A 57,671-nucleotide genomic window follows, 5' to 3' on the forward strand; every position below is an offset into this window, starting at 1 on the left:
TAATAGATACTTTTACATCTCCAGTATAATTAATATTATTGAATTTAATCTTGTAATCTAAGAAAGAAATTTCATTCTTATCACAAACACCTTCAATTATATTGGTTCTTCCAATAAAACTTGCTACAAATTCATTAGAAGGACGATGATAAATATCTTGAGGTCTACCAATTTGTTGGATTTCACCTTGATTCATAACAGCAATTCTATCACTTATTGCCATTGCTTCTTCCTGGTCGTGTGTTACATAAATTGTAGTAATACCAACTTCTCTTTGGATATCTCTAATAACTTGTCTCATTTCAAGACGTAATTTAGCATCAAGGTTTGAAAGAGGTTCATCCATTAATAGAACATCTGGCATAATAACAAGAGCACGAGCTAGTGCAACTCTTTGTTGTTGACCACCTGATAATCTTTCAGGCATTCTATCTTTGTATTCGTAAATTTGCATTAGTTTTAAGAATTTATCAGCCATTGGGCCAATTTCTGCTTTACTATAATTTCTATTCTTTAGTCCAAATTCAACATTTTCACGTACAGATAGATGAGGGAAAATAGCATAATTCTGGAATACCATACCGATATTTCTTTTACTTGGATCTAAATCGTTAATTCTATTTTCATCAAAATAGAAATCACCACCTTCAATTGAATTGAAACCAGCTATCATTCTAAGTAATGTTGTTTTCCCACATCCAGATGGACCTAATAGTGTAAAAAACTCTTTGTCTCTAATTTGAACATCCAAATCTGGAATAATTACATTTTTACCGTATGCTTTTAATGCATGTTGTATATTTATGGCTACACTCATATATTTCTTCCTATTATATACAAACATAAAAGAAGCAAAGCTCCTTTTATGTTTAATTATTTGTTAATTTTTGTTTATAGACTTGTGTACATATCAATATAACGATCTACAATGTCTTGTTTATGTTCTGTAACATAAGCTGTGTCTTCATTTTTAACATTGATTTGATCAATTGGTTTCATGTAACTAGCTGTTTGAACATTTTTGTAAACTGGACGGTTTGTTAATGTCATACCATATACATCTTGAACTTCTTTAGAAGTGATGAAATCGATAAATAGTTTAGCAGCTTCTAAGTTTTTAGCACCTTTGATGATTGCACTACCAGCTGGTAAGAATACTGTACCTTCTTTCATATATACAACATCTACATCAGCACCATCGTTGATTAATGTAAGAGTTGGGTCTTCATATGATAAACCAATAGTATATTCTCCATCTCTAACACCTTTCCATACAGCAGAACTTGAACCTAAAACTTTAGTGTTTTTGAAAATTTCTGTAACTTTAGCCCAAGCAGCATCACTTTCGTAACCACCGAAGTCAATTAACATGTTTGTTAGATGAGCAAATGAACTTGAAGATTTAGATGGATCACCAGAAACGATTTGACCTTCTAGTTGAGGACCATATTTGATAATATCTTCATAACCTGTGATAGTAACACCAGGTAATTTTTCTGCTAAGTTAGTTTTGTTGATAATGATAACACTACCATCAAGAGTATTTTTAGTTACATAGCCACTTTCGTTTCTGTAAGCGTCTACTAAGTTAGCATCATTTTTACTTACATAAGTATCGAATAAATCAGGTCTACCTAAAAGTGTTGCATAGCTACCACCATACATAACATCACCTTGAGGATCATTCTTTTCTGCTTCGATTCTCTTTAAACATTCTCCAGTTCCAGCTGAAATAATATCAACAGCAATACCATATTTTTCTTCAAATGGTTTTTCAACAGCTTGGATAAGACCTTCTGAGTTTGGTGAGTATACAACAAGTTTGGTTGGTTCATTAGAAGTTGATTCTTCTGCTCCTTGAGCAAAAACGGATCCCATAGCAACAATAGAGGCAAGTAAAATTATTAAAATTTTCTTCATTTCTATTCTCCTTTTTTAAATTATAATTAATTTTACCACCGGTTTTTTGAGTCCGATATACCACAAAAGGACAGACTTTATAGTAAAATAAGACATTTTTTTTAAAAATTGAAAGAAAAATAGAAAAATAAAAGGTTAAAAAACTAATAGTTAATTTACTTGTTTTTTATAAGCTCAGTTACACTGTAGCCCGTATAATTTTTAAATTTAGAACAGAAATATTTATAGTCATTGAAGCCTACCATTTCAGCAATTTGATAAATAGGGTACTTATCTAAACTGATTAAGTTAATAGCTTTATAAATTCTAAAACTATTTAGAGTAGTATTAAAAGTTATATCATTTTGTTTAAGTTTATTTTTTATAGATGAAACACTATAATTTAATTCATTAGCTACATCATTTAGAGTTATTTTGTGCATATAATTATCTTTTATGAATTTAATAATTTCTTGTAATAGTTGATCTTCACTGTTTATATCTTTATAAACTTTTGATAAATTCTTTGCTTGGAATTTTGCATTATCTATTAGCTGTTTATCATTAAGATTAGAAATAGCTTTTTTTAGTGAGATTTTTAAAAGTTCATGATCAAGAGGTTTAACTAAGTATTCAGTAACTCCATAGGTAATAGCTTTTTTTGCATATTCAAAGTCACTATAGCCACTTAAAATGATAAATTCATAGTTTTTCTTATTCTCTATTCTTCCTATCATTTCAAGGCCAGACATAAGAGGCATTTTAATATCAGTTATTATTATATCTACTTTGTGATTATTTAAGTAATCAAGACAAGAAACTGGGTTGTCGAAATCAGCAACAACCACTAAATCTAGGCTATGGAAGTCAAAACTAAACATTAAGCCTTTTCTAATAATATCTTCGTCTTCACAAATTACTACATTATACATAACTATTTATTATTTTTTGTAAAACTTATTTCAAATACAGTGCCTTTTTCATCACGTTTAACATTAAGATTTGAATCAGGATAAAGGATCTTGAATCTTCTTAATACGTTATGAACACCAATATGATTTGTTAAGTTTTTCTCCTTTTTGCAACTTTGAATTATTTCTTCAATAATTTGATCACTAATACTTACCCCAGTGTCGTATACTTTAATATAACACAAATCATCAATTATTTCAGCAGTTATTTCTATATGTACCTTAGTACTGCTTTCAAAACCATATTTAATACTGTTACCAACTAAAGGTTGAATTGAAAGTTTTGGGACTTGGATTTCTTTCATATCCTCTGATATAGAAATACTATATGTAAGTTTGTCTTTAAATCTATATTTATATAAATCTAAATATTTTTTTAGATATGTTAAATCATTACTTAATGATGAATAGTTAATATTATTATTAATTGAATACCTTAAGATAGAATTTAATTCTAAAATATATTTTTCAGTTTCTTTTACATCGAATAACATAGAATATCTAATTGTTTCTAAGGAATTATATAAAAAGTGTGGGTTAAATTGTGAATCCAATTTTTTCTTTTCAAAGATAAGGTTAGTTTCACTCAATTCTTTATTAAGTTTAATTTCTGAATTTAACTTATTTAACATTTCGTTAATGTTTTTAGATAAGTTTTTAAAATCACCATCTAAATTTTCATCAATTTTATGCTCTAATTTACCAAGAGATACAATATTAGTATCGTTGATTATAGATTCTATACTTTGAGAATTCTTTTTTGCAATTTTCTTAATTACATTATTTGAAAAATAAATTACTAAAAAGGCTATTACAATTAAAATTAAAAGTAAAACAAAGTAATATCTCTCTACTGAGAATTTTTCTTCTAAATAATAAATATTATAATAATCTTTTTTAACTCTGGTAACTTTATATTTTTTCCCATTTAAATCATAATTTTTAGAATATTTAAAATTTAAACCACCATTTAGAATTTCATAATTATTACTTGCAATAACAGTATCAAATTCATTCGTTATTATAAAATTACCAGCATTAGGTAATAAGAAATAACTCAAATCATTTATATCTATTACAATAGTATCTATTGCTATTAATTCATTATCCTTATAAAGACCATTATAAAAAATTAAGCTTGAAGCGTTACTATTAATATCAGAATACATTATAAATTTTAAAGGATTGTTCTCTTCAATTCTTTCTTTAATAATTAATAAATACATTTTATAACGAAGGGTAGAGAAAGTTTCTTCTTCAAATATTGGATTCAAATTTACATCATATACATTATAGCTATAACGTAAATTCATGGTTTGAGAAAAGGAATAGTTAATTGTAGAAATTAATTTTTGATCAATAGCTTTATTTTGTACAGCCTCTAAATATTCTAAATTAGCATTATGATTTTCCATTTGTAAAAAGATTTTTCCATTTAAATCCTGAAAAGTGTTATCTAGGAATTTAATACTCTCATATTTGTATATATTTTTTTCAACTAAGCTAGTAACTAATGTTATTGAGACAAATAAAATGAAAACAATAAAAATTAGCTTAATTGAAAAGGTTAAAAAGTTTTTACGTAATTGGTTCTGAAAATTCATAAATACAATAATAAGTCTGATATAGCAAAATTATCAAGAGTTTTATATTGATATAAAAGTATTAAGTTTTTGTCATATTTTAAAATAATGTTTACATTTTATTATAACTTGTTATAACCTATTCTTTATATTAAAAATTTACCCGTATGAATATTTGATATTCATATATTTTTTCTGTAGTGAATCTAATAATTTTTTTCTTTTGAAAGGAGTACAAATATGAAGAAATTTTTTACTTTATTGTTGGTTCTAACTTCAATTTTTTTAGTTAGTTGTGATTTGTTGGGGCCTCAGAGCGGTTTAGTAAGCTTTGATAGTAATGGTGGATCTTCAGTTCCATCTCAAAATGCTGTTGGTTATGTTGATGAACCTATAACTCCCACTTATACAGGCCATACTCTTGTTGGTTGGTACTCAGATGTAAATCTAACCAAAGCTTGGAATTTTAAAAAAGATAGAATTAAAGGTGATATGATTCTTTATGCAAAATGGGAAATAAATGAATATACTATTACCTATAATTCAAATGAAGCAACTGGTGGAACAGTTCCAACAAGTCAGGTAAAGAAATATGATGAGGAGATAACTATTTCTTCCAGCGGCAATTTAGAAAGAACAGGATATGTTTTTGCTTCTTGGAATACCAAGGCAGATGGTACAGGTGATTCTTATGAAGAAAGTGATAAATATACTAAAAATGAAGCTACAACTTTATATGCAATATGGAAATTACCAATAACAAAATTAACTCAAGGCTCTTATTCAAGTAATAACTTTTTTGGTACTTCTGTTGGGCTTTCAGGAAGTAATTTAATTGTAGGTACTGATAGCGGTAGTGAGGGTAGCTTTGATTATGTTAATTTTTATTCAAAAACAACCAATGATTGGGAATCTGAAGGAAAAATCTATAACAGTGATAACGCTGGTGGTGACGACATTATGTTTGGTAAGTCTGTAAGTATAGATGGAAATACAGCAATAGTAGGGGCTCCTACTTATGATTCATCATTTTATGACGCTGGGGCTGCCTTTATTTATACTTTAGTAGATGGAAAATGGACAATGAAACAAAAACTTGCTCCCACTGATTTATCATCAAGTGCTTATTTTGGTACTTCCGTCTATATTTCAGGAGATACTGCTATTATTGGCGCATTTAGGGATGATGCAACAGGCTCGAATTCAGGTAGTGCATATGTATATACTAATAATAATGGAACTTGGGAGCTTAAACAGAAATTAAAACTAAATGATGGGGACTCTGGTTATATGTTTGGATATTCTCTTTGCCTATATGATAATGATATTGTAGTTGGAGCTCCTTGCTATAATGGTAATGAAGGTTGTGCTTTTGTTTTCTCACTTGAAGATAATGTTTGGGTGAACAAAGGCCAAATAATTCCAAATGATGCTGCAGCAGGTAATAATTTTGGTCAAGCAGTTAGTATCTATAATAATACAATATTTATTGGTGCTCCTAATTCAAATTCTAATAAAGGTAGTGTATATACTTATAATAAAACAGCTAATGGTTCTTGGAATTATGTATCAAAGATAGTAACAAATGATGGGGTAGCTAATGATAAGTTTGGTGTTTCAATTTGTATTTTTGGTGATAAAGCTATTATAGGTAATCCAAACTCTGATGGTAGAAGTGGTAGTGCTTATGTATTTAAATATAATGGAAGTTCTTGGAATCAACTTAAGAAGTTAGTACCTACCACATCTGAATCTTATCAAGATAAGTATGGTGCAGCTGTTAGTATGTCAGATAAATATTATGTAGTAGGAGCGCCTGAGGATAAAGAGAAAAGTACTAATTCTGGATGTGCTTATGTATATAATGTAGATTAATAATTATTATCAAATTATTTATTATGACTCAGCTTTAAGATAAATTAGGGCTGAGTTTTTTATATTATTATTTATTCAACTATTGTTTATTAAAAACAATTACTTTCTCAATTATAATTTAATGTTATAATCTGATTTGTAGGAGAGAAAAAATGAATAAAATAATTCTTTATGGAAGTAAATATGGAACAACTAAAGAATATGCTAAAGAATTTTCAAAAAGAACTAATATAGAGATTTTAGAATATTCAAAAGTTAAGAATCTAGAAAATTATGATTTAATAATTTATTTTGGTGGGCTTTATGCTGGTGGTATATTAGGTCTTAAAGATACCATTAATAAGTATCCACTTAATAATAATCAAAAACTAATTGTAGTAACTGTAGGTTTAGCTGATCCAACTGTAAAAAGTAACACTGATGATATTAAAGCCTCTCTTAAAAAGCAAGTTTCTAAAGAGCTATATGATAATTGTAAAATATTCCACTTAAGAGGTGGTGTTGATTATTCTAAATTAAGTACGGTTCATAAAATAATGATGAAAGCTTTATATAATAGAACTAAAAAACTCCCAGCAGAAAAACAAACTGAAGAAACTAAAGCTTTAATTGAAACCTATAATAAAAAGGTTACTTTTGTTGATTTTGACTCTTTGAATCTAATAATTGATTTTATTTAATTTTATTTAATTTTTAAAACTTAATATATAAATATTTTTTTAGTTAAAAAAATAGAAAAGGTTCTTATGAAGAAAAATAAAAATCCTAGAAAGTCATTTAAGAAAAGATTTTTAAAAGTTTTACTGTTTATTTTTATAGTAATAGTAATTTTTAATATTATTGGTGCTATTTTGCATGTAACTTATTTTAAAAATAAAGTTGAATCGATTACTCCCTATGGTGATATGGTAGCAGTGTATGATGGACAAATGCATATATATTCTATGGGAGAAGGGGATAAAACAATAGTATTACTTCCTGGAATGGGTGTTGCTTTGCCTTCTGCTGAATTTGGTCCATTAATGAGAGAATTAAGTAAAAAATATAGAGTCGTTTGTATTGAATATTTTGGTGTAGGTTTTAGCAGTGAAACTAATAGAGAGAGATCTATAGATAATTATGTTCAAGAAATAAGAAAAGTTTTAGATCTAGAAGGTATAAAGCCTCTATATGTATTAGTGCCACATTCTATATCAAGTGTATATAGTGAATATTATGTATCAAAATATCCTAATGAAGTTGAATCAATTATCTCTCTAGATGGAACATCAACCGCTTATTATCAAGAATTGCCTAAATTTGTGAATAAATTATTAGGAGTTGCAAAACTACAACAAAATAGTGGGTTTAGTTCTATTATTTCACTCTTAGCTACAAACAGAAAAGATTTATTATCAAAAGGTTATACTGAAAAAGAAATTAACGATATGATTTATTTCTCAGGGTTTAGTGTAAATAATAACCTACTCAGTCAAATGGCAAACTCTGCCCAGTATGTAAAAGATACAATGGATTTGGCTTACCCCAATACAATCCCATATTTTAAAGCTATTTCAAAACAAACTTATGAAACTAAAAATAGTCAAATAAAGATTTCTCCTCAAGAATATCAAATGGAACACTTGAAAAGACTTTCAAATAATGTTGATTATGAAATATTAGAAGGCAATCATTTTATCTATCTGAACAATGTTAAAAAGATTTCAGAAATAGTCGATAGGATCCTAAGTGATAATTAGTTTTTATATGAAAATATTTTATTAAATTAAATTTATAAATATTAAATATTGACAAAAGCCGTATACAAAAAGATACTAAAGACAGAATGAAATCAAAAGCAATTATAAGATATGCATTATCAAATCTTAATCAGACAAATAAAGGTGATTATAGTTTTGAATTATTATGTTCAAAAATAATTCCAAAAGTAATTGATTCAGATTTTTTATCTTCTAGTGGGTTAAGTGCTGGTGGTGATGGCGGAGTTGATGGTTGGACATATCGAATTGATGGTAAAAAAAATATTAAATATGCCTTTTCAATTCGAAAGGATTTTGATAAAAAAATTAAAGAAGAATTAATGCATTCTATTTCTGGTTCAGATAAATATAAACAGATAATATATTTTACAAATCAAGTTATTAATGAGAAGGAAAAACAAAATATTTATTCTAATTATAATAATGAATCTTTTGAATTAAAAATTTATGACTTAGAAAATCTAGTAGAAATTATAATTAAGAATCCAACTTTTGGTACTTATATAGATCTTCCAAAAGTTGAAGCCTCTATACAAATAGAGTATTTAAAGAATCATAATCAGTTTGTTCTTGAAAAAGAAGAAATAGCAAAATATATTCAAAGAGAAATAAAGAAATTTGATTCAAATTTAAATCAATATATTTCAATTACTATAAATGATTTTTTTTCTAGTTTACCAATTTTTACAATATTAGAAGCAGATGCGGGATGTGGAAAGACTGGGTTTTTGAAACAAATACATCAAAACATTTTAAATGAGAATCTTATTTGTTTTTTCCCACCAGTGTATGTAGATTTAAAATGCTATACAAAAAATAATTTGTTAAATTATATTGAAAGCAATCTTTCTATGAATGGTGATTATATTTTTGGTGATGCTTTATTATTATTGGATAGTTTTGATGAAGTCCCTCCAGAAAATCAAACTTGTTTAATAAATGAAATAGGTCAACTATTTTTAAATAATCCATATAAAAGAAAAATTATAATTTCTACTAGAACTAATTCATATGATAAAAATAAGTTCGATATATTTGATATAAAAATTAATATTATTAAGCTTGTTGATTTTAAAATAGATGATGTAAATAATTTAATTGAGCAAAAAATTCAGAATGATGAACAAAAAAAATTAATGATTAACTATTTTGATACAAATAATTTATATAATAATATTTTTATAATATCAAATATTATTGAAAATTATAGAGATAAAGATTTTATTGATAAGGATCTGATTAGACTTCTTGAGAATATTTCTAAAAAAGAAATTAAATTAATTAATAGAAATAATAATAATCAATATGAAGATTTTGAAAGTTTAGCTTTATTTATGATTTTACAACAAACTTCGTACTTAACTGAGATTGATTTACTAAAAAGCTTTGGAATAAATCTTGATATAAAGCAATTTTCATTTAGTCATAAGAATATTTTAGAATTTCTAGCTGCAAAAAAAATTTCAAAACAGAATATTGAAACAATAATTGATTTAATTTCTTATAATAAAGTAATCCCAAACTTTTTAACAAATACTATTGGATATTTATTAAATATTCTTATTTCAGATAATGAATTGTATTTCAAGTTTAAAGAATTATTAGATTTGATTTTGATAAACGATGATAATATATTGAAATTAACATTAATTGAATCTGATAAAATTTCTGAAGAAGTTATTAATCAAATTATAAAATCAATTTTAATTTCTAATTCATTATATTTAAGATATAGTGAAATCCCAAATTCTTTAATCTCATTTATAATTAAAAATAAATATAAAGAAAAGAATATAGATTTGGTTATCGAAACTATATGTAAAGAGAAGAATATTAGGAAAAAAGTTTTTGCAGTTTCATTATTAAAAAAAATAACAAGATATGGTAAAAATATTTCCAAAAACCAAAAAATAATTCTTTTTAATTATGTTTATAGATTATTAGAATATGATAAAGTAGAGATTGAACAGTATTTGATTACTGATTTGTCATACATTTTTGCTAATTTAGATTTATCACAGGAAATAGAAAAACATATAATACTTGAGTTTTGTTTTAAATTAATCAAAATGACAGATTTAAGTAGTACTATAAATAATATTTGTAAAATACTATTTATAAATAAAATAAAATTTAATAAAAGGATATATTTTAAAATATTATCATTTATAGTTTGTAATTGTAATTCTTATGGAGGAGCATATACTGTTCCACAAGAAATTAATGATGATACATATTTTGAACCTATGCATATTATTTTTTGGGAAAACTATATAGACCTAACAAATGAGTATTTGTTAAAAGATTCAAAGATTATTTGGCAAGTTATTGAGAAATTAAATATTAAAAGGATAGAAGTTTTTTCAAATGATTCTAGTTTTAAAGAATTAATTGATAAATTTAATCAAGCTTTTGAAAAAGAAATTACTAAAAAACCTTTTGATGGTTATAAATTTGAGCTAATAATAAAATGGATTGAAATTAATAAATCAATTGGTACTTTTGAGCAAATTTGGGATATCCTAATTCAAAATTGTAATACGATTATAATGAATAAAATTTCAATGAGATTAATTTTTAATGATAGCATTTTCTTTATTGAAAAATTTATTTTAGATTATTATGTTAATAGTATTGTTATATCAAAGGAAACTTTTCTAGTATTTAAAAAAGAATTTTTATATTCCCAAGATTCTAATTTGAAAAACTTTTTTGAACATTTTATTTATAATATAGATGAAAAAACACCTATTTATGATATTGTCTTGAAAAATATTCCTAAATATTTGCTTCAAAGAATAAAAGCAAAAAATGAATTAGTTACTTATGAACAAATCAAACAAATAAAAGAAAAAAAATCAAAAATTGATTATTCAATTATTTTTAATAAGACAGATTTAATTTTAGAAGTGAAAAAAATTTTTTTGTATTTTAATGTTGAAACGTTGACTATGGATAAATATTCTAATCAGTATTTTAAAAATAAATTATTAAATTTTAATTTATTTGCTACATATTTATTACAAGAAGAATTAAGGTTTGAAGAAAAAAATTATATCAGTTTAGAAAAATTAGTAGAAATTATTGAAAACTCTTGGGATATTAATTTTATTGGTTTTTTTCTTGATTATAATAAACTATATTATTTAGATATTAATATAATAAAAGAAGAGGAACAAAATAAAATAAAAGAATGGTGTTTAAAAATAATATATGAACAGCCTTTATTATCAATTGATAATAGATTGTTAAAGATTCATTGGACTTTAAGCTATGTTCTTGAGAATTTTAATTTTTTAAAAAATGATAATAATTTTAAAGAAAAAATAAAGGGCAAAATATTTAATCTTATTTTTTTAGGTTGTTCAATTGAATTTTTATTAGATTATATATTGGAAGATAATATTATTGAATATATTTCTGATAATTTACTTAAAGCAATTAATAGAAATTTTAAAATTTGGAAAATTTGTGATTATTTATTAAGTACGAAATATGTTATTAAACCTTACCAAAATGAAAAGTTTAAGATAATTTTTTCTAATTATATTAAATTTCATATTGATGATGAAAATTATTTTTATGAGATATATAATGTATCTAGAAAATTTGGCTTTAAAATAACCGATTTAGATAATAATTTAATAGCTAAAAATCTTAAATTGGATAATAAAAATATTGGCTTAAGAAATAACTATTGTTATGCATTTTATAATAATATAGCGGAATTAAATGATTATGAGCTTAATTATTTGTTAGAAGCTACACTTATTGCTTATAATAATTCTAGTAATGAATTTTTAAAAAAAATACTTGCAGAATATTATATTGCTTATAAAAAAGATAAACATAGTGGACAGGTTTTTGAATATTATGCAAATTATTTATTGGAAAATGATTCTCATTCTATGAGTGAAAGGTTTTGCAATTTTGATACTTTTTTACGAACTTCAGACTTTGTCCATTTAGAATTAGTTAATAAATTATATGAGTATTCATGGTATAAGCAAGAACCTAGTGAAAGACGAAATGCAATTAGATCTATAGCAATTAATTCATATAAAGAAATTGGAGAAAATATTAAAACTCAGGAAGAATTAGATGTTTTACTACAAAGTATCATGAGTCTTGCTAATAATGGTCATTCTTATCTATATAAAATAATTAAAGAAATTAGTGAATCTTTTGCAAAAAAACATTTACATGTTTTTAGTGTTGAGGACATATTACAGTTAGAATAAATTATCATAATAGAAATGTTTAATTTAGGAGTAAATTATGGATAGAAAACAAAAATATGCTTTTCAAAAATTAATGATTGGCACTCATATGAGATTAAAAAAGAAAATTGAAAAGAAAGATATAAAATGTGAATATAGTGTTGATGAGCTAATATCTAAAATGACTTTAGATGAAAAAATAGATTATATTTCAGGTATTAATGATTTCTGTATTCGTGGTATTGATAGATTAAATTTAAAAGAAGTATGGACTACCGATGCAAGTGCAGGGGCAAGAGGTTGGGATGAAGAGGTTACTATATTCCCATCTCCAATTGCAATGGCAGCAACTTTTAATAGAGATTTAATTTCTAAAGTCAGTAGTTCTATTTGTAAAGAGACAAAAGCTGTTGGAGCTTCAGTACTTTTAGCTCCTGGTGTTAATATTGCTAGAGTTCCAACGTGTGGAAGAAACTTTGAATATTTTGGTGAAGATCCTTATCTATCTGGAGAAATGGCTAAAGCCTATATTGAAGCTGCAAATAAAGTTGGAGTAATTACTACTGTAAAACACTTTGCCTGCAATAATAGTGATTATGATAGACATAAAGCTGATAGTGTTGTTGATGAAAGAACTTTACATGAAATATATTTACCCGCTTTTAAGAAAGCAGTAGATTGTGGCACTAATAGTGTAATGACAAGCTATAATTTAATAAATGGAACATATGCAAGTGAAAATGAATATTTAATAGAAAAAGTATTAAAGAAAAAATGGGGCTTTAAAGGTTTTGTAATGTCCGATTGGACAAGTGTTTATTCTACAATTAATGCAGTTAAACATGGAATTGATTTAGAAATGCCTAAGGGGGTGTGGTTTTCTAAAGATAAAATTAATAAGGCTCTAGAAAACAAAGAAATTAGTGAAGAAGATATTACTAATAAAGTTAAAAATATATTAACCATTTTAGATAAAGTTGGAGTTTTAGATCATGAAGTAAATGAACTAAATTATGAATTACATTCAAAGGAGGCTCAAAATGTAGCTTATAATACTGCTTTAGAGTCTATAACTTTATTAAAAAATGATAACAATCTTCTACCTTTAGATAAATCAAAAATTAAAAGCGTTGTAATTTTAGGGAAAAATAGGGATGCTATTCCATCCGGTGGAGGCTCATCTCAAATAATTGCTAGAGTTGAGATGATAAGTTTTGAAGAAAAACTAAAATTAGAAGGGTTTGAAGTAAAAAGCTTTGGAAAGAAATGGTATAAGAAAAGTAAGAAATATGAAGCTGTTAAAAAGGCAGATTTAGTTATAATTAAATCAGGATTTGATGGAGTTGATGAAAGCGAGTGTTATGATAGAGATTATGAGATTGATAAAAAAGAAGTAAAAGGTATATTAGAAGCCAACAAATTAAATAAAAATACTATTACAATTATCAATTCAGGCGGGGCTTTTGATCCCAGTTGGATTAAAAAATCTCCAACACTTTTACTATCATATTATTTAGGAGAGAAAGAATCTCTTGCTCTTTACGATATAATCTTTAATAAAATAAGTCCTAGTGGACGACTTCCTTTTACTATTGCTAAAAAATTCTCAGATTGGGAGAGTTATAAAAATTATTACAGTGATTATAATAAATACTCACTAAAAAGAGTTCAAAAAGGACAAGGCGATCCTAATGTTAGAAAGCCTAAAAAAATAGAGTATAAAGAAGGTTTATTAGTTGGGTACAGGGATTTTAGAACAAATAATAAATCTGTTGCTTTTGATTTCGGTTTTGGCTTAAGTTACTCTGCATTTAAATATTCAGATTTTGTTATAAATAAAGAAAAAGATATAGTTAAAGTAAATTTTAACTTAGAAAATATTGGTGAATTTGAAACAAATCAAACATCTTTTGTTTTTGTTCATGCTATCGATAGCGGGGTTTTTAGAGTTGAAGAAGAATTAAAAGGCTTTGAAAAAGTAAATTTAAAACCAAAAGAGAAAAAGAATATAACAATTGAATTAGATTCTGATGCTTTTAAGTATTATGACGTTGAAAAACACGATTGGGTATTAGAGCCATGTAAGTTTGAGATTCGAGTTAATTCAAGTGCAAATAACATTGAATTAAGCGATGTAATTGAAATAAAATAATAAATTACTTTTATAAACATTAAGGATCTAGTTTGATGCTAGATCCTTATTTATAATTAATACTCTACGGTTTCCTCTTCCATCTTAATTGCTGATGGAACTTTTCCAAGACCAGGCATAGTCATTACAGTTCCTGTTAATGGAATTACAAAATTAGCTCCAGCCGATAAATTAACTGATCTAACTGTTATAGTAAAATCTTTAGGCACTCCAAGTATTTTTGGATTATCTGAAAGTGAATTAGGTGTTTTAGCAATACATACATAAGAGTTTGTAAATCCCATTTCTTCAAATTTCTTAATTTGTTTTTCTGCTTTCTCTAAGTATTTTACTCCTTTAGCACCGTATATGGTTTTAGCAATAGTATCTATTTTTTCTTTAATTGGTGAATTTAATTCATATATAGGTTTATAGCTAGATTTATCAGTATTAATCATTTCTACAACTTTGTTTGCTAAATCGATAGTTCCATCTCCACCTTTAGTAAATCCATCTAAGAAGGAAACAGTATAGCCTTCATTTTTACACCAAAGTGTTAATGCATCAATTTCTTCTTTTGTATCATGATCAAAATGATTAATTGCTACGATTATTGGAATATTATATTTTTTTACATTCTCAATATGTGCTTTTAAATTATCAACACCTAAAAGTAATGCTTCAACATTTTCTTTTTCAAGGTCATTATATTGAACTCCGCCATGCATTTTAAGAGCTTTTACGGTAGCTACTACAACAGCACCAGAAGGTTTAAAATCTCCTTCTCTACAAGCGATATCTAAGAATTTTTCAGCTCCTAAATCTGCTCCAAATCCAGCTTCTGTTATAGTAATGGGAGCTAATTTCATAGCTAGTTTTGTTGCTAAAATTGAATTACACCCATGAGCAATATTCGCAAAAGGACCACCATGAACTAAAACAGGGTTATGTTCAAGTGTTTGTACTAGATTAGGTTTTAAAGCTTCTTTCATTAATTTCATGACTGCATTTGATACATTTAAATCAGCAACAGTAACTGGTTTTTCATCATAAGTATAAGCTACAATTATTTTTTTAATTCTTTTATGAAAATCTCTAGAATCATGTGCTAAACATAAAATAGCCATTAATTCAGATGCAACAGTTATAACAAAATGATCGTCTCTTTCAACACCATTACACTTACCAATACCCACTTTTATGTTTCTAAGGACTCTATCGTTCATATCTAAGGCTCTAGTCCAAACAACATGATTAGGATCTATATTAAAAGGATTTCCTTGATAAATTGAATTATCTAATACTGCAGCAATTAGATTAATAGAAGAGGTAAGTGCATGAATATCGCCTGTAAAATGAAGATTGATTTCATCCTTTGGCGCGATGGATGCTAGTCCCCCACCAGTTGCACCACCTTTTAGTCCAAATACTGGGCCCAGGGAAGGTTCTCTAAGACATAACATAGCTTTTTGATTTATTTTACCCATACCTTCAGCAAGAGCAATAGCAGTTGTGGTTTTTCCCTCTCCAGCCTTTGTTGGAGTTATGGATGTAACAAGAACTAATTTTCCATTTTTTTTGTCAGCTAATTTCTCATTAATAGCTGGATCTATTTTAGCTTTATATCGACCATAAGGTTCAATATATTTTTCTTCAATACCTATACTTTCTGCAATCTCTCCAATTGGTAAAAGATTCATGAAGTACCTCCTTAAAGGCTGTGATTATTATGTTTTGTAATATACCACAACATAATAAAAACATTCAAAGGGGTTTTTTATAAAAAACAGAGTTTTTGCAACAATTTGTTTAATATTTATTATTATTTTGTTGCAAGAATATAATATAATTGTATTAAAATGTAATAATGCAACAAAAATGAAACAGTTAACTGTTAAATTATATCTATTTGGCACATTTTCATAGCTTCAATAGCTCTATTATGACTTTCAGGAACAACTCCTGCACATAATTTTTCTTCAACATAAATTGGAATGTTTGGAAAGTTTGCTTTCATAAGTAATGCATTAGATATAACACAAATATCTGTACATAAACCAATTAAAGTTATACTTTCAATATTTTCTTTCTCTGCTAAATCTTTCATATATGCTTCAAGTTCAACACTTCCAAAAGTAACTTTATTAAATGGTTCTTCTTTTATATAGGGGAGTAACTTATTAGTAATTTGCCAGCCTTTAGTTTTTTCAATGCAATGAGGAACGGGAAGGTGTTTTCCTTCTTCTGTTTCCATATAGTTTTTTTGATGAGTATCACGAGTAAATAAAACTTTCCCATCAAAGTTTTTTACTTTGTCTACAACTCCATCCACTATATCAATAGCTTCAGCCGTTCCAAGAGCTCCATCAATAAAATCATTTTGCATATCAATAACTAATAAAACTTTCATAATAATCCCTTTTATACTTAAAATATAATTTAAGTATATATTCTTCATTTTAATTGGTCTATTAAATATAAAAAGTTCAATGTATATATGAAGAATTTATTATATTTATATTTCTTTAATTACTTAACATAATATGATATAATTTTTTATTGAAGATTCATGACAATAAGGAATTTTTATGCCTAAACAAGAAAATAGTTTATCTGAAGCTGAGTTAGTTCAAATAATTGAAGATTATAAAAAGAATCTTAAAGAATACAAGAATTATTGTGAATATTTATTAAATGAATTAAATGAGATTTCTGATATACATTTAATAAATTTTCGTGTTAAAGATCCAGCTCATTTAAGAGCAAAAATAATTCGAAAGAATAAAGAAAATAGAAATATTAATTTATCAAATTATAGGACTGAAATAACTGATTTAATTGGAATAAGAGCTTTACATACCTTTAAAGATGAGTGGGAAAATATTGATAAATATATTAGAGGTCATTTATTTCCATATGAGAAAATTGCTTATATTAGAGAGGGTGATAGCAATCAAGATTTTTTTAAGAATTGTGATTTTATTGTTAAAAAACATAAGTTTGGATATCGTTCCTTACATTATACCTTTAAAACAAGTGAATTAAATTTTGATATTATAGGTGAAATAAAGTAAGAACCATTTTTGAAGAAGCTTGGAGTGAAATTGATCATAGAATAAGATATCCGGAGTATACAGATAACAAAATTATTGATGAATATTCATTAATATTAAATCGTTTAGTTGGTTTGGGTGATGAAATGGGTATGAATTTAAAAAATATAAAAAAGGATATTATTACATAAGTTAAGTTTTTATTTTTTAAATATTTTTTGATTAATTAATACAATCTTTAAAATAATTTGAAAGCTTTTTATCTGTACAATAAATATAACAGCCTTTTAATCCTCTAGTCATTAAAGTTCTATAAGTATTTCGAATAATTAAATCAACTTTATTAATTGCGTCTAAATTGTTTTTCTTAGCTAGAGTTTTAATTCCATTTAATGATTTATCAGATTTAGCTCTTTTTGTAAAATCAGTGATTACTTGTCCATTTTCATATCTCAAATCATCTCCTATAATTACTCCAACATAATTAAATTCAAGACCTTGGCAAGTATGAATACATCCAATTTGATTTATTGAAGTATCATCGATTGCAAAAGGTAATTTACTACTATTTAAATTCCATTTCATTTCGAAATTATCAATTTTAATGTCATTAGGACCATTTGTTGGATCCTTTTTACTAGCCCATTCCCAGCAATATCCAGCCACTAATCTAGATTTATTATCGACATTATTTTTATTTACTATAGCTTCTCTTAAATCATTAGGATTATCAAATATCTTAAAATCATAAGGAATTCCTTTTAAAGAAAAATTTGCTGTTTCTTTTATTTGTAGAGTGTTATCTATCCAAGATAGGTATCCATCAGATCCACCACATCTAAATTGGCTGGTTAATTCAGTCTCAAAGCATAATGCATTTTCTATATTTGCCCAGTTTTTAATTTCAGCTATAGATCCAATATCTTGTGCTGTAACAACTTGCTCTTCATCAATGAAAAAAACTGAAGTTTTTGCAGCTTTGATAATTTCTTTTATTTGATTTTCACCTTTGTTTTTAAATATTCCAGATTTTTCATTTAGTCGATGAGCTTCATCACAAATTAATAAGCCATAGCTATTATTTATAGCATTTATAAATGACCCAGATCCAAGAAATAAACCTTTAATATAACTTGAAGTTAAATGTTTTCCTTTTAGCTTTTGATAAAAAACTTCTCTTGGTGCTGTATTTTTTGTTACATAAGATGAATAAATACCTAAATTTATTGCTTTAACTAACAAATTAATAGCTACTACGGTTTTTCCTGTACCAGGTCCACCTTTTACAATTATTACTCTTTTTCTATTGTCTTTATATGATTGATTAGTTAAATCTATGATTTGTTCGAAAATTACTTTTTGTTCATCAATCATAATAAATTCTGGATTATTATTTAGCATTGATAGTATGCAATCTTGAAGAGATTTTGCAGGATATAATTCGCTCTGTTCAATTTTTTCTAATGTTAGAAGTTTATCACCATATTTAATATGTTTTTTAATATACGATTTTAATTTTTCTCTATCAGTAATAGTAAAAATTGGAGCTTTTTTTAATATATTATCAAATTTTTTATCTATTAATGGATCCTTATTTTCCAAATAGTAATTATGTAAATATGCACAAGGCGTTAATTTTATTTCTTTTTCTTGAATATTTAGATTACTATTATTTAATAATTCAGTATAAGACCAAACTTGATAAGACGGGTGAGTAACAATTCTTTCACTACCACCTAAATGTGTTTTTACTACATCTTCTTGATTTAGAACATTATCTACTTTATTCCATTGCTTTAATTCAATAAAAATAGCTTCCATATTTTTTGTTTCATTAAACCCAGATAAAATAAAATCAACTCTTTTAGAAGTAGATGGGATATTATATTCTATAGCTATTCCTGTATCATTAGGAATTTCATTATCATCAATAATGTCTTTCATATTTCTTAAAGAATTATACCAAGAATTTAATTCACTATTTCCTGTTTTTCTATGCATTTTTTTTTGAATTTGTTCTTCAATTAATTTTACATATAATCCAGAATTTATATCATTAATAAAGCCATTTTTTGTGTTTTCATAGATAATCATTTGTCTTCCTAGTTAAATAAGTTGCAGTACATAACATTCTACTAAAGGGTATTATAGAAATAATAAATTGTGAAGTAATATTTAAATTATTTAATTAAAGTTTATATGTATTAAAGAATTTATTTATTTTTAATATTTTAATTTTGCTACAAGTCAATTATTGATTTTGTAGTATTTTTTATTGTCAGTAATATCGCATTAAAATATAAAAAAAATCACTAATTTATTTAGTTTTTAGCATAAATTTTATTTTGTGTGTAAATTATTTTGCATAAATATAATTTCTATAATATAATTAGTATAAAGAATTGGTTATGTGTTGTCGTTTATGTTACTAGAAATTAGGAGGATGTATGAAAAAAAGTCTTTTATTAGTGTTAATTATTTCTTTGTTCACTTATTCAATATTTGCAGACGAATATGAAGAGATTTATGATTTAGTTGTTCCTGAAAGTTATTCATTTTTAACCATAGATGGCGGATTAGGTAATGTTGGAGGACTATCTTCATCATTAAATTATAGTGAAAATATAATTGAAATTTCTGCTGTTAATGGTACATTTAATTTTAATATTCAAGGTGATGCCTCATATAGATTATTTAACCAAACAAAAACTGATGAATATAATATTTCTGCTATTGGAAATGTAAAAGCAGGAACTATTTCAACTGGATTATTTGCAAACTCCAGTGCTTATTATACTTCATATGATTTAGATGTTAATGGAATGAACGGTTTTTGGAATGCTGGAGGAAATGTAACAATTAATGCTTTAACTTCATCACTTACTTATACTTTAGCTCCTTATGGTGCAATTGGCGTAGGTAGAGTTTATTCAATTTACAATGTATATAGAGCAAAATTAATGATGGAAGAATTAGGTGTTGAACAAACTCCAGAAAAAGTAGAAAAGGTTGTATCAGTTTTCCAAACAGGAAATGAAATATTTAATAGATTTAATGATGATTCAACTGCACTATATAAAGAATATTATCAAAAACTAGCAGATGCTATGGGCATAAGTGATAGAGCAATGGATGTATTAATACTAAATACTTGGAATTCTCAAAAGTATGCTTTTGATAGAGCCCGTTTTGTAAATATGATTAGTGGCTGGGATGGTAGATTTGCTGCAACATTTACATATCAACAAAATGTGGGATCTTCTGTTTTTAAATTAAATGCTGGACCAGAAGCTAGAATAGGTGGTTTCTTAGTTGAAGATAGTGTTTATTATGATGCTGATGCTGAAATTAAAATGGATTATACTATTGGTGGTGCCTTTAATTACAATATTGATATTGGTGGTAGGGTTGTTTACCTTCCTTCAGATTTCAGATGGTGGGCAGAAGCTTTTGCAGAAATAGGATATAATTCTTCTTTCTTTACTCCATTTCAATTCGATATAGCCGGTGCTGGATATTATTTAATTAATAATAACTTTAGAGTATATGCAGGTTTAAGAATAGATGAGACTCCTGGCTTCTATGTATTTGCGGGTGGTGAAATTAGACTTTGGTAATATGATTCTTATAAAGAAGCAAAAAAATATGTTATCTTGATTTTATTATCAAGATAACATTTTTATAATGATGCTATATAAGGGATTAAACTATAAATATATTTTAATATTTAAGGTTTTTAACTTCTCTTAGAGCATCTTTTTTTAAGTCTCTTTCTTTGATTGCATTTTTCTTGTCATGAAGAGCTTTACCTCTAGCAAGACCGATTTCCATTTTAATAATATTATTTTTTAAATAAACTTTTGTAGGAACTAAAGTAAAACCTTTTTCATCGATTTTTCTTTTTAATCTTTTTATTTCTTGCTTATGAGCTAATAATCTCTTTTTTCTTTCAGGATCATGATTAAAAATTGAACCTTGTTTGTAGGGCTGGATAGTAAATTGCAATAAGAATAATTGATTGTTTTCAACAACAACATAGCTATCAGTAAAAGAGAAACGTCCTTCTCTCATACTTTTTACTTCGGTCCCTTCAAGACTCATACCACATTCAAGTGTTTCAACGATTTCATAATTAAAAAATGCTTTTTTATTTTTCAAGTACAAATCTTTATTATCTGATTTATTTTTCATAATTTACCTGTTTTTTTAGTTTTTGTAAGCAATTCTAAAGCCCATATATTCAAAACAAGCTGATTTTTCCATTGCTCCAATGCTGTTGATATCAATTGATGAATTAAGTAGAGATCCACCTTTAACAACTATATCACTATTATAGTTATTATTGATTTCATTAATAATAGAATCTCTATTATCAACTAATCTATTTAAGGGGAAATAAGGGGTAGAAGTAAATTCCCAAACCCCGCCTAGCATTAAATCAAATTGATTGTCGTAGCTATTTAGAGCAATTAATGAATTGCTGTAAGTATTATTTATATAATTTGTTGATGCAAATGCTGCTGCATTCCATTCTTTTTCACTTGGAATATAAACATTTTTACCTGATTTATCACTTAACCAAGAGCAAAAGGCCTGAGCTGCATAATAACTGATATTTGTAATTGGCTCAAGAGATGGGTAGCTAGTGGATAAACTGATACCATTTAAGTAATTATCATCAACAAGATTATCATTAATTAATGAATCTTTATTACTTTTTGCCCATTTTGGATTTTCAACTACAAATAAAGAATATAAGTAATTGGAAATTGGAAGTTTAGACAAATAGAAAGAATCATTAACTTCAACATTTATTCCTGCTTCATTTATATTAGGATAACTACTATATGTTTTATTTCCCATAACAAATGAGATAGGATTTACTTTTAAAGTAGTAATAATAGCATTATTATCAACAACTAAAGTATCTGATGTTGCATTAACTGTTTTATCAACAAAATCAAGTCCAATTTCACTTGTGTTATCACTAAATACTTCTTTTGCGACATTTAATACATTACCATAATCAAGCCCTATAGTATCATAAGCATTAATTGCATCATCTAACATTTCTTTGGAACTGATAAAAGAACTTGCTAAATTTAAGTTTTCACTTATGGTATTTCTATCTAAATCAAAAGCAATAGCATCTTTTGCATATTGAGAGAAATAAGGGATATAATTAGTAACAGAATTAAATTCAAGTATTCCACTTTGATCTATAATTAATTGAATATCATAATTAATTATTTTATTTATTTTTTCTTCATTTAATTGGTTTAAATCTAAATTAACATCTTGGTAGCGATGAAAGATATAGGTTAAAAATACTGGATGAGATACTTTGATTGTATCACTTGCAATAATTTGTGAAGCTTTTTTATAAACAACTTCGTGAGTCCCACTTTTAATAAACTTTTGAGCAGGGGTACCACTTATATAATTATCATCGACATATACGCCAACATTATCAATTTCACTTTCAAAATTAACAAATTTACCTCCATTTAAAACACCAGGTAAAAAGCCAATTATAAAAACAACTAGTAAAACTACAAAAATAGTTAGAGCAAGGATGTAAACTCCTGGTCTAATTGAGCCAAGTTTAGGCAAAACAACGTCATCTACTTTAGGTAAATCTTTAATTTCTTTCATATCTTACAAATTACTTATACCTTTAATCCTTGTCAACTCTTTTATTTTGTTATATTTTAATATCATGAGTTTATTATTAGACAAAATTGAGAAATTTACTACTAGATATTTAACAAAGCGCAAAGCTCTAAAAATATATAAAACTGAAAATCCTGTAAAGCGAACCTTTTGGGGTGAAGTAAAAGGCTGGGTAGACGCACTAGTCTTTGCAGTTGTCGTTCTTCTTATCTTAAATCAATATATATTCCAATTATTTTTGATTCCTTCTCCTTCAATGGAAAAGACTTTATTAATTAAAGATAGAGTATTTGTAAATAAGAATGTATATGGCTTAGAATTATGGCCAACTGGTCCAAAATTAGGTGCAGATAGAAGAGTTGTATCAAGAGATAATATTATTACTTTCTATAACCCTGAATATATAACAAAAGGTCCTTTATTTGATATCGCAACTCAATTATTATTTTCAGCAACTTTTTCTCTTGTTAACTTAGATAAAAATGAAGATGGAACTCCTGCTGAAAGATTACTAGTAAAAAGAGCAGCTGCTCTAAATAATGATACAGTTAAATTTTATAACGGTGATGTTAATATTAGAGTTTCTGGTAGTGATGAATTTGTTAATGAAATGGACTTTAGAGGTGAAAACAATTTAAGTGAAGGTCCAAATAGATTAATTGAATCTTCTTATTATACTCCAATGAAAGCCTGGGCTTCATTAATTGGTTATAGAGATAAGAATTTAAATAATTCTTCATATATCCCATCATATTATATGAGTGAATATAATAAATTAACTAATACAAATTATCCTAGAGATATGTATCAATTTATGGAAACAAAATTTAATACTGAACATAAAATAGATCCAAGTGACTTTACCTCTCGTTCTAGTTTTAAAAGTTATAATAATGGTATAACAGTTCCAGATAATTATGTATTGCCATTAGGTGATAATAGAGATAATTCTAGAGATGGTAGATATTTTGGTCCTGTCCCTCAATCTAAATTAACTGGTCGAGTATTCTTCAGATTCTGGCCACTTAATAGAATAGCTTATTTAGGCGATAAATGATAAAAACAAAGTACTTAGAACTTTTAAATAAACAAAATAGCTTATCCTTATATATTCATATTCCTTTTTGTAATACTAAGTGTTATTACTGTGCTTTCTATAGTGAAGCAAAAAAGAATTGTTGGGATGAAGTATCAGTTGATTCATATCTAGAGAAGCTAATAAAAGAATTAAAATTAGTAAAACAATCATATAATAAAATATTTGATACTGTTTTTATTGGTGGTGGAAACCCTGGTATCTTAAGTTTTGAACAACTTAGAACCTTATTAATAGAAATAGGGCCATCAAAAGAAACAACTTTCGAAATTAATCCAGAATCATTAACACAAGAGCACATAAATTTATTTAAAGAAGGCTTAGCTACTAGAATTTCTATTGGAATTCAATCTTTTAATGATAATATTTTAAAAATGTTAGGTAGAAATGCTAGATATGAAGATAATATAAAAGCTCTAAAATTTGCAGCACAATTAGATAATTTAAAATTAAATTATAAAGATAATTATTTTTTAAACAATAAAATAATCTCTGAAGAAGAATATAAAAAACTTAATATAAAAATTAAATATTCCTTTGATTTAATGACATCCCTTCCAACACAAACTTTAAAAGATAGCATAAATGATATTGATACAATTTTAAAATACTGTGATTTAAAACATTTATCACTTTATTGTTTAACTGTAGAAGAGGGTACTCATCTTTATTCCTTAGTAAAGAATAAAGAAATAATAACTCACTCACAATTGTTTGAGAAAGATTTACTAGAAAATCTTTGGAAATATTTATCAAAATGTGGTTTTAACCATTATGAAGTATCTAATTTTGAAAAAGATAATAATATGTGTCTTCACAATTTAAGATATTGGGATTTATCTCCTTATTTCTCTTTAGGATCTTCTTCAGCTTCAACTATTTTTGACGATAAAACTTTAATTAGACTTACAAATATTTCAACTATAAAAAAATACTTAAATACACCATTATTGAGTGACTATGAAATAGAGATCTTAAATAGAGATCAACATTTTGATGAGTATTTAATAGTAGGTTTAAGAAATAAAAGAGGTTTGAATTTTAATTATATTAAAAATAATTTCAATTTAAATAGAGATCAAATACTTAAAGCCTTTAAAAAACTAAATAGTAGCTATTATTTATATAATGAGGATAATATCTGGTTAAGTGAAAAAGGTGTTATAATATTAGATTCTATAATACTAGATTTATCTATAGAAATTGAAAAGTTAATAAAATAAATTAAAAATTTAATAAACTATTTTTTATGTTATTAAGAAGGTAATCTAAACGAGTCTTATTAAGTTCTAAAAATAGTTTATTTTGCTTTCCTGCATCTATATTTATCAATTTTAGCTCATATAGCTTATTAATATGATAATTCATAGTAGCAGGTGTTAAATTTAACTCTTTAGCTAATTCATTAGAATAGTATTTTTTCTCAGATAAAAGTTGAATAATCTTAAAACGTTTAGGTTCACTTAAGAATTTGCACAGTAAAATAGAATAAGTTTCATCATTTTCTTCAATTTGCTCTAATATATTATTTCCAAAAATAACTATTTTTGATTTTAAATAAATTGTGCAAATAAATGGAGCAAAATAAGAAAAATATATATTCATTTTATTAATATCACTATCTAGCTGAAAAATATTTATATTTTTATAAAATAGTTGAGGATTTTTGTTTATCAAGTTTTGGTATTTATTATGGGATTCATAAATTTTATCTTTATAAGTAATTAGTAAATCATTTTCAAATCTTTTTTTAAGTTTTTTAATATCTCTAATAAATGATGTTAGGACTTCCTCATCTTGTAATGCAGATAAAATTAAGCTAGCTGATTTTTCTACATCGATATCATTTTCTGGATTCTTACTTACATTTTTAATCATTTTAACAAGATCACTTTCTTTAGTTTCATAAGTAATTTCAATTTCAAAATAATAGTTTAAATATTCTAGAAAGATTGATCTGTTTAATTGATCTAATTCAATATCATTATGAGATAAATAAAATAAAAGAGTAGAAAAATAACGAGTTTTATTAAAATAAGTATTAATAATATTTTTTTCTATAAAGTTATATTCTTTTGTGCAATCAAGGAGAAACTTATGATAATCGTTAACTAAAACATCATCAATTTTATAAGGTGTATTCTTTTTTAATTTGTTTATCATATCCATAAAATTATCTATATTAGCAATTCTATCTATAAATAAACTAAATTCTATATTTTTATCATAAAGTATTTCTTGCATAAATTTTTCCTTATATTAAGTAGTTTGTAATTTTTTATTACTTTTTATTAGTGCAGCAAGAATAAAAAATGCTATAGCACTGATAATTATTGTATAATAAACTTCAAAATTATCAACTAAAAGCCCAAAAATAAAAATTGAAATTGGGGTTATAATTCTGCTAAATGAGGTAATAATCCCAAGAATTCTACCTCTATAATTATCATGTATAATATTTTGAATAATTGTATTAATTGGTATATCTACAAAACCAAGTGAAAATCCAATCATTAATAGTATTATAAAAATAATAATAACCTTTAAATTAATATTCAGATTAGAAATCATGTTTATAGATAATATAATATGTAAAAATCCAATAACAACGATCATCAAAATAGTTGTTTTTAAAATAGTTTTATTATCTTTTATAGATAAAGCAATTAGAAAAGACGAAATTACCATACCTAAAGGTAATGCCATTTGTACAAAGCCAAAAAGGGAAGAATCAATTTTTAATATTTCTAAGCAATAATAGGGTAATGCGATAGATAAATTAACACTAAAGAAATTTACTAGCATTGCATATATTGTGATGTAGAATAATATTTTATTATTTACAAAATAAGATAAGCCTTCCTTTAAATTATAAAAAAATGATGTTTGTTTATCTTTAATTCTCTCTTTCTTTTCAATATCAAAGAATAATTCTAGAGTAGCTGAGAAAATAAAAGAAATAGCATTAAATATAATAATTGAATAAATAGAGAAGAATCCAAAACAAACTCCACCTAATAAAGGTCCTGCGATTCTAACCAGTGATATTATCATAGAATAGATTGAATTTAATTTTAATATTTTATCCTTTGTAACTAGATTAGGTATACAAGATTCAATATTTACCATGAAAAAAGCATTGAAAGAAGATAATAAAAAAGAAGTAAAATATATAAGGATTAAACTAAGTGAATTAGTTTTAGAAAAGAAATAAACAATTATTAGTGTTATCCCACATAAATAATCCATTATTACAAGCATCTTCTTTCTAGAAATCTTATCAGCAATATTTCCTGCAATTGGAGATAAGATTATTTGAGGTAACATACTAAAAATTAAAGTTAGCGAAAAGTTAACACTAGATGCTGTAATTTTTAATACGTACAAGCCAATTGCAAAATTATATATTTGTGTTCCAAGTCCAGAAATTAATAAACCCAAAGTAAAAATAGTAAAATTCTTATTATATTTATTCATAAACATCCCTTAATTGTTTTTAAGATAAGATATATTTTATCTTTTAGTCAATAGATTAGATAAATATCTAATCTTTATAAATAGTTAGATAATTATAAAATTAAAATAAGAAATGTTTAATTAAAATCATTATTGACGTAAAAGAGTAATATTTTTATATTTAGACCATGATAGATATATACCAAGAAATATTTGATAATACATTTGAAGCAGTACTTAGAACTTTAGACGAGAGAGCTAAAAGTCAAGGTTTAACATATGTTGAAGCTGAACATGAATTAGAAAGCATATATAGATACGATGGCTTAGATTGGGGTGGTCGTGGTGAAATGAAGCAAGCTGAAAATGATGGAACAATTCTAGCTTACCAAGTTTTTATAGATAAAAATAAAAAAGATGAAGAATCAGCAAGTTAAACAATATATTCTAATTTTATTTAATTCTTTTATCTAAAACACTTTATTTATATAAGATGTTACTTTAAACTATTGTTGTAGTCCTTAAAGGAGATCTTATGATTAAATATGGAAATTGGCTTCCTAAAAAGATATTATACTTTTTATCTATTATTTTATTAGTCTCATATAGTATCACTATATTTGCAATATTCAATAAATTATTGATTTTAGCAATTATTTTTATAATTTTATCTTTACTTATAACTTTTATAACTTATAAATCATATAATATGTATAGCGCTTTTAATTATGACGACAATCTAAATTCTCTTGCCTGGCAAATAATAAAATTTGTTTCTTCTTATGTTAAAGTAAAACCAAATCAAAAAATTTTAGATGTTGGTTGTGGCAGTGGAGCTTTAACAATTCTCTGTGCAAAAAAAAATAGAAGAGCATTAGTAAGCGGTTTTGATAGATGGGGAGCTGAATATGGTGAATTTTCTAAAGCGGTTTGTGAAAAGAATGCGGAAGAAGAAGAGGTTACAAATATAAGCTTTTTTAAAGGTGATGTAAAAAATTTAACTCTTGAAAAAGAATCTTTTGATTTTATAACTTCTAATTATGTTTTTCATAATATCCCTGGTAATAAACAAGAAATGATAATAAATGTTTTATCCTTATTAAAGAAAGGTGGTTCTTTTGCCATTCATGATCTTTTTTCAAAACAACATTATGGAAATATAGATGAACTTATAGAGAAACTAAGAGAAATGGGATTTGAAAAGGTTGAATTAATTGATACTACAAAAGGTCTTGCAATGGATGAAAAAGATGCTAAAAAGTATATGTTGACTAGTTCTAAATTATTATTTGGGAAAAAATAAATTTATTTTTTAAAAATTATATTGATATAAGTTTTTTAATGTATAGCTAAACTAGATAGTAAATATAATACAAAGCTTGAAATTTATTATCCTTTATGTTAGTTTTTATAAGGATTTGGCAAAAAATATTGTCAATTAAATTAATCTTAATATATAAATAAAGAGGTATATATGTCTGGGCATAGTAAATGGGCTTCAATTAAGCACAAGAAAGGTATAGCAGATGCTAAACGCGGTCAAAAGTTCACAAAATTAATCAAAGAAATAACAGTTGCAACTAAGATGGGTGGCCCTGATCCAGATTCTAATGCTACTTTGAGAACAGCAATTCTTAAAGCTAAGGCTGAAAACATGCCTAAAGATAATATCGATAGAGCTATTAAAAAAGGTAGTGGAGAAGCTGATGCAGCAACTTATTACGAACTAACTTATGAAGGTTATGCTCCAGGTGGAATTGCAATTATCGTTGATACATTAACAGATAATAAAAACAGAACTGCTGCTGATGTTAGATCAACATTAACAAAACTAGGTGGTTCTTTAGGTACTACTGGTTGTGTTTCTTATATGTTCCAAACTAAAGGTATTATTACTTATAGCGAAGAAAAGTATACAGAAGAGGAAATCTTCGAACTTGCATTAGAAAATGGTGCTGAAGATGTTGCTACTAGTGATGGTATTATTGAAGTAACAACTGAACCAGGAGATTTTGCTAATGTTTTAGAAGCTCTTCAAGCTGCTGGTTTTGAACAAGAATCCGCTGGTGTTGAAAAAATTGCTGATCAAATGATTACTTTAGATTCTGACAAAGCAAAAAAAGTTTTAAGAATTGTTGATAAATTAGAAGATTTAGAAGACGTTCAACAAGTTTCAACAAATCTAGAACTTCCTGATGATTTTGAAGAAGACGAATAAAACATATGCGTATTCTTGGCATTGATCCGGGATTAGCGAATACAGGCTGGGGTATTATTGATTCAATAAGTAACAAGTCCCGGCCTGTTTCTTTTGGTGTTGTAAATACCGATAAATCCATGAAACAAGAATTAAGAATTTTTACTATAGCTGAAGAGCTTGGAAATATAGCTCTAAAATATAATGTAGAAATTTGTGCAATAGAAGATATTTATTTTACTAAAAATTCTTCTTCAGCTATTTCAGTTGCAAAAGTTATAGGTTCTGCAATACATAAATTGTCACAATTAGATCTTGATGTTAAACTGTATTCACCTTTGCAAATTAAATCCATAATTACCGGTTATGGAACTGCAGATAAAAAACAAGTTCAAGAAATGGTTAAACTACATTTAGGTTTAGCCAAAAGACCTAGACCAGATCATGCCGCTGATGCATTAGCTGCTGCTTTGTGTTTAGCAACTTATGAAAGTTCAATTAGTAGGATTATAAAATGATTAATGCAATTCATGGTGAAATCTTAAGCATTTCAGCAAATAATGTGATTATATTAAATAATGGTATTGAATATGATTTATTAATATCTACAACCACAGCATCAAAGTTAAATTCTTTAATGGATAAAAATGATGTTAGAGTTGTAACTTATTTACAACATAGAGAAGATGCTATGACATTATTTGGATTTGTGGATGAGATTGAAAGAGAATTTTTCTTACAATTACAAAATGTATCAGGTATTGGAGCTAAAGGTGCTCTTAAAATTATGAGCGGAGTTAGCTTTAAAGATTTTATAATTATGCTTGATAATAGTGATATAAATGCTCTTTCTAAATTACCAGGAATTGGTAAAAAAACAGCATCAAAATTAGTCTTAGCACTTAGAGGACAGCTTGTTATGGATGAAAGAACAAGTAGTTCTTCAAGTACAATTGAAACACAAAGAGATAAGTTCAGTGAATTAATTGTTGCTTTAGTTGAAATGGGATATGATAGAAATAAAGCTGCAAAAGAAGTTCATAAAATATATGATTTAAATAAAGAAAAATTGGTTGGCATGAATGACCATGATATTGAATCCTATATTTTTAGACTTGCTATTGCAAATTTAAGTTAGAGGTTGAGTATGAGCGAATTTGAAGAAAATGTTCAAGATATAGATGCCTTAAGAGCTAATTCTCTTGTTTCAACTAGCTTTCAAAGTGACAATGACGAGCAAGAAAATATTTTAAGACCTAAGAGATTAGTTGATTTCCAGGGTCAAAAACAATTAAAAGAAAATTTATCAATATTTATTACTGCTGCTAAAGAAAGAAATGAGGCTTTAGACCATACTTTTTTAATTGGTCCTCCAGGTCTTGGTAAAACAACTTTAGCTAGCATTATTGCTAATGAAATGGGTAAAGAAATTAGAATGACTAGTGCTCCGGCATTAGAAAAACCTAAAGATTTAGCTGGGATTTTAACAAATGTAAATGAAGGTTCTATTTTCTTTATAGATGAGATTCACAGATTAAAACCTGCATTAGAAGAAATGTTATATATTGCTATGGAAGATTTTGAAATTGACTGGGTAATTGGACAAGGCCCTGCTGCTAGAACAATGCGTATCCCACTTCCAAAATTTACCTTAGTTGGTGCAACTACCAAAGCTGGGCAGGTTTCTTCTCCATTACATTCTCGTTTTGGTATTACCTGTCATTTACAGTTTTATAATGAAATAGAATTGAGTAAAATAATAAAAAGAAGTAGTGAATTAATAGATTGTAAAATTGACGATGATGCTCTAATTGCCTTAGCTAGGTGTAGTAGAGGTACTCCTCGTATAGCAAATAGGTTATTAAAAAGACTAAGAGACTTTGCCTCCGTTTTAGCTGATGGTGTTATAACTATAGATGTTGTAAATGAAGGATTAAAGCGATTAGGTATTGATCCAATTGGTCTTGAAGAACAAGATAGAAACATATTATCAACAATAATTAATTTTTATGGGGGCGGACCTGTTGGTGCTTCAACTTTATCAATTAGTGTTGGTGAAGCAATTGAATCTTTAGAAGATTTTTATGAACCTTATTTAATTCAAAAAGGATTTTTAATTAGAACTCCTAGAGGTAGATGTGTTACAACCAAAGCATATGAGTTGTTAAATGTTAAACCTCCAACAAATATTAAAGATCTAGATACTTCTATTTTATAATAACGAGGAAATAAATGATTGAACAAATAAAAAGCGGACTAAAAACATCAGATTTTAGTTTTGATTTGCCACAAGAATTAATAGCACAAGAACCTGCAGATAAAAGAGGTAAAGATAGATTATTAGTTCTAGATAAGGCAAGTGGAAAGTTTGAAGATAAAGTAATTGATGATTTTGTTGATCAAATAGATAAAGATTCTATTTTGGTTGTAAACAATTCAAAAGTTAGAAAAGCTAGAGTTTTTGCAACTAGTGAAACCGGTGGTAAAGTTGAGTTCTTATTTTTAGAAGAAAAAGATCCATTTACTTGGAACTGTATGGTTACTAAAAGTAAAAAACAAAGAATTGGTAAAAAATATAAGTTTGAAGATAATCTAGAAGCAGAAATTATTGATACATTAGAAGATAGTACAAAATTAGTTAGATTCAATAAAGAAATCTTAGAAGATTGGTTTTTAGAACATGGTCATGTTCCTCTTCCTCCATATATAAAAAGAGAAGATAGCTTTAGTGATGAAAGTAGATATCAAACAGTTTATGCAAAAAATGAAGGAAGTGTTGCAGCTCCAACTGCAGGTTTACATTTTACTCCTGAATTAATTGAAAAAATTAAAGCTAAAGGTGTAAAGATTGTAGAAATCACTTTACATGTTGGTATGGGGACTTTTATGCCAGTAAGAAGTGAAAATCTTGATGATCATGATATGCATTATGAAAGATATAGTATAAGTGAAGAAGTAGCTAATATTATTAACGATGCAAAGAAAAATAATAAGAAAATAGTTGCAACAGGAACTACTAGTGTTAGAACACTCGAAAGTGCTGCTGATGAAAATGGATTATTACAAAGTGGTATGGGTAGAACAAACTTATTTATAAAACCTGGTTATAAATTTAAAATTGTTGATCAATTATTAACTAATTTCCATACTCCTGAGAGTACATTATTAGTTTTAGTTTCAGCTTTTGCCTCAAAAGAAAAAATAATGAATGCTTACTATCATGCTATTGATGAAAGATATAAATTCTTTAGCTATGGAGACGCAATGTTCATTAAATAGAAAATATTGAATATAATAACACCTTTAAATTATTGAGATTTAAAGGTGTATTTTTTTTATTTTAAAATATTAAGAATTTCTTTTATAACAAGGTTTGAAATACTCTCAACTGTTTGTGTTCCATCAATTTTTATTAAATGAACACCCTCAGGTAATTGAGATAAGGTTTTTTGATAGTTCTTAGAAACTTGATTTAAGAATTCACTATGTTCAAAAATATCTTTTTCGTTTCCTCTTTTATTGATTCTATCAACACAAGTTTCAACAGGAGTATCGATATATACTAAAATTTGAGGATGAGGGTAGTTGTTTAGATTTTTTACAGTCTCAAAATCACAAGTTGCACCTTGATAAGCTAATGAAGAATAAAAATATCTATCACTAATTACAATCTCACCATTATTTAAATGTTTAATAACTCCATCTTCCTCATTGTATAAATGATCTTCTCTATCTGTTGCATATAATTTAGCAAGAGTTAGAGGGGTGGTAATAAATCTTTTTGCTAGAACATCTCTAACAATTCTTCCAATAGCTCTATCTGTTGGTTCAAAAGTAGAGTGGATGTTAAACCCATTTTTTATTAATTCAGTGCTAATTTGTTTGAGCTGTGTGGTAGTTCCTGCTCCGTCTAATCCTTCAATTACAATGAAGTTGTTTAAAATGTCAGTCATTTAGTATTTTTTCCCTTTATAAATGCTATTAGAATTTAATTTTCTAATGAATAATTTTTTTTTTCGTATTATAATGCAAATATAGTCTTGGAGGAAGAGCTTGAAATATCATAGTACAAAAAAATCAGTCATCACAATAACTATAATTATTGTACTACTATTATTAATTTCAGCAATAGGTATCTTTAAATTTCAAGCAAGAACACCTGTCCAAGCAGTAAGTAATGCTATTTTCTCAAATTTAGAGATGCCAAATGATTATAAAATTGAAGTAACTAATATCAATGAATCATTTCTCTTAAGACAAAAAATTGAATCAATAAATTTATTAAAAAATGATAATACAATTTTAAGTGTAAAAAATTTAGAGATTAATCAAAATATTTTTAATTATTTATCATATCTTTTATTTAATAAAGAATTAAATTTTAATATCAAAGCCGATTCCTTAGATGTTAATATATGCTGTGATATAAGTGATCTAATGCAATCTTTATCTAAAATAAAGATAAAAGATAATACTATTGCAATACAATCAAAGTTAGAGCAAGGAAAAATTGAAAATGATAAAGAGCCAATAGATTTTAGAGGATTGCTTGATCAAATCATTCAACAAAAATATATAGATTTATCTCCATTAATTGGTTCAAAAATTTTACAAAACAATTATAAAATTGAAATTGATAGTGGTAGTATATCTTTAGAGAATGAATCAATTAATCTAAACTCACAAATAGATAAATTAGCTTTTCATCTAGAAAAAGGTGGAATTTTAAATCAATTCGATTTTAGCCTTTCAGCATTAAATTTTAATAATAAGAATTTATTAATTTCTGCTGATGTTGCTAATTTAAACTTTGATAATAAAATAGTAAAGCTTGATTCAAAAGTCTTTCATATAAATATAAATGATAGTGTTTTCAACTTGGATGATTTAGAAGCTTCTTATAATTTAGAGCAAATAGGTCAAGTTTTTGTTGAAAGCAAAAATTTAGCTTTTACAAATAATTCAACAAAAGTTAATATCTCTGATTTACAATCTCAGATAAAAACTAATTTTAGTGATTTTTCTATTATATTATCACCAAAAAATACACAAATATATTTAAATAATGATTATATTAAATTCCAAAAAGCTAATCTTGGATTATCTAGTGTAAAAAATAGACTATCTTTTTATTTTAATAACGAGGATTTGTTATCTCTATTTTTTAATAATCAATTAATTAATATAAATGATATTGATTTATCTCTATTATCAACTAATATGTTTTTTGATAAATCGAACTTGAGAATTGGAAGTTTTGAATATAAAAATGATACATTAGATACTTTCTTAAGTAATTTAAAAGTTAAATTAAACAGTAATATTGATGATCAAATTCTTATTAGTGATGGTAAAATTGATTTTAATAAATTAAATAAAGATAATTTATTAAAATTATACAAATCAGTCAGTTTGAGTTTGTCTTCTAATTTAAATTTATTAATTGATGAGTATTCAATTAATTCGAGTATATATAGCGATATAGAATTAGAAGATAATCTACAAAATATTACCGCATCATTAATAAGTAATGATATAAAATTTAATGATTTACCTAAAACAATAAGTTTAGATGTGAATTTACAAGGACCTATTGTTTTAGAAGAAGGTAAAGTTGAAACACTAGAAGCCAATTTAAATTATGGGGAAAGTTTATTAATAAAGAGTATTGGTAATTTTGATGGTTCTTTTGAGAATAATAAAATAAAAACAACACTATTATTTGATGATTTTACATTGGATGAAGTATCTTCATTGCTTCTAGATAAAGTTCCTGCCTTAAAGAATTATGTAAGTGATCAAACTAAGTTAAAAGGCTCTTTAAATTATGAAGGAAATATTCCTTTATCAAATAATAAAATTATGGGTAATTTAAATTCTTCATTATTAGTTAAACAAGCAATTTTCTTGGATAATGAATATAATTTAGGGCTTAATTTCAATACGGATGTAAATAATAATGATATTTTAGTAGATCAATTATCTATTTCTTTGTTTAACTATCGTCTTGCATTTAGTGGTGATTACTATATAGATAAAAAAGATTTAAATGGAGATTTAACTTTAGAAAATATCGAAAGTGGTGATAAATTAGTATATATAAATTTTGAAGATAATGATTTACAAAATAGTACAAACTTTGATTTAAGAGTTACTTCCTTAAATGATTTTAGTTTAGCTGGAGACTTTAAGCGTCTAAGTAAATCCGTATATCAAGTAAATAGTTTAATTAATCTAAAAAATGATGTAATTGATTTAGATGTTATTGGAGATATAGAAAATTTAGTATTTAATGCAAGAAGTAATAAAGGCTTATTATTTGATTTAAGTATTGATGATTCTATAAATGTTGATTTAGATTTTAATAATTTTAATTTAATAGATTTAGATAATTCAACCTTTAATGGTAATTTAGTATTCTCTTTCAAAAATACTGATTTATGGGATTTAGATATAAGTGGATTTAATTTTTCCTATAATAGTGATCAGTTTAATTTGTTAGTAGATGGTTCTATAGCACAAAATTCAATAAATTTAGATAGAGTCGATTATTATAATAATAAATTTGATACAAAATTCTATGGTCAAATAAATTATTCTGGGCCTAAGTATTATGATTTAATAAAAAATAGATTTAGTGATAAATATAATTTATCTTTCTCTTTTGGGGATAGAATAAATCAAATGATTGAAGCCTCCTTATTTAACAATGATAAATTGTCTAATATCTTCTTAGATATAAATAATTTTAATATTTCAAGATTATTCAATAATGAAAAAGAAATTTTATTAGATACAAGAATAATTGGTAGTACTGATTTCTCTTCAAACAATCAAATAAAAGGAAGTATTAATTTTAATGAAACTGGAGCGATAAACGAGGTTGTTATTGATAGTGATGATCAAAATTCAAATCAAAATCTCTCATTATTTAATAATTCTCTTTTTGATAGAATAGTTTCTGCAGTTCCTTTCTTAAATTTACCAACTAGTACCCAGGCTATAAATTTAACTCACAATAATACAGATAAAATACAAAATAATACAAAAACCAGTTTTTCAGCTAATTTAACTATTAATGATGATGATTATTTACTTGAAGACTTAAATTTAATACTTCCATCAATTTCATTAAAAAATGCTTCAATGGATCTTAATTTAAAGCAATTTAATTTATTGCTAGCTTCAAATATTGAATATATAAAACCAACTAGAAATACTGATCAAAAGAGTACTTGTGATTTAGCTTTTAATCTGAATTTCAATTCATTTATCCAAAAAATAAAACAACAATTTTCAATAAATAAAATTGATTTAGTATCAGTTCAAGATATCTATCAAAGATTAAGAAATTATAAAGAATTTGATTATTCACTTCTCGATGATATTTCTGGTTATTTAAATGTAGATAATATTGATTTATTTAAAGATACAATAGATTTTGAGAAATTATGGGATGATGAAATTGATGATAATGTTAATTTGTCAGATATTAATTCAACATTCTCAATTAAAGATGGCAAGATAAATATTAGTGATGACAATATTAAAGGAAATATTGATTTTGTAAACAAAGAAGGTACAATCAATATAGATAAAGGCTTTGGTTTTGCTGGTAATTTTGAATTTGATTATAAAAATACATTTGATGTATATATAGGTGATATTGATTTCCCAATTGCTATCTTACAAAAAATATTATATAAAAACCTATTTAAACTTTATGGGGAAAACTTAAAAGGAAATTTACTCTTAAAAGATGTATTTAATGATTTTAAATACTATGGAGAATTAACTTCTAAAGACTTTAGATTAAAGACTCTCTATACGAAGAAAAATGAAATGTCTATACCTAATTTTTCAGTAATTTTTGATGAAGACAGATTATATTCAAGTAAAGTAAATGCAAATTTTTACGATAGAGAAAATAATAAGATAATTAAATTCCAAGCAACATCTCAGATGGATATGCCAAAATTAAAGTTTAATTATTTCTCAATTGATATGTATTGTCCTGATTATATTCCAATGTATATTCCAATAATTGGAATGAATTTAACAATAGATGTAGAAGCTAAAAATTACTTTAATTATGCATCTGATGGTGCTACTTCTTATCTAAATGGTGATTTAGAGGTTAGAAATGCGGTAATTAGAAGTGGAATTAATTTACCTGCATGGATAAAACCTAGACAAGAGACTAATGGCGATATTAAGTTCTTAACAGCAGAAAATAACAGTTTTTATTACCCATATTTAGATAATCCAATTTTAAGTTTAACAATGCAAAGTAATCAAAAGGTTGAACTTAAGTTTGATACTTTAACTAAAACTAGTTCTGCAACAGGTGAAGTAGATATTCAACAAGGTGAAATTTTCTATTTCCAAAAGAACTTCTATATAAATAGTGGTAAATTATCTCTTAGATTAAATTCAGAAACTCAAAAACTTGAACCAATAGTATCCTTAGATGCTACATTAAGAGAACTAGATGCTGAAGGAAAATCAGTAGATATAACTTTAAATTTAAATAATAGTACTTTAGATAACTTTAACCCGGTATTTACAAGTTCTCCTGTTAAAACTCAAAGAGAAATTATGGAGATATTAGGTCAATCAATTTCTAGTAATAATTCTAATGATGCAAATAGTGTAGCATCCATTGCTACAGCTGCTACAAGTATATTCTCGTCTTTAGGCTACTTAGAAACTGGTGGAGTATCTACTTTAAATAAGACCATAGCATCAACCTTGAACTTAGATTTCTTTAGCTTAAAGAGTAATATTGTTGAAAATATTATATTAGAAACATTTATTGAAGATCCGAGATATTCATCATTCTCTCCATTAGCTAGGTATTTAAATAATACAACTATTTTTATGGGTAAATATTTAACACCAAACTCTAAGTTCCAAGTTATGATAAATTTATTAGCGAAAAATGAAGATGAGGCTACAAGTTTCTTGGCAAATGATTTATCTCTTGATTTAGAAATGTCTTATGAGATAGATACAGAGTTAGCTAAGTTCTCTTTCTTTACCAATCCTTCACAGTTGTCTATTTTAAAAATATTAGATACTATGGGATTTAGTGTAACTAAAACAATACATTTTCGTTAGTATAGATAAAATGTATTAAAGTTAGGAGATATCATGATAAAAAAGATTTCTTTAATATTGTTAATTACCTTGATCACTGTTTCTAGTGTTTTTGCTGCTGATGAGCCTTGGTATGAAGGTGTTAAAATTTCACAATTCGAAACAGAAGGTATAGTAAACGCAAGTAGTGATGACGTTTCTAACATATTATTTAAATATAGGAACAAAGTATATTCTGAAGACTTATTTAATCAATTACAATCTGATTTGTATGCCTTAAATTCTTTTTCATATTTTTATGCTGAAGCAAATAGGGTGAGTTCTGATTCAAATGAATTAAAAATTACCTTAACATTCTTTGAAAAGCAAATGTTAAATAAAGTGACATTTGATGGAAATCAAGAATTAAATGATTCTACATTATTAGAAGATAGTGGTCTTGTTTTAAATTCTTTCTATGAAGGGTATGAAATGGCCCAAGCTACAGAAAAAATTAAATCAGCTTATTATGAGAAAGGTTATTCTGATGTAGTTGTAACTCCTAAATTAGTTGAAGATGATTCAGATAATACTGTTGCTTTAAACTTCACTATTGAAGAAAATAAGCAAGTTGTTGTTGGAGAGATTGCTTTTGAAGGCAATGAACAATTCAATGATAAGAATTTAACTACCCAATTAAAGAGTACAACTCAATCTTTATTTAGATCTGGTTACTATTCAGTGGATAATGCAAATACTGATATTCAAAATCTTTCAAATTTCTATTATGACCGTGGTTATATAATGGCTAAGGTTAGTGGACCTACTAAAGAAGTTATTGAAGAAGGTACAAAACAAGAAAAAATTAAGTTAGTTTATACCGTTGATGAAGGTGATATTTGGAATTTTGGTGATTTTGATTTTAGTGGTAATACAGTATTTTCAACTGATGAATTAAATCAAAGCATTTCTCTTAAACCTGGTGATGTATTTAACCGTGGTTTATGGATGAAAGAATTACAAGCTATATCTCAACTTTATTATGATAAAGGATATATTAATTTAGCAATTAATCCTCAAACAGATGTAGATGAAGAAAATCATGTTATCTCTTTTACAATAAACATTAATGAAGGAAATAGAGCTAAAGTTAATGATATAATAATTAATGGTATTGGAACAACACAAGAGGTTGTTTATACCAGAGAATTAACCTTTAAAAAAGGTGAATATTTTAATAAATCCGCAATTGAACAAAGTTTAAGAAATATTCAAAATACTCAATTAGTAACTGAATTAAATTATTCTATTGAACCAATTGATGCTGATAATTGTAATATTATTATAAATATAACAGAAGGTGGACAACAAGATATTCAATTTGGTGTTACCTTCGGTGGTACAACTACAGGCTTCCCAGTATCTGGTTTTGCAACAATTACAGATAGAAACTTATTGGGAACAGGTAATGACTTATCAACTAATGTTACAATTTCCCCATCAACACAAAAGGCATCCTTGAATTTTGTCGATGAATATTTCAATGAAGTACCTTGGTCAAATGGATTCTCTTTATCTGTAGAACATTCAGATATTACTAACATTCTTGCAAAAGGAAGTGATAATTTCTATACAGGTCACTTAGAAGATAACATTGAAGATAATGCTTATCCTTTAGGCTATAATAGTTATCTAGATTATTTAGCTGCAGATAAAGCAACTCCAGATTCTCAATACTTAATGGATTATGATTTATATAGAATTTCAGCTGGATATGATACAGGATATACTTTCAAATATGATAAGGGTTCTTTAATCTTAAGTACTGGTTTAAATATTGGTATCAATAAAGCTATCTTAAATGGTAACTATTTACCATTCGAAGAATTGATTTATGATTATAGTAAACAATGGCAATTCTCAAACAAATTAAACTTAGGCATTGCTTGGGATGGTAGAGATTTGATACAAAATACAACAACTGGTTGGTATGTAGCTCAAAACTTTACATATGCTGGTGGTCTATTAGGTGGTTTATCCAACTATATTAAATCTTCAACTAGTTTCTCAGCATTTACTCCAGTATTAACTTGGAAAGACAAAGAAAATGATACTAAGAAAGTAGTAGGTTCTTTCTCTTCTAATTTAAGCTTTATGTTACCTCAATATTATAGTAAAGATGGAACATGGGGTTTCTATGAAGCAAAAGAAGGTGCAACAGTTAATGAAATGTTGTATATAGATGGTGCTTCAACTGCTTTAGGTCATTCAATGGTACAAGATCAAGCTTTCTTATTTGATAACAAATTATCTTTGGAATATTCAATCATTGATAATATTCTAGCTCTTGATACTTTTGTTAGTGCTACTGCTATAACACCATCATTAAGCAATGTTACTGATTTCAATAGTTGGGATTGGTATTTTGCAGCAGGTTCTGGATTAAAAATTAAGATCCCAGGATTCCCAATTGGTTTATACTTAGTTAAAGATGCAACTGTTTTAAATAGTGCAAATGAAGGATTTGAATTCTTAGAAGGACCAATATTAAATCTTGATGATAATAATGGATTAAATGGTTTAAGATTAGTTCTTTCTTTTACAACTAATTTATTCTAAAGTTTAACCTAATATAAAACTATAACTCTTTCTAATTAATAAAACATTAGTTTATTTTAAATTAGAAGGGGTTTATTTTTACTTTATTTAGCTTTAAATTTTTCACACTCCTTGTTATACTCATTACTATGAAAAAAGAAAAACTTACCCCAATGATGGAACAATATAATCAGATCAAAGAACAAAACAAAGACAAGGTGTTGTTCTTTAGATTAGGTGATTTTTATGAAATGTTCGATGAGGATGCAATTGAAGTATCTAGATTATTAAATTTAACCTTAACTCATAGAGCAAATACACCCATGTGTGGGATTCCTTATCATGCTTCAAAAGCTTATATAAAAAGGCTTTTAGAAGAGGGTAAAAAAATTGCAATTTGTGAACAAGTTGAAGCCCCTTCAAAAGCAATTAAGCTAGTAAAAAGAGAAGTTGTTCAGGTAATAACTCCTGCAACAGTTGTTGAAGATGATTATTTAGATTCTAAATCAAGTAATTATATTATTTGTATATCTTATTCAAGAAAAATTACTAGTGTAGCTTTTAGTGATATTACAAGTGGGGAGTTTATTTTAAAATATTTTGAAAAAGATAGTAATTTTCAGAGGTTAAGTGCACTCTTATCTCAGATAAGACCTAAAGAAATACTCGTAAATGAAGATGATTATTTTGTTCATACAGATTTTTCTGATATGTTAAATGAAAGACATGCTATGATTACTAAATTGCCATCTGTTCATTTCAGTAGGAAAAAAGCATATAAAAAATTAATAGATCATTTATCTATCCAATCATTAAAGATATTTAATATAAGTGATGACTATCCTGCAATAAAACCTGCAGGAGCTCTTTTAAAATATATATATGATACGGCTATGTCCTCTTTAAATCAGATAACAGCCTATTCAATTGAAGAAGATGAATCTTTTCTTTCTATTGATGCTTCTACTAGAAAGAGTTTAGAAATATTAACTAATACACAAGATGGAACTTCAAGTAATACTCTTTATTCTGTTCTTGATAAAACTATAACAAGTGGAGGGGCTAGGCTATTAAAGAAATGGTTAAGCTATCCCTTAATAGATAAGACTATAATTGAAAATAGGCAAGAATGGGTTGAATTCTATAAAGACAATAGAGAAGAAAGAATTAGAGTAAGAAATGAATTAAAAAATGTTTTAGATATGGTTAGATTAACTACTAGAATATCTATGAGAAGAAATTTACCAAGTGATTTATTGGGCATTTCAAGAACTGCAAAAGCCTTTTTTAATATAATCCAAAATGATTTTGAACATTATGATTGTTTAATAAATGATAACAGTCCAAAAAAAATTGAAATTCATAATTCTATGAATAAAGTAGAATTGAATGCTATGGATGAAATCTTTTCCTTAGTTGATTTAATTCAAAGAGCTATAAATGATCAAATTTTAGGACCTTTTGAAGAAGGTAAGGTAATAAAATCTGGTTTTGATGAAGAGTTAGATCAATTAAGAGATATTAAAAAGCAAGGTTCAAATTATTTAAAACAATATATTGAAAAAGTAAAAGAAGAAACAAATATCCCAAATATAAAATTAGGATATAATAAAATTTTAGGGAACTTTATTGAAGTTAGAAAAACTCATGTTGATAAAGTACCTAGATCCTTTTATAGAAAACAGACTTTAGTTAATGCTGAAAGATATACTAGTGATGAATTAAGTGAAATTGAAACAAAGATACTTAAAAGTAGTTATGAAGCAGAAAAAAGAGAAAAATTTGTATATGAGAATATAGTTGAGCAAGCTTCTAAAGTTTCTGATGCACTATTATCACTTGCAAATGCTTTAAGTCGTATAGATGTTTTACAGAGTCTCTCACTAGTTGCAGATATATATAATTATAATAAACCACAAATAGTTGAAGGTAACTGTGTTGAAATAACTAACGGTAGACATCCTGTTGTTGAAAAACAATTAGGACTAGGTTCTTTTATTGCTAATAGTTTAAAACTCGAAGAAAGTGGAAAGCGATTTTGTCTTATCACAGGACCAAATATGGCAGGTAAATCTACATATTTACGACAATGTGCACTTATAATACTTTTAACTCAAATAGGTAGTTTTGTACCTGCAGATGAAGCTAAGATATCATTAGTAGATAAATTGTTCTGTAGAGTTGGTGCTTCTGATAATATAGCTAAAGGCGAATCAACATTTATGGTTGAAATGCAAGAAGCAGCACACATACTTAGAACAGCAACAGAAAAATCTTTTGTAATAATGGATGAAATAGGGCGGGGAACAAGTACTCAAGATGGTATGAGCTTAGCTCATGCTTTTATGAAGCATTTAGTTGAATTAAATGCTAAAACACTATTTGCAACCCACTATCATGAATTAACACTTTTAGATGTTTCAAATGTTAAACTATTAACTTTGGCTGTTGAAGAAAAAGGAAAAAATATAATATTTGTTAGAAAAGTCATTGAAGGTGTTGCTAATTCTTCATATGGTTTACATGTAGCGAAATTAGCAGGAGTTCCATCTCCTATATTAAAAGATGCAGATAAATTCCAAAGAAGACATTTTGGAGAATATACAATTAAGAATTCTCAAATGGATTTATTTTCTATGGCCCAATTAGAAGAATTAGAAAATAATGATGATTGTGTTAAAGAATTAGAAGATTATTCATCAATTATTGATGAAATAAATAACTTTGATTTAACAAGATCTACACCAATACAATCAATGTTATTTTTAGAGAAAATAAAAGCTGAAATTGAAGAAAAACAAAGTGAGTAAATACTTGACAAAAGGAAATTAGCTTAGTACTATAAAGCTACATTTTGATATTGATTTTTGGGAGACCGCAAATCGCAGGTCTCCTTTTTATTGTAAAATGGAAGGGTAAATATGAAGAATAATATAACACAAGATCCTCTATTTTTAGAGTATTCACCTTTGTTAGAGGCTATGAATATTGAGCTTGTAGATATAAAATTTAGTGAAAGCCCATATAATGCTCGCTTAGCGGTTGTTATTAAGGCAAAAGATGGTGTTACAACTGTAGATCATTGTGCTGAGGTACATAATTTAATAAAACCTAGGATGGAGATTCAGTTAGCTCCTGAACAAGAGTTTGATTTGGAAGTATCAACACCGGGCTTACAAAGAAATATTAAAGATGCATATGAATTTAAATTATTTTTAAATAAAAGAGTTAGAGTATATGACATCTTACAATCTAAGTGGTTTTCGGGCATAATAAAAGAAGTTGGTGATGACTTTTTGATTTTAAGTGAATGTATTGATCAAGACGATAAGAAACTTGATTCTGATTTAAATATAGATTTTGAAAATATATCCAAGGCAAAATTGGAATATATTTGGGAGGACAGAAAACATGCCAAGTGATTTAGGAGACGCTATAAAAAGGTTAGTAGAGAGTGGAATTTCCCAAGATTTAGTAATGTCCACTATTGAAGATTTCTTAAAAGCAGCTTATAAAAGAAAATTTGGAAGTGATGCTAATGCTGTAATTTCTTTTGGTGAAGATTTAAGTAGTGTTGAATTATCATCAAGAAAAATGATTGTTGATGAAGATAATTATTATAGTACTTTAACTCAAATTTCTTTAGAAGAAGCAAAAAAATTTAATGAGGAAGCTGAAATTGGTGATGTAATTTTAATTCCGATTGATATAAATAAAACTTTTGATAGAATTAGTGTTCAAAGCGCTAAACAAAAAGCTCATCAGAGCTTTAGAGATATACAAAAAGATTCTATTTATAGTGAATTCAAAAGCAAAGAAGGTTGTTTAATTAACGGTTATTATAATCGTCAAATTAGAAACGATATTTATGTTAATATTGGTTCTACAGAAGGTGTTTTACCTTCAAGATATCAATCTCCTAGAGAAAGTTATTCACAAGATGATAAAATCAAATGTTATGTTGAAAGAGTTGAAAAAAATGATCGTGGTGTTAGAGTTATTCTTTCAAGAACTTCTCCTGAATTGGTAAGACAATTATTTGAACTAGAAGTACCTGAAATCTCACAAGGTCAAATTGAAGTAGTTAATGTAGCTAGAGAAGCTGGTTATAGAACTAAAGTATCAGTTAAGACAAATAACCAAGATATTGACCCAGTTGGTGCTTGTGTTGGTTTAAAAGGAAATAGAATTCAAACCGTAATTAAGGAAATTGAAGGTGAAAAAATTGATGTAATCAATTATGATTCTAATCCTGTAAATTACATTATTAATGCTTTAACTCCAGCTCAAGTTCTTGATGTAGTAATTACTGATAGATTGACATATAGGGCTATTGCAATTGTAGATGAATCACAATTATCATTAGCAATTGGTAAGGGTGGTTTAAATGTTAAACTAGCTAAGAAACTATGTGACTGGAATATTGATGTTAAGACTCCTGCTGAATTCCAAGAAATGGAATTTGTAAATGATGCTAAAGAAAGAGCAGAGTCCTTCTTTATGAATGGTCAAGAAGAAGAATATGTAGAAGAAGATAATCAAGAAGTCGCACTTGAATCAGGAATTTCTGAAGATGAAATACAATTTGCTGATATTGAATTAGATCAAAATATTGTGTCTAAATTACAATTCCATGATGTATATACTATTGAAGAATTTGTTAATTTAAGCGATGCTGAGATTGAAGCTTTTGGTGACTTCTCTAAAGAAGAATTAGACGCAATCAATTCAATAATTTTACAATATGTAGATATCGTTGAAGAAAGCGAAGAAGATGAATACGAATACAAATGTCCTAACTGTGGTCATACAATTACTGTTGATATGAGTGAATGCCCAGAATGCGGAACAGGATTAACTTTTGAAACAGTAGAAGAAGAGGAATAAAATAGAAAAATATGAGTGATAAGAAAGCAACTTTAATTAAACATGTTAAAAGCTCAAATGCAGATGCAGAACCTACACAACCTGTAGAAGCTGCATCAACACAAACTCAACAAAAAATTGAGAAAAAAAAGATTATCGTAAAGAAAAAGGTTGTTAGAGTTAAGCCACAACAAAAACCAAAACAAAGCATAACTCCAGGCAGCTCTGCTGCTGTAAGCAGTTCTACCCAAGAAAAATCTGTAAAAAGTGCTCAAGCAGATGGGAAAAGACGAGTTATTAAAAAAGTGCCAAATAACAAAAGTTTTTCTCCTTTACATAGTGGACCTAAAATTATTAAAAGCACTAATTTGCCTCCAGTTCCTAACCAAGGTAAGACAGCAAAAGATCATGCAGAATGGCAGAGTAAGAACCCTAATGGAGAACCTCAAGTAAAATCTACTTCTTCAGCACCAAGAGTAGCTGGAACTGTAGGTGGTAAACCTGTAGCAGGATCTAGACCTAGAGGTAGAAGTTATAATAATAACAACAATAATAATAACCGCAATTTTAATAATAGAAATAATAACAATAATTATAATAATAATAATAACAGTAATTATAACAATAGAAATGGTGGTAATTTTGGTCAAAGAAATAATAATGGGGGAAACTTTAATAATAGAAACGGTTATAACCCAAGATTTAATAACCAAAATAATAATAACGATAGAAATAATAACAATAACAGAGGTGGCTTTAATAGAAATAATTCATCTAATTTCAAAAAAGGTCGCTTTAACAATAATACTCCAAGTTCTGATTCAGTTGCACCAAATGCATTTAATACTGGTAAAACTCAAAAGAAGAGTTTTAACAATAATAAAAAGAAAAGCAATGCTTCATATCAAAAACGTGATGCAAAACAAGAAAAAGAATTCCAAATTCAAAGAAAGAGAGAACAAGTTGCAGCTAAACTTGCATCAGTTCCAAAAACAATTGATATTATGGAATCAATCACTGTTGCTGATTTAGCTAAAAAAATGAATTTAAAAGCTAATGATATTATTGCTAAATTATTTGCTATGGGAATGATGGTTACAATTAACCAACAAATTGATCATGAAACTGCAGAAATTATTGCAAATGAATATAACTGTAAAGTTAAGCTAGTTTCTCTTTATGATGAAACATTAATTGAAAGTGAAAAAGATACTGAAGATGATTTAGAAGATAGAGCTCCTATCGTTACTATTATGGGTCACGTTGACCATGGTAAAACTAAATTGTTGGATGCTATTAGATCAACAAACGTTGCTGGCGGAGAATTTGGTGGTATTACTCAACATATTGGTGCTTATAAAGTATCATTAGGAGAAAGAGGCGATATTGTATTCTTAGATACTCCTGGTCACGCTGCATTTACAATGATGAGATCTCGTGGTGCTCAAATCACTGATATCGTTATATTAGTTGTTGCTGCTAATGATGGTGTAATGCCTCAAACTCGTGAAGCTATTGACCATGCAAAAGCTGCAAAAGTTCCAATCATCGTTGCTATTAACAAATGTGATTTACCTGAATCTAATCCTGAGAGAGTAATGCAACAATTATCTGATTTAGGTTTAATGCCAGAAGAATGGGGTGGTCAAACACTTTATTGTAAAATTTCTGCATTAAAGAAAGAAGGTATTGATGATTTATTAGATACAATTCTTTTACAAAGTGAAATTTTGGAATTAAAGGCTAATCCAAATTGTAGGGCTGAAGGTAAAATTATTGAATCAAGAATTGACCAAGGTCGTGGTACCGTTGCATCAGTATTGATTGAAAGAGGAACTTTAAGACAAGGTGATTATTATGTAGCAGGTATTTATCCTGGTAGAGTAAGAGCTATGTTTGATGATACAGGTAAAAAGATTAATGAAGCAGGTCCTTCAACTCCTGTAGAAATAATTGGTTTATCAAATATTCCTTCAGCAGGGGATCCTTTCCAAGTTACAGAAGATGAAAAACAAGCTAGACAAGTTGGTGGTAAACGTCAAGAACTAGAAAGACAAGGTGCTAATAAAACTGGTAATAAATTCACTCTTGATACTCTATTTGATAAAGTTCAAGAAGGTTCTATTGAAAGCTTTAATGTAATTATTAAAGGTGATGTACAAGGATCTGTTGAAGCATTACAAAGTTCTTTAGAAAAACTTTCTACTAGTGAAATTAGATTGAATGTAATTAGAGCTAGTGCTGGTGCTATTATTGAAAGTGATATTACTTTAGCTTCAGCATCCTCTGCCTTAGTTATTGGATTTAATGTTAGACCAACACCAAGAGCAATGGCTTTAGCTGAACAAGAAAAGGTTGAAATTAGAAAATATAATATTATTTATGATGTAGTAGATGATGTTAGAGATGCAATGGAAGGTATGTTATCTCCAATTGTTAAAGAAGTTGAAATCGGTTCTGTTGAAGTTAGAGATACATTTAAAGTACCAAAAATTGGTGTTATTGCTGGTTGTTATGTTCTTGATGGTAAAGTTAAGAGAAACAGCTTAGTAAGAGTTATCAGAGATAGTATTCAAATTAGTAAGAGCTTAATTAAGCTATCATCATTAAAGAGATTTAAAGATGATGCTAAAGAAGTTGCAGCTGGTTTTGAATGTGGTATTGGTTTAGAAAACTTCCAAGATATTAAAGTTGGTGATATTTTAGAAGTCGTAGAAGAAGAAAAAGTTGCTAGAAAACTAGAAGACGGATTGAAACAGAATGAGTCAATATAGTCAAAAAAGAATAGAATCAAAGATACAAGAAGCAATTAGTACCTTAATTGTTAAAGGTGAAATAAAAAATCACAACGTAAGTACTTTTTGCTCTGTATCCAGAGTGAGTTTATCTCATGATAATGCTTATGCAACAATATATATAACAAGTGTTTTAGATGATGATTCTTTAACTAAAAGTGTAGCAGGTTTGCAAAAAGCTGCAGCTTTTATTCAAGGTCGTTTGGGTAAATTCTTGGGAACAAGAAATACCCCTAAATTAACATTTAAAGCTGATGTAGCATATAAAGAAGCTGAGAAGATTAATAATTTAATAGATTCATTAGAGTATCATGGGGAATAATTCACATATAATTTTAACAAACAAGCCTAAAGATGTAACTTCATTTAGATCTTTAGGCTCTATTAAGAGATACGTAGATAAAAAAGTAGGTCATGCAGGAACTTTAGATAAGTTCGCACATGGCCTAATGATTGTTTTAACGGGTTCGACTACAAAAATGAACCAAATTTTTTCTACATTAGATAAAACTTATGTTGCAACAATTAGATTTGGAGAGGAAACAACTACTTTAGACAATGAAGGTGAAATCTTTATTAGAGCAGAGCTCCCAAATTTAGAAACAATTAAAACAGCAATTGAAACTCAATTTATAGGTAATATAATTCAAAGCCCTCCCATTTATTCTGCTGTGCATGTAAATGGAAAAAGAGCTTATAAAATTGCTAGAAGTGGTAATGATGTAGAAATGCCAGAAAGAGAAATAACTATATACAGTTTTGAAGTATTTTCTTTTGATGGTAGAGACTTAAAATGTAAAATAAAAGTTTCAAAAGGTACATATATTCGATCCATAGCCAGAGATTTAGGTTTAGCTTGTAATTCAAGAGCTCATTTAATAGAATTAGAGAGAATTTCAATTGGTCCTTTCTCTGTTGATGAAGCTGTTAACACTGATACAGTTGAAGATATTAATCGCGGCTTAAATAAAAGTGATGATTATTTAAGGAGACTTGATTCTATTTCAATATATAAAATTGCAGATAATTATTTATTTGATTTAGCGAATGGTAAAAAGCCTTCTTATGATTATTTAACTGCTGTTGATGTAAAAAAAAGTGCTTTTTATGCTGCAGTTTATTCAAATGATGATGTACTTCGTTGTGTATTAAAATTGGATGAGCAAAAGAATATAGAAAAGATTTTATGTCAAATAAATCCATGTTTTGATAGGTGTATATAGAGTGAATACAATAACTTTTGAAGACTTTGTTAAAGAAGATAATTTATATAAAAATGAAGAAATCGCTTTGTGTATTGGTGTTTTTGATGGAATACATATTGGACATCAACAAATATTAAATAAAGTTATAGATTCTAAGTTGTTTCCTGTAGTAATCACTTTTGATACAAACCCAAAGATGAAAAGTGGACGTAGAAAGATAGAAAAACCATTATTAACTGAAAAACTTAAGTCCTATTATTTTGAAAAAATGGGCTTTCAACTTAATGTTATTATTGACTTTTCTAAAAAAATCAGTAGACTAAGTGCTGATGAGTTTTTACAAATTTTATGTAAAAATCTCAAAATAAGAAAGATAATTGTAGGAGAAGATTTTCAATTAGGTAATCCAAAAGCTGCTTTAAATGCTAATGAATTACAAGAACATCTAATCCCTTATTCAGAAAAGACTAAGGTAGTTATTACCAAAGCTATTGTCGATAAAGATAATGAGGTAATTAGCTCTTCAAGAATAAGACAATTAATAAAAAATGGCAAAATGGACGTTGTTCAAGGTTTGCTAGGCAGAGAGTATCGGCTGGATTTGGGGTTAACACCTTCCCAATATTTCGGTGACTCTTTGTTATTCAAAGCAGAAGATGTAAAACAATTATTACCAAGTAATGGTAGTTTTACTGGACTCTGGGTTGAAGAGAATTTAATTGCTTCGATAAAAATTGAAGCCGAGGTGATTACAATTTCTCCATATCCAAATTCCTCTGCTAAAAATTTAACTCTAGCATTTATTAGCTAGATAGAGGGTATTTATATGATCACTAAAGAAGAAAAAGCTCAAATTGTTGCCAAATATGGTAATTCTGAAGGAAACACAGGTAGTACTCAAGTACAAGTTGCTTTATTAACAGCACGTATCAACGACTTACAAGGTCATTTTAAGGCTAATCCAAAAGATCATGCTTCAAGACGTGGATTATTACAAATGGTTGGTCAAAGAAGAAGACTACTTCGTTACTTAAAGAACAAAAATATTGACGAATACAGAGCTTTAATTGTTGAATTAGGAATCAGAAAATAATTTAATAAGTGTGTGAATATTGGGGAAATGTATTAAATACAATTCTCCAATATTTTTTTGTATTTGTTTTTCATTGAAACATTTAACAAAATAAGTAATAATAATAACACAAACAAAAAAAATAAAAATAGGGCTCGTTTCATGAAAAATGAAACTAATATAAAGAACTATTAAAAGAACAAAAAAGAATTAAGGAAAGAAGAAATGTTTGAAACAAAAAAAACAAGCGTTCAGATTGGGGACGACACCCTAGTTTTTGAAACCGGAAAAATTGCAAAGCAGACTAGCGGTGCAGTTTATGCTCAATATGCAGGCAGCGCAGTTATTGCTACAGTTTGTTGTGGTAAAGCTCCAACAGAACCTTTAGATTATGTACCTCTACAAGTAGAGTACAATGAAAAATATTATGCAGCAGGTAAAATCCCTGGTGGATATTTAAAAAGGGAAGCCCGCCCTAAAGATAAAGAAATTTTAGTAAGTAGATTAATTGATAGACCAATGAGACCTTTATTTGATAAAGCATTTGGTCGTGAAATTCAAATCGTTCCTACAGTTATTTCTACTGACCAAATTAACACTCCTGATATTATTGCAATTAATGCAGCTTCAGCAGCAGTTACAATAAGTGATATTCCATTTAATGGTCCAGTTGCTGCAGTTAGAATGGGTAAAATTGGTGATGAATTCATTGTTAACCCTACATTCCAACAAATTGAAAAATGTGAATTAGAAATTGTTGTTGCAGGTACACTTGATGGTATTACCATGGTTGAAGGTGGAGCAAAAGAAGTAAGTGAAGATGATATGTTAGAAGCAATTGCTCTAGCTCATCCAGTAATTAAAGACTTATGTAATGCTCAACTTGAATTAAAGAAAATTGCAGGTAAAGAAAAACTTCCAGTTTTTGAAGAACAAATTGATTTATCTTGGTTAGAACCAGTTAAAGAATTTGCTTATCCTCTAATTTCAGAAGCATCTTTTGTAAAAGGTAAAATGAATCGTTATGCAGCTTTAAAAGAAGCTCATGATAAGATTGAAGAAAAATTTGAAGATTTGATTGCTGAAGATGATAAGAGACCAGCTCAATTAGCTCATTTATATGATGATCTAGAATATGAAATCTTAAGAAAATCAATTTTAGATGATGGTGTTAGAACTGATGGAAGAAAGGTAACAGAAATTCGTCCAATTACTTGTGAAGTTGGTTTATTGCCAAAAACACATGGTTCAGCATTATTTACTAGAGGTGAAACTCAATCTCTAGCTACAACTACATTAGGAACAGCTAGTGATGAACAAATGTTCGATGATATTGATGGAGATAAGAAATTCTCATCATTTATGTTACACTATAACTTCCCTCCATACTCAGTTGGTGAATGTGGTCGTTTAACAACAGGTAGAAGAGAAATTGGTCATGGACACTTAGCACAAAGAGCTTTACAAGCTGTTATTCCAGAAAAAGATGATTTCCCATATACAATTAGAATTGTATCTGAAATTATGGAATCAAATGGTTCTTCTTCAATGGCATCAGTTTGTGGTGGTTGTTTATCACTTATGGATGCTGGTGTACCAATTAAAAAACCAGTTGCTGGTATTGCAATGGGTTTAATTACTGAAGGTGCTGATTATTCTAAATATGTTGTTTTATCTGATATTTTAGGTGAAGAAGACCACTTAGGTGATATGGACTTTAAAGTTACTGGTACAGAAGATGGTATTACTGCATTCCAAATGGATATTAAGATTGCTGGTGTTACTCCTGAAATCATGAAGAAAGCATTACAACAAGCAAAAGATGGTAGACTTCATATCTTAGGCATTATGAAAGATGCAATTGAATCACCAAGAGAAGAAATTAATGAAAATGCACCAAAAATCTTATCAATGAAAGTTGAAGAAGATAAAATTGGAGCTATCATTGGTACCGGTGGTAAAACAATTAAAGGTATTGCAACTCAAACAGGTGCTGAAGTTAATATTTCTGATGATGGTACAATTACTATTTATGGTAAAAATAATGCAGATGCTCAAAAAGCAAAAGCTTTAGTTAATGCAATTATTGAAGAACCAGAAGAAGGTAAAATTTATCAAGGTGTTGTAAAGAGAATCATGGATTTCGGTGCTTTTGTTGAAATTTTACCTGGTAAAGAAGGTCTTTGCCATATTTCAAAATTAGATAAAAAACGTGTTAAATCTGTTGATGAAGTATTATCACTTGGTCAAGAAATTCCAGTTAAATTAATTGAAATTGATAGACAAGGAAGATTAAATTTATCATATATTGATGCAATCTCACCAGAAGATTCTAGTGATGATCAATCAAGTGATAAATCAGAAAAGTCTGAAAGAAGTGATAAACATGACAAATATGACAAAAAAAAATCTTTTAAGAAAAAAGGTTTGAAAAAATAATGGCAAGTGTAATTGTCAAGGTTAAATTGGAAAATGGGGCAACTCTTCCAAAACAAACTACAGCTCTGAGTGCAGGTTCTGATATTTCAGCAAAGCTCTCTGAGCCGTTTGTATTAAAATCGGGCGAATTTGCTTTAATTCCAACTGGATTAAGAATTGCACTACCACCGGGTTATGAAGCGCAGGTAAGGCCAAGAAGTGGCCTTGCTGCCAAATTTGGAGTTACAGTTCTAAATACTCCAGGGACAATCGATGCTGATTATCGTGGAGAAGTAAAAGTAATTCTAATAAACCATGGGAAAAAAGATTTTATTATAAATGATAAAGATCGTATTGCCCAATTTGTCATAGCTCAAGTGGTAACAACTGATTTTATAGAAGTTGATGAGTTAGATGAAACCGATAGAGGTGAAGGTGGGTTTGGATCTACTGGAGTTTAATTTTGGTTTTAAAATTAAGAAAAAAACAACTGTTTAAATATATCGGGAAAGAATATTTGTTAGCTTTCTTGGTTTCATTTGTTTTTTTCTTTTTTATTTTTTTTATAAATCAAATATTATTATTAGCAAGAAGAATATTATTAAGTAATGTAGATTTCTTTTCTATGATTCACCTAGTTGTTCTTGCTATTCCTCAATTTCTTTTATATACATTTCCCTTTGCATCCTTAAGTGGAGCCTCAATGGTAATAGGAGCCTTAAATTCTTCTAATGAGATATTAGCTTTAAGAAGTTCAGGTTTTTCTATAAAAAATATATTTTCACCAATTATTATTTTATCAATAGTAATTTCAATATTATGCTTTCTAGTCGCAGATATTTTAATGCCATATAGCGCATCTCAATATCAACAATTATATATTCAATTATTAACAAAAAGTCCTGGAGTTGAATTAAAAAGCAATTCTAGTAATGTTTATAATGATTTTTTAATTACAAATGGAGATGTAAAAGATAATAATATTGATGATATTGTTTTATTGAGTACAACAAATAATGATGTATCTTTATTAGCAAAATCTGATAAAGGTAAATTAAATTATATAGATATAAATCAATTAATATATTCTTTAGATTTAGATCAACCAACACTTTTAATATCAGACTTAAAAGATCCAAATAACTGGCAATTATCAACCTCAGATAAAGGTATCTATTATATTGATTTTTCTTCATCTTTGAACAAAATAAGTGCAAGTTTACCTTCAAATTTGTCTTCAGTTGATTTATTAACAAAGATTAATAAAAACAAACCCATTTTATCTCAAAACCAAGATAATGCTTTCCTTGATAGAAGTTCTTTAATTTTAAATTTGAGTAAAAATTATGCAACAAATAAAATTTCAAGCAATATAAATATTAATAATTTTGTTGATGATTATAATTATATCCAACAAATAAATTTAAGGCCAATAGATTTTTATTTGCAATATTATAGAGCTGAATTTTATAAGAAATTCGCTTTAAGTGCTGCTTGTTTTTTCTTTATTTTTATTACTATTCCATTATCATATATGAAATTTAAACATGGTAGGCTAGTTGGTTTTGGACTCTCAATGCTGATAGCTGTATTATATTGGTATATGATATTAATTGCCCAATTAAGGACATTTAGTTATGCCTTTAATCCTTTGTTTTTAATGTGGGCTCCTAATATAATAGTATTATTGATTGCTATAGTATTAATTAGAGTTTGGAGAAATTAATGAAAATAATAAAAAAATATATTCTTAGCAGTTTATTAAGAATTTTAATTGTTACTGTTTTGTTAACTTCTTTATTATTAATGAATGTAGATTTATTTTCTAATTTTAATTCATATGTTCAAAATAATGTATCCTGGTTTAATATTTTTTTAATTACGATAAAGTATTTTCCTCAAGCTATAATTACTGTTTTTCCTCCAGCAACATTATTTACAATTACATTCTTTTTATCTCAAATGTATTCTAATAATGAAATCATTGCTTTTTTATCAAGTGGTATTTCAATTCATTATATTTATCGACAAATAGTTTTATTATTACTTGGTGTTTCAATTCTGTTATTTATTTTTAACGAGAACTTTGTTCTTCAATCTAGAATTGATTATGAACAAATGAAAAATGAAATATTAAATATAAACAATGAATTAGATAATTCAAATATAGGGTTAATTGATTCTTTAAATAATAATATTATTTATGCAAATAGGTATGTTGATAAAGATAAAGCATTATACCAAGTAATAATAATTGAACAAGATGAAGATGGGAATATTATATCAAGAATTGATTCCCCAAAAGCTACTTGGAGTGATGTAAACAATGATTGGCTTTTATCTGATGTAACAATTAGTAATATAGAAGAGAATGCCGTTATTGTTAACAAATATGATAGTTATGAAGATAAGAGCATTAATTTAGATTACAATATGTTTAGAAACTTATCTGCTGATTTGCAGACTATGTTTTTGCCAAGTGCTATTAAGTATTTAAGAATTCAAAAACAAGTTAATTTAAGACTTTGGTATGAAAATCAGAGTGATTTTTTAGATAGATTATTAGCACCTTTTGCAGCATTAATTATGGCAATAATAGCTTGTAGTATTGATTATAAAGGTCGAAAGAATGTTTTCTTATTCTCTATATTTAATTCAATAATATTAGCTGTTGTGTTTTATGTTTCTAAAATGGTATTTCAATTAACTGCAAAACAAGCAATAATAAATCCGTTTGTTGCAAGTTTAATTCCCTATGTTATAATTATTTTGGTGACTTTGCTTTTAAATAATGTTATGCCAATTTTGATTCAGAGAAATAGTTGAAAATAATTGATAGATAAAGTAAGTTATTAACCGATAAAAAAGGAAAAAGCATGAAGAAATTATATACTAAAATACACCAAGATAAAGATACTAAAGCTCGTGTTGGTATTGTTGAATTAGATCATGGTGTTGTAGAGACTCCTGCATTTATGCCTGTAGGAACAAATGGTACAGTAAAAGGCATTTATCACGATAAAGTAAAAGAAATTGGCTATAATTTGATTTTAGGTAATACTTATCATTTATATTTAAGACCTGGAACAGAAGTTTTAGATAGTTTTGGAGGTTTACATAAATTCTCAAATTGGGAAGGAAATATTCTAACAGATAGTGGAGGATTCCAAGTTTTTTCTTTATCTAATCTTAGAAAAATTAAAGAAAATGGTGTACATTTTAGGTCACACATCGATGGGTCTAAACATGTATTTACACCAGAAAAAGTAATTGATATTCAAAAGAGTATAGGAAGCGATATTTGTATGCTTCTTGATGTATGTACTCCTCCAGATATTCCTTATAAAGCTGCTAAAGAAGCTATGTATACTACTCATAGTTGGGCAAAAAGAGCAAAAGACTATGGAGATCATTTAGAAGGTTTTAAAGGTAATATGTTTGGTATTGTTCAAGGAAATTTCTACAAAGATTTAAGAAAAGAAAGTGCTGAATATATTTCTTCATTAGATTTCCCTGGTATTGCTATTGGGGGATTATCAGTTGGAGAAGAAAAAGAAGCTTTTTATGACTTTTTAAGTTATACCACAGAATATGTAGATGATACAAAACCAAGATATGTTATGGGAATTGGTTCTCCTGATTATATTTTGAATGCTGTAGAAAATGGAATAGATTTATTTGACTGTGTATTAGCTACTAGAATGGCTAGAAACGGAGCCGTATTT

At 27.0% G+C, this 57,671-nt stretch carries 43 protein-coding genes (2 of these 43 cut by a window edge); 31 read left to right on the top strand and 12 right to left on the bottom strand.

All coding sequences use genetic code 11. The annotated features are described in order from the left end of the window. The 4 genes from ACZ5RS_RS09940 to ACZ5RS_RS09955 all read right to left on the bottom strand — a co-directional run. A protein-coding gene (locus ACZ5RS_RS09940; RefSeq protein ID WP_464634966.1) for an ABC transporter ATP-binding protein crosses the window boundary here: on the bottom strand, positions 1 to 817 show its 5' portion. 254 nt of this gene lie to the left of the window's left edge; only the first 817 of its 1,071 coding nucleotides appear in the window; it begins with the start codon at positions 815 to 817; its stop codon lies beyond the left edge, outside the window. Between the two features lie 74 nt (positions 818 to 891). Next, entirely contained in the window at positions 892 to 1,920 is a 1,029-nt protein-coding gene (locus ACZ5RS_RS09945) for an extracellular solute-binding protein (protein WP_464634968.1), read from the bottom strand. Positions 1,921 to 2,075: 155 nt separating this feature from the next. Continuing rightward, the gene (locus tag ACZ5RS_RS09950; protein ID WP_464634970.1) at positions 2,076 to 2,831 is read right to left on the bottom strand and encodes a response regulator transcription factor; all 756 of its coding nucleotides are present in this window, start codon (positions 2,829 to 2,831) and stop codon (positions 2,076 to 2,078) included. Positions 2,832 to 2,833: 2 nt separating this feature from the next. After that, positions 2,834 to 4,474: a sensor histidine kinase gene (locus tag ACZ5RS_RS09955; protein ID WP_464634972.1), complete on the bottom strand. Its 1,641-nt coding sequence runs from the start codon at positions 4,472 to 4,474 to the stop codon at positions 2,834 to 2,836. A gap of 219 nt (positions 4,475 to 4,693) precedes the next feature. Between ACZ5RS_RS09955 and ACZ5RS_RS09960 the strand changes: the two genes are divergently transcribed. The 5 genes from ACZ5RS_RS09960 (at position 4,694) to ACZ5RS_RS09980 (ending at position 14,460) form a co-directional block, all read left to right on the top strand. Further along, complete coding sequence (locus ACZ5RS_RS09960) at positions 4,694 to 6,328, top strand: InlB B-repeat-containing protein (RefSeq protein ID WP_464634974.1); 1,635 nt, start codon at positions 4,694 to 4,696, stop codon at positions 6,326 to 6,328. 152 nt (positions 6,329 to 6,480) lie between these two features. After that, positions 6,481 to 7,008, top strand: a complete 528-nt coding sequence (locus ACZ5RS_RS09965) for a flavodoxin domain-containing protein (RefSeq protein WP_464634976.1) — start codon at positions 6,481 to 6,483, stop codon at positions 7,006 to 7,008. A gap of 66 nt (positions 7,009 to 7,074) precedes the next feature. Further along, positions 7,075 to 8,067 (top strand): alpha/beta hydrolase, encoded by a 993-nt coding sequence (locus tag ACZ5RS_RS09970; RefSeq protein ID WP_464634978.1) that lies wholly within the window; start codon positions 7,075 to 7,077, stop codon positions 8,065 to 8,067. Between the two features lie 86 nt (positions 8,068 to 8,153). Continuing rightward, positions 8,154 to 12,329: an NACHT domain-containing protein gene (locus ACZ5RS_RS09975; RefSeq protein WP_464634980.1), complete on the top strand. Its 4,176-nt coding sequence runs from the start codon at positions 8,154 to 8,156 to the stop codon at positions 12,327 to 12,329. A gap of 37 nt (positions 12,330 to 12,366) precedes the next feature. Then, positions 12,367 to 14,460, top strand: coding sequence for a beta-glucosidase (locus tag ACZ5RS_RS09980; RefSeq protein ID WP_464634982.1), 2,094 nt, complete (start codon positions 12,367 to 12,369; stop codon positions 14,458 to 14,460). Between the two features lie 56 nt (positions 14,461 to 14,516). On the opposite strand, the gene ACZ5RS_RS09985 is transcribed toward ACZ5RS_RS09980, so the two are convergent. Together ACZ5RS_RS09985 and ACZ5RS_RS09990 are read right to left on the bottom strand one after the other, a co-directional pair. After that, a complete protein-coding gene (locus ACZ5RS_RS09985) occupies positions 14,517 to 16,139 on the bottom strand; it encodes a formate--tetrahydrofolate ligase (RefSeq protein ID WP_464634984.1) in 1,623 nt (540 codons plus the stop codon). Positions 16,140 to 16,333: 194 nt separating this feature from the next. Further along, positions 16,334 to 16,849 (bottom strand): cysteine hydrolase family protein, encoded by a 516-nt coding sequence (locus ACZ5RS_RS09990; protein WP_464634986.1) that lies wholly within the window; start codon positions 16,847 to 16,849, stop codon positions 16,334 to 16,336. A gap of 178 nt (positions 16,850 to 17,027) precedes the next feature. Between ACZ5RS_RS09990 and ACZ5RS_RS09995 the strand changes: the two genes are divergently transcribed. Further along, positions 17,028 to 17,513: a RelA/SpoT domain-containing protein gene (locus tag ACZ5RS_RS09995; RefSeq protein ID WP_464634988.1), complete on the top strand. Its 486-nt coding sequence runs from the start codon at positions 17,028 to 17,030 to the stop codon at positions 17,511 to 17,513. A 201-nt stretch (positions 17,514 to 17,714) separates the two neighbouring features. Here the strand turns inward: ACZ5RS_RS09995 and ACZ5RS_RS10000 are convergent, their stop codons facing one another. Next, positions 17,715 to 19,586: a DNA/RNA helicase domain-containing protein gene (locus tag ACZ5RS_RS10000; protein ID WP_464634990.1), complete on the bottom strand. Its 1,872-nt coding sequence runs from the start codon at positions 19,584 to 19,586 to the stop codon at positions 17,715 to 17,717. A 353-nt stretch (positions 19,587 to 19,939) separates the two neighbouring features. Here ACZ5RS_RS10000 and ACZ5RS_RS10005 point away from each other — a divergent pair, with 353 nt between their 5' ends. Further along, a complete protein-coding gene (locus ACZ5RS_RS10005) occupies positions 19,940 to 21,109 on the top strand; it encodes a hypothetical protein (RefSeq protein WP_464634992.1) in 1,170 nt (389 codons plus the stop codon). 103 nt (positions 21,110 to 21,212) lie between these two features. Here the strand turns inward: ACZ5RS_RS10005 and smpB are convergent, their stop codons facing one another. After that, positions 21,213 to 21,683: an SsrA-binding protein SmpB gene (gene smpB / locus ACZ5RS_RS10010; protein WP_464634994.1), complete on the bottom strand. Its 471-nt coding sequence runs from the start codon at positions 21,681 to 21,683 to the stop codon at positions 21,213 to 21,215. A gap of 15 nt (positions 21,684 to 21,698) precedes the next feature. Then, complete coding sequence (locus ACZ5RS_RS10015; protein WP_464634996.1) at positions 21,699 to 23,147, bottom strand: formylglycine-generating enzyme family protein; 1,449 nt, start codon at positions 23,145 to 23,147, stop codon at positions 21,699 to 21,701. Between the two features lie 64 nt (positions 23,148 to 23,211). Between ACZ5RS_RS10015 and lepB the strand changes: the two genes are divergently transcribed. Together lepB and ACZ5RS_RS10025 are read left to right on the top strand one after the other, a co-directional pair. After that, positions 23,212 to 24,222, top strand: a complete 1,011-nt coding sequence (gene lepB / locus ACZ5RS_RS10020; RefSeq protein ID WP_464634998.1) for a signal peptidase I — start codon at positions 23,212 to 23,214, stop codon at positions 24,220 to 24,222. After that, positions 24,219 to 25,484: a coproporphyrinogen-III oxidase family protein gene (locus tag ACZ5RS_RS10025; RefSeq protein ID WP_464635000.1), complete on the top strand. Its 1,266-nt coding sequence runs from the start codon at positions 24,219 to 24,221 to the stop codon at positions 25,482 to 25,484. Before lepB ends, ACZ5RS_RS10025 begins: the two co-directional genes overlap by 4 nt. A gap of 1 nt (position 25,485) precedes the next feature. Here ACZ5RS_RS10025 and ACZ5RS_RS10030 read toward each other — a convergent pair whose 3' ends face one another. Together ACZ5RS_RS10030 and ACZ5RS_RS10035 are read right to left on the bottom strand one after the other, a co-directional pair. Further along, positions 25,486 to 26,505, bottom strand: a complete 1,020-nt coding sequence (locus ACZ5RS_RS10030; RefSeq protein ID WP_464635002.1) for an ArsR family transcriptional regulator — start codon at positions 26,503 to 26,505, stop codon at positions 25,486 to 25,488. A gap of 15 nt (positions 26,506 to 26,520) precedes the next feature. Continuing rightward, positions 26,521 to 27,738 carry an MFS transporter gene (locus tag ACZ5RS_RS10035; protein ID WP_464635004.1) on the bottom strand — a complete coding sequence of 406 codons (1,218 nt, stop codon included), beginning with the start codon at positions 27,736 to 27,738 and terminating at the stop codon, positions 26,521 to 26,523. Between the two features lie 167 nt (positions 27,739 to 27,905). Here ACZ5RS_RS10035 and ACZ5RS_RS10040 point away from each other — a divergent pair, with 167 nt between their 5' ends. The 7 genes from ACZ5RS_RS10040 (at position 27,906) to queA (ending at position 33,193) form a co-directional block, all read left to right on the top strand. Further along, entirely contained in the window at positions 27,906 to 28,154 is a 249-nt protein-coding gene (locus tag ACZ5RS_RS10040; RefSeq protein ID WP_464635006.1) for a hypothetical protein, read from the top strand. A 98-nt stretch (positions 28,155 to 28,252) separates the two neighbouring features. Beyond that, positions 28,253 to 29,020, top strand: a complete 768-nt coding sequence (locus ACZ5RS_RS10045) for a class I SAM-dependent methyltransferase (RefSeq protein ID WP_464635008.1) — start codon at positions 28,253 to 28,255, stop codon at positions 29,018 to 29,020. Between the two features lie 171 nt (positions 29,021 to 29,191). After that, entirely contained in the window at positions 29,192 to 29,935 is a 744-nt protein-coding gene (locus ACZ5RS_RS10050) for a YebC/PmpR family DNA-binding transcriptional regulator (protein ID WP_464635010.1), read from the top strand. A 5-nt stretch (positions 29,936 to 29,940) separates the two neighbouring features. Continuing rightward, entirely contained in the window at positions 29,941 to 30,432 is a 492-nt protein-coding gene (gene ruvC, locus ACZ5RS_RS10055; protein WP_464635012.1) for a crossover junction endodeoxyribonuclease RuvC, read from the top strand. Beyond that, entirely contained in the window at positions 30,429 to 31,052 is a 624-nt protein-coding gene (gene ruvA, locus ACZ5RS_RS10060; RefSeq protein WP_464635014.1) for a Holliday junction branch migration protein RuvA, read from the top strand. The genes ruvC and ruvA overlap by 4 nt, the downstream gene beginning before the upstream one ends. A gap of 9 nt (positions 31,053 to 31,061) precedes the next feature. Then, positions 31,062 to 32,132, top strand: coding sequence for a Holliday junction branch migration DNA helicase RuvB (gene ruvB / locus ACZ5RS_RS10065; RefSeq protein ID WP_464635016.1), 1,071 nt, complete (start codon positions 31,062 to 31,064; stop codon positions 32,130 to 32,132). 14 nt (positions 32,133 to 32,146) lie between these two features. Next, entirely contained in the window at positions 32,147 to 33,193 is a 1,047-nt protein-coding gene (queA, locus tag ACZ5RS_RS10070) for a tRNA preQ1(34) S-adenosylmethionine ribosyltransferase-isomerase QueA (protein ID WP_464635018.1), read from the top strand. 56 nt (positions 33,194 to 33,249) lie between these two features. Here queA and tmk read toward each other — a convergent pair whose 3' ends face one another. Then, complete coding sequence (gene tmk, locus ACZ5RS_RS10075) at positions 33,250 to 33,867, bottom strand: dTMP kinase (protein ID WP_464635020.1); 618 nt, start codon at positions 33,865 to 33,867, stop codon at positions 33,250 to 33,252. Between the two features lie 100 nt (positions 33,868 to 33,967). Between tmk and ACZ5RS_RS10080 the strand changes: the two genes are divergently transcribed. The 15 genes from ACZ5RS_RS10080 to tgt all read left to right on the top strand — a co-directional run. Next, positions 33,968 to 39,034 carry a translocation/assembly module TamB domain-containing protein gene (locus tag ACZ5RS_RS10080; RefSeq protein ID WP_464635022.1) on the top strand — a complete coding sequence of 1,689 codons (5,067 nt, stop codon included), beginning with the start codon at positions 33,968 to 33,970 and terminating at the stop codon, positions 39,032 to 39,034. Positions 39,035 to 39,067: 33 nt separating this feature from the next. Beyond that, complete coding sequence (gene bamA, locus ACZ5RS_RS10085) at positions 39,068 to 41,611, top strand: outer membrane protein assembly factor BamA (RefSeq protein WP_464635024.1); 2,544 nt, start codon at positions 39,068 to 39,070, stop codon at positions 41,609 to 41,611. Positions 41,612 to 41,739: 128 nt separating this feature from the next. Further along, complete coding sequence (mutS, locus tag ACZ5RS_RS10090) at positions 41,740 to 44,400, top strand: DNA mismatch repair protein MutS (protein WP_464635026.1); 2,661 nt, start codon at positions 41,740 to 41,742, stop codon at positions 44,398 to 44,400. 111 nt (positions 44,401 to 44,511) lie between these two features. Beyond that, positions 44,512 to 45,012 (top strand): LSm family protein, encoded by a 501-nt coding sequence (locus tag ACZ5RS_RS10095; protein ID WP_464635027.1) that lies wholly within the window; start codon positions 44,512 to 44,514, stop codon positions 45,010 to 45,012. Beyond that, positions 45,002 to 46,477 carry a transcription termination factor NusA gene (gene nusA, locus ACZ5RS_RS10100; protein WP_464635029.1) on the top strand — a complete coding sequence of 492 codons (1,476 nt, stop codon included), beginning with the start codon at positions 45,002 to 45,004 and terminating at the stop codon, positions 46,475 to 46,477. The genes ACZ5RS_RS10095 and nusA overlap by 11 nt, the downstream gene beginning before the upstream one ends. Positions 46,478 to 46,488: 11 nt before the next feature. Further along, positions 46,489 to 49,230, top strand: coding sequence for a translation initiation factor IF-2 (gene infB / locus ACZ5RS_RS10105; RefSeq protein ID WP_464635031.1), 2,742 nt, complete (start codon positions 46,489 to 46,491; stop codon positions 49,228 to 49,230). Further along, positions 49,217 to 49,573, top strand: coding sequence for a 30S ribosome-binding factor RbfA (rbfA, locus tag ACZ5RS_RS10110; protein WP_464635033.1), 357 nt, complete (start codon positions 49,217 to 49,219; stop codon positions 49,571 to 49,573). Before infB ends, rbfA begins: the two co-directional genes overlap by 14 nt. Then, the gene (gene truB, locus ACZ5RS_RS10115; RefSeq protein WP_464635035.1) at positions 49,563 to 50,474 is read left to right on the top strand and encodes a tRNA pseudouridine(55) synthase TruB; all 912 of its coding nucleotides are present in this window, start codon (positions 49,563 to 49,565) and stop codon (positions 50,472 to 50,474) included. The genes rbfA and truB overlap by 11 nt, the downstream gene beginning before the upstream one ends. A gap of 1 nt (position 50,475) precedes the next feature. Then, positions 50,476 to 51,267 carry a hypothetical protein gene (locus tag ACZ5RS_RS10120; protein ID WP_464635037.1) on the top strand — a complete coding sequence of 264 codons (792 nt, stop codon included), beginning with the start codon at positions 50,476 to 50,478 and terminating at the stop codon, positions 51,265 to 51,267. A 15-nt stretch (positions 51,268 to 51,282) separates the two neighbouring features. After that, positions 51,283 to 51,549, top strand: coding sequence for a 30S ribosomal protein S15 (gene rpsO / locus ACZ5RS_RS10125; RefSeq protein ID WP_464635039.1), 267 nt, complete (start codon positions 51,283 to 51,285; stop codon positions 51,547 to 51,549). Between the two features lie 204 nt (positions 51,550 to 51,753). Further along, positions 51,754 to 53,967 carry a polyribonucleotide nucleotidyltransferase gene (gene pnp / locus ACZ5RS_RS10130; RefSeq protein ID WP_464635041.1) on the top strand — a complete coding sequence of 738 codons (2,214 nt, stop codon included), beginning with the start codon at positions 51,754 to 51,756 and terminating at the stop codon, positions 53,965 to 53,967. Then, positions 53,967 to 54,407 carry a dUTP diphosphatase gene (dut, locus tag ACZ5RS_RS10135; RefSeq protein WP_464635043.1) on the top strand — a complete coding sequence of 147 codons (441 nt, stop codon included), beginning with the start codon at positions 53,967 to 53,969 and terminating at the stop codon, positions 54,405 to 54,407. The genes pnp and dut overlap by 1 nt, the downstream gene beginning before the upstream one ends. A 2-nt stretch (positions 54,408 to 54,409) precedes the next feature. Next, positions 54,410 to 55,672, top strand: coding sequence for an LptF/LptG family permease (locus ACZ5RS_RS10140; RefSeq protein WP_464635045.1), 1,263 nt, complete (start codon positions 54,410 to 54,412; stop codon positions 55,670 to 55,672). Next, positions 55,672 to 56,772, top strand: coding sequence for an LptF/LptG family permease (locus ACZ5RS_RS10145; protein WP_464635047.1), 1,101 nt, complete (start codon positions 55,672 to 55,674; stop codon positions 56,770 to 56,772). The genes ACZ5RS_RS10140 and ACZ5RS_RS10145 overlap by 1 nt, the downstream gene beginning before the upstream one ends. Before the next feature lie 50 nt (positions 56,773 to 56,822). Continuing rightward, a protein-coding gene (gene tgt / locus ACZ5RS_RS10150) for a tRNA guanosine(34) transglycosylase Tgt (RefSeq protein ID WP_464635049.1) crosses the window boundary here: on the top strand, positions 56,823 to 57,671 show its 5' portion. Its footprint extends 276 nt past the window's final position; only the first 849 of its 1,125 coding nucleotides appear in the window; it begins with the start codon at positions 56,823 to 56,825; the stop codon falls past the right edge of the window.

This window comes from Pleomorphochaeta caudata (assembly GCF_055395745.1).

Coding starts and splice junctions, on each gene's coding strand:
- ACZ5RS_RS09980 (WP_464634982.1), top strand. CDS start 12,367: ATGGATAGAAAACAAAAATATGCTTTTCAAAAATTAATGATTGGCACT.
- queA (WP_464635018.1), top strand. CDS start 32,147: ATGATTGAACAAATAAAAAGCGGACTAAAAACATCAGATTTTAGTTTT.
- ACZ5RS_RS10040 (WP_464635006.1), top strand. CDS start 27,906: ATGATAGATATATACCAAGAAATATTTGATAATACATTTGAAGCAGTA.
- ACZ5RS_RS10145 (WP_464635047.1), top strand. CDS start 55,672: ATGAAAATAATAAAAAAATATATTCTTAGCAGTTTATTAAGAATTTTA.
- tmk (WP_464635020.1), bottom strand. CDS start 33,867: ATGACTGACATTTTAAACAACTTCATTGTAATTGAAGGATTAGACGGA.
- pnp (WP_464635041.1), top strand. CDS start 51,754: ATGTTTGAAACAAAAAAAACAAGCGTTCAGATTGGGGACGACACCCTA.
- lepB (WP_464634998.1), top strand. CDS start 23,212: ATGAGTTTATTATTAGACAAAATTGAGAAATTTACTACTAGATATTTA.
- rbfA (WP_464635033.1), top strand. CDS start 49,217: ATGAGTCAATATAGTCAAAAAAGAATAGAATCAAAGATACAAGAAGCA.
- ACZ5RS_RS10000 (WP_464634990.1), bottom strand. CDS start 19,586: ATGATTATCTATGAAAACACAAAAAATGGCTTTATTAATGATATAAAT.
- ACZ5RS_RS10095 (WP_464635027.1), top strand. CDS start 44,512: ATGAAGAATAATATAACACAAGATCCTCTATTTTTAGAGTATTCACCT.
- ACZ5RS_RS10015 (WP_464634996.1), bottom strand. CDS start 23,147: ATGAAAGAAATTAAAGATTTACCTAAAGTAGATGACGTTGTTTTGCCT.
- ACZ5RS_RS09945 (WP_464634968.1), bottom strand. CDS start 1,920: ATGAAGAAAATTTTAATAATTTTACTTGCCTCTATTGTTGCTATGGGA.
- bamA (WP_464635024.1), top strand. CDS start 39,068: ATGATAAAAAAGATTTCTTTAATATTGTTAATTACCTTGATCACTGTT.
- infB (WP_464635031.1), top strand. CDS start 46,489: ATGAGTGATAAGAAAGCAACTTTAATTAAACATGTTAAAAGCTCAAAT.
- ACZ5RS_RS09955 (WP_464634972.1), bottom strand. CDS start 4,474: ATGAATTTTCAGAACCAATTACGTAAAAACTTTTTAACCTTTTCAATT.
- ACZ5RS_RS10035 (WP_464635004.1), bottom strand. CDS start 27,738: ATGAATAAATATAATAAGAATTTTACTATTTTTACTTTGGGTTTATTA.
- ruvB (WP_464635016.1), top strand. CDS start 31,062: ATGAGCGAATTTGAAGAAAATGTTCAAGATATAGATGCCTTAAGAGCT.
- ACZ5RS_RS09970 (WP_464634978.1), top strand. CDS start 7,075: ATGAAGAAAAATAAAAATCCTAGAAAGTCATTTAAGAAAAGATTTTTA.
- ruvC (WP_464635012.1), top strand. CDS start 29,941: ATGCGTATTCTTGGCATTGATCCGGGATTAGCGAATACAGGCTGGGGT.
- ACZ5RS_RS10045 (WP_464635008.1), top strand. CDS start 28,253: ATGATTAAATATGGAAATTGGCTTCCTAAAAAGATATTATACTTTTTA.
- ACZ5RS_RS09975 (WP_464634980.1), top strand. CDS start 8,154: ATGAAATCAAAAGCAATTATAAGATATGCATTATCAAATCTTAATCAG.
- dut (WP_464635043.1), top strand. CDS start 53,967: ATGGCAAGTGTAATTGTCAAGGTTAAATTGGAAAATGGGGCAACTCTT.
- ACZ5RS_RS10025 (WP_464635000.1), top strand. CDS start 24,219: ATGATAAAAACAAAGTACTTAGAACTTTTAAATAAACAAAATAGCTTA.
- ACZ5RS_RS10005 (WP_464634992.1), top strand. CDS start 19,940: ATGAAAAAAAGTCTTTTATTAGTGTTAATTATTTCTTTGTTCACTTAT.
- ACZ5RS_RS10050 (WP_464635010.1), top strand. CDS start 29,192: ATGTCTGGGCATAGTAAATGGGCTTCAATTAAGCACAAGAAAGGTATA.
- ACZ5RS_RS09995 (WP_464634988.1), top strand. CDS start 17,028: ATGCCTAAACAAGAAAATAGTTTATCTGAAGCTGAGTTAGTTCAAATA.
- ACZ5RS_RS09960 (WP_464634974.1), top strand. CDS start 4,694: ATGAAGAAATTTTTTACTTTATTGTTGGTTCTAACTTCAATTTTTTTA.
- ruvA (WP_464635014.1), top strand. CDS start 30,429: ATGATTAATGCAATTCATGGTGAAATCTTAAGCATTTCAGCAAATAAT.
- ACZ5RS_RS09985 (WP_464634984.1), bottom strand. CDS start 16,139: ATGAATCTTTTACCAATTGGAGAGATTGCAGAAAGTATAGGTATTGAA.
- mutS (WP_464635026.1), top strand. CDS start 41,740: ATGAAAAAAGAAAAACTTACCCCAATGATGGAACAATATAATCAGATC.
- truB (WP_464635035.1), top strand. CDS start 49,563: ATGGGGAATAATTCACATATAATTTTAACAAACAAGCCTAAAGATGTA.
- rpsO (WP_464635039.1), top strand. CDS start 51,283: ATGATCACTAAAGAAGAAAAAGCTCAAATTGTTGCCAAATATGGTAAT.
- nusA (WP_464635029.1), top strand. CDS start 45,002: ATGCCAAGTGATTTAGGAGACGCTATAAAAAGGTTAGTAGAGAGTGGA.
- smpB (WP_464634994.1), bottom strand. CDS start 21,683: ATGAAAAATAAATCAGATAATAAAGATTTGTACTTGAAAAATAAAAAA.
- ACZ5RS_RS10030 (WP_464635002.1), bottom strand. CDS start 26,505: ATGCAAGAAATACTTTATGATAAAAATATAGAATTTAGTTTATTTATA.
- ACZ5RS_RS09950 (WP_464634970.1), bottom strand. CDS start 2,831: ATGTATAATGTAGTAATTTGTGAAGACGAAGATATTATTAGAAAAGGC.
- ACZ5RS_RS09965 (WP_464634976.1), top strand. CDS start 6,481: ATGAATAAAATAATTCTTTATGGAAGTAAATATGGAACAACTAAAGAA.
- ACZ5RS_RS09990 (WP_464634986.1), bottom strand. CDS start 16,849: ATGAAAGTTTTATTAGTTATTGATATGCAAAATGATTTTATTGATGGA.